42 protein-coding genes and 1 pseudogene are annotated in these 41299 nt (G+C 74.2%); 22 read left to right on the top strand and 21 right to left on the bottom strand.

Going from position 1 to position 41299, the window contains the following annotated elements; genetic code table 11:
* Positions 1-868, bottom strand: an 868-nt coding sequence (locus GCU60_RS17010; RefSeq protein ID WP_163207411.1) for a DEAD/DEAH box helicase family protein, incomplete at its 3' end; no start/stop codon positions are given.
* A gap of 321 nt (positions 869-1189) precedes the next feature.
* Here GCU60_RS17010 and mobF point away from each other — a divergent pair.
* The 3 genes and pseudogenes from mobF to GCU60_RS16995 all read left to right on the top strand — a co-directional run.
* Positions 1190-3871, top strand: a pseudogene (gene mobF / locus GCU60_RS17005) (MobF family relaxase); the annotation flags it as partial.
* 270 nt (positions 3872-4141) lie between these two features.
* A complete protein-coding gene (locus tag GCU60_RS17000; RefSeq protein WP_163207407.1) occupies positions 4142-4393 on the top strand; it encodes a helix-turn-helix transcriptional regulator in 252 nt (83 codons plus the stop codon).
* Positions 4394-4487: 94 nt separating this feature from the next.
* A complete protein-coding gene (locus tag GCU60_RS16995; RefSeq protein WP_163207406.1) occupies positions 4488-5609 on the top strand; it encodes a tyrosine-type recombinase/integrase in 1122 nt (373 codons plus the stop codon).
* Here the strand turns inward: GCU60_RS16995 and GCU60_RS16990 are convergent.
* A complete protein-coding gene (locus tag GCU60_RS16990; protein ID WP_163207404.1) occupies positions 5606-6409 on the bottom strand; it encodes an exodeoxyribonuclease III in 804 nt (267 codons plus the stop codon). The genes GCU60_RS16995 and GCU60_RS16990 overlap by 4 nt on opposite strands.
* A 149-nt stretch (positions 6410-6558) precedes the next feature.
* Between GCU60_RS16990 and GCU60_RS16985 the strand changes: the two genes are divergently transcribed.
* Positions 6559-8091 carry an LCP family protein gene (locus GCU60_RS16985; RefSeq protein ID WP_163207402.1) on the top strand — a complete coding sequence of 511 codons (1533 nt, stop codon included), beginning with the start codon at positions 6559-6561 and terminating at the stop codon, positions 8089-8091.
* A 20-nt stretch (positions 8092-8111) separates the two neighbouring features.
* Here the strand turns inward: GCU60_RS16985 and GCU60_RS16980 are convergent, their stop codons facing one another.
* Both GCU60_RS16980 and GCU60_RS16975 read right to left on the bottom strand, forming a co-directional pair.
* Entirely contained in the window at positions 8112-8498 is a 387-nt protein-coding gene (locus tag GCU60_RS16980) for a VOC family protein (protein ID WP_163207400.1), read from the bottom strand.
* A 32-nt stretch (positions 8499-8530) separates the two neighbouring features.
* Positions 8531-8797, bottom strand: a complete 267-nt coding sequence (locus GCU60_RS16975; protein WP_345770658.1) for an ArsR/SmtB family transcription factor — start codon at positions 8795-8797, stop codon at positions 8531-8533.
* 92 nt (positions 8798-8889) lie between these two features.
* On the opposite strand from GCU60_RS16975, the gene GCU60_RS16970 reads away from it, so the two are divergent.
* Positions 8890-9408, top strand: a complete 519-nt coding sequence (locus GCU60_RS16970; RefSeq protein ID WP_345770657.1) for a GNAT family N-acetyltransferase — start codon at positions 8890-8892, stop codon at positions 9406-9408.
* A 7-nt stretch (positions 9409-9415) separates the two neighbouring features.
* Here the strand turns inward: GCU60_RS16970 and GCU60_RS16965 are convergent, their stop codons facing one another.
* Positions 9416-10366: an acyl-ACP desaturase gene (locus GCU60_RS16965; RefSeq protein WP_163207394.1), complete on the bottom strand. Its 951-nt coding sequence runs from the start codon at positions 10364-10366 to the stop codon at positions 9416-9418.
* 130 nt (positions 10367-10496) lie between these two features.
* Here GCU60_RS16965 and GCU60_RS16960 point away from each other — a divergent pair, with 130 nt between their 5' ends.
* Both GCU60_RS16960 and GCU60_RS16955 read left to right on the top strand, forming a co-directional pair.
* The gene (locus GCU60_RS16960) at positions 10497-10706 is read left to right on the top strand and encodes a hypothetical protein (protein WP_163207392.1); all 210 of its coding nucleotides are present in this window, start codon (positions 10497-10499) and stop codon (positions 10704-10706) included.
* Between the two features lie 70 nt (positions 10707-10776).
* The gene (locus tag GCU60_RS16955; protein ID WP_163207390.1) at positions 10777-10977 is read left to right on the top strand and encodes a hypothetical protein; all 201 of its coding nucleotides are present in this window, start codon (positions 10777-10779) and stop codon (positions 10975-10977) included.
* Positions 10978-11062: 85 nt separating this feature from the next.
* On the opposite strand, the gene GCU60_RS16950 is transcribed toward GCU60_RS16955, so the two are convergent.
* The 7 genes from GCU60_RS16950 to GCU60_RS16920 all read right to left on the bottom strand — a co-directional run bounded on the left by GCU60_RS16950 (position 11063) and on the right by GCU60_RS16920 (position 18947).
* Positions 11063-12274 (bottom strand): acyl-CoA dehydrogenase family protein, encoded by a 1212-nt coding sequence (locus GCU60_RS16950; protein WP_163207388.1) that lies wholly within the window; start codon positions 12272-12274, stop codon positions 11063-11065.
* A 133-nt stretch (positions 12275-12407) separates the two neighbouring features.
* Positions 12408-12812 (bottom strand): DUF4383 domain-containing protein, encoded by a 405-nt coding sequence (locus GCU60_RS16945; RefSeq protein ID WP_239521346.1) that lies wholly within the window; start codon positions 12810-12812, stop codon positions 12408-12410.
* A 224-nt stretch (positions 12813-13036) separates the two neighbouring features.
* Positions 13037-14692 carry a carbamoyltransferase C-terminal domain-containing protein gene (locus GCU60_RS21735; RefSeq protein ID WP_163207384.1) on the bottom strand — a complete coding sequence of 552 codons (1656 nt, stop codon included), beginning with the start codon at positions 14690-14692 and terminating at the stop codon, positions 13037-13039.
* Between the two features lie 119 nt (positions 14693-14811).
* Entirely contained in the window at positions 14812-16524 is a 1713-nt protein-coding gene (locus tag GCU60_RS16935; RefSeq protein ID WP_163207382.1) for a RecQ family ATP-dependent DNA helicase, read from the bottom strand.
* Positions 16525-16570: 46 nt separating this feature from the next.
* Positions 16571-17182 carry a hypothetical protein gene (locus GCU60_RS16930; protein WP_163207380.1) on the bottom strand — a complete coding sequence of 204 codons (612 nt, stop codon included), beginning with the start codon at positions 17180-17182 and terminating at the stop codon, positions 16571-16573.
* Positions 17183-17260: 78 nt separating this feature from the next.
* Positions 17261-18685, bottom strand: coding sequence for a phospholipid carrier-dependent glycosyltransferase (locus GCU60_RS16925; protein WP_163207378.1), 1425 nt, complete (start codon positions 18683-18685; stop codon positions 17261-17263).
* Between the two features lie 4 nt (positions 18686-18689).
* Positions 18690-18947, bottom strand: coding sequence for a hypothetical protein (locus tag GCU60_RS16920; protein WP_163207330.1), 258 nt, complete (start codon positions 18945-18947; stop codon positions 18690-18692).
* Positions 18948-19264: 317 nt separating this feature from the next.
* Here GCU60_RS16920 and GCU60_RS16915 point away from each other — a divergent pair, with 317 nt between their 5' ends.
* The 6 genes from GCU60_RS16915 to GCU60_RS16890 are packed head-to-tail and all read left to right on the top strand — an operon-like array spanning position 19265 to position 23364.
* A complete protein-coding gene (locus GCU60_RS16915) occupies positions 19265-19654 on the top strand; it encodes a TOBE domain-containing protein (RefSeq protein WP_163207376.1) in 390 nt (129 codons plus the stop codon).
* Positions 19651-20475 (top strand): molybdate ABC transporter substrate-binding protein, encoded by an 825-nt coding sequence (gene modA / locus GCU60_RS16910; RefSeq protein ID WP_163207374.1) that lies wholly within the window; start codon positions 19651-19653, stop codon positions 20473-20475. Before GCU60_RS16915 ends, modA begins: the two co-directional genes overlap by 4 nt.
* Positions 20472-21275: an ABC transporter permease gene (locus GCU60_RS16905; protein ID WP_163207372.1), complete on the top strand. Its 804-nt coding sequence runs from the start codon at positions 20472-20474 to the stop codon at positions 21273-21275. Before modA ends, GCU60_RS16905 begins: the two co-directional genes overlap by 4 nt.
* Positions 21272-22318: an ABC transporter ATP-binding protein gene (locus GCU60_RS16900; RefSeq protein ID WP_163207370.1), complete on the top strand. Its 1047-nt coding sequence runs from the start codon at positions 21272-21274 to the stop codon at positions 22316-22318. Before GCU60_RS16905 ends, GCU60_RS16900 begins: the two co-directional genes overlap by 4 nt.
* 42 nt (positions 22319-22360) lie before the next feature.
* Complete coding sequence (locus tag GCU60_RS16895; RefSeq protein ID WP_163207368.1) at positions 22361-22942, top strand: nucleotidyltransferase family protein; 582 nt, start codon at positions 22361-22363, stop codon at positions 22940-22942.
* Complete coding sequence (locus GCU60_RS16890) at positions 22939-23364, top strand: molybdenum cofactor biosynthesis protein MoaE (protein WP_345770656.1); 426 nt, start codon at positions 22939-22941, stop codon at positions 23362-23364. The genes GCU60_RS16895 and GCU60_RS16890 overlap by 4 nt, the downstream gene beginning before the upstream one ends.
* 48 nt (positions 23365-23412) lie before the next feature.
* Here the strand turns inward: GCU60_RS16890 and GCU60_RS16885 are convergent, their stop codons facing one another.
* The 5 genes from GCU60_RS16885 to moaA form a co-directional block, all read right to left on the bottom strand.
* Positions 23413-24258: an SMP-30/gluconolactonase/LRE family protein gene (locus tag GCU60_RS16885; RefSeq protein ID WP_163207366.1), complete on the bottom strand. Its 846-nt coding sequence runs from the start codon at positions 24256-24258 to the stop codon at positions 23413-23415.
* 74 nt (positions 24259-24332) lie between these two features.
* Complete coding sequence (locus tag GCU60_RS16880) at positions 24333-24836, bottom strand: histidine kinase (RefSeq protein ID WP_163207364.1); 504 nt, start codon at positions 24834-24836, stop codon at positions 24333-24335.
* Between the two features lie 60 nt (positions 24837-24896).
* On the bottom strand, positions 24897-25097 hold the full coding sequence (locus GCU60_RS16875; protein WP_163207362.1) for a hypothetical protein: 201 nt from the start codon (positions 25095-25097) through the stop codon (positions 24897-24899).
* Between the two features lie 20 nt (positions 25098-25117).
* Entirely contained in the window at positions 25118-25363 is a 246-nt protein-coding gene (locus GCU60_RS16870; RefSeq protein WP_163207360.1) for a MoaD/ThiS family protein, read from the bottom strand.
* A gap of 12 nt (positions 25364-25375) precedes the next feature.
* Positions 25376-26428, bottom strand: a complete 1053-nt coding sequence (moaA, locus tag GCU60_RS16865) for a GTP 3',8-cyclase MoaA (RefSeq protein ID WP_345770655.1) — start codon at positions 26426-26428, stop codon at positions 25376-25378.
* 137 nt (positions 26429-26565) lie between these two features.
* On the opposite strand from moaA, the gene GCU60_RS16860 reads away from it, so the two are divergent.
* Together GCU60_RS16860 and GCU60_RS16855 are read left to right on the top strand one after the other, a co-directional pair.
* Positions 26566-27804 carry an MFS transporter gene (locus tag GCU60_RS16860; protein WP_163207358.1) on the top strand — a complete coding sequence of 413 codons (1239 nt, stop codon included), beginning with the start codon at positions 26566-26568 and terminating at the stop codon, positions 27802-27804.
* 73 nt (positions 27805-27877) lie between these two features.
* Positions 27878-28720 (top strand): aldo/keto reductase, encoded by an 843-nt coding sequence (locus GCU60_RS16855; RefSeq protein ID WP_163207356.1) that lies wholly within the window; start codon positions 27878-27880, stop codon positions 28718-28720.
* Between the two features lie 78 nt (positions 28721-28798).
* On the opposite strand, the gene GCU60_RS16850 is transcribed toward GCU60_RS16855, so the two are convergent.
* Complete coding sequence (locus GCU60_RS16850; protein ID WP_163207354.1) at positions 28799-29176, bottom strand: GntR family transcriptional regulator; 378 nt, start codon at positions 29174-29176, stop codon at positions 28799-28801.
* Positions 29177-29180: 4 nt separating this feature from the next.
* Entirely contained in the window at positions 29181-30062 is an 882-nt protein-coding gene (locus GCU60_RS16845) for a hypothetical protein (RefSeq protein ID WP_163207352.1), read from the bottom strand.
* Positions 30063-30217: 155 nt separating this feature from the next.
* Between GCU60_RS16845 and GCU60_RS16840 the strand changes: the two genes are divergently transcribed.
* The 3 genes from GCU60_RS16840 to GCU60_RS16830 are packed head-to-tail and all read left to right on the top strand — an operon-like array spanning position 30218 to position 34178.
* Entirely contained in the window at positions 30218-30814 is a 597-nt protein-coding gene (locus tag GCU60_RS16840; protein ID WP_163207350.1) for a PadR family transcriptional regulator, read from the top strand.
* Entirely contained in the window at positions 30811-31539 is a 729-nt protein-coding gene (locus GCU60_RS16835; RefSeq protein WP_163207348.1) for an ABC transporter ATP-binding protein, read from the top strand. Before GCU60_RS16840 ends, GCU60_RS16835 begins: the two co-directional genes overlap by 4 nt.
* Positions 31536-34178: an FtsX-like permease family protein gene (locus GCU60_RS16830; protein ID WP_163207346.1), complete on the top strand. Its 2643-nt coding sequence runs from the start codon at positions 31536-31538 to the stop codon at positions 34176-34178. Before GCU60_RS16835 ends, GCU60_RS16830 begins: the two co-directional genes overlap by 4 nt.
* A gap of 131 nt (positions 34179-34309) precedes the next feature.
* Here GCU60_RS16830 and GCU60_RS16825 read toward each other — a convergent pair whose 3' ends face one another.
* On the bottom strand, positions 34310-35122 hold the full coding sequence (locus GCU60_RS16825; protein ID WP_163207344.1) for a DUF3097 family protein: 813 nt from the start codon (positions 35120-35122) through the stop codon (positions 34310-34312).
* A 345-nt stretch (positions 35123-35467) separates the two neighbouring features.
* On the opposite strand from GCU60_RS16825, the gene GCU60_RS16820 reads away from it, so the two are divergent.
* On the top strand, positions 35468-36262 hold the full coding sequence (locus GCU60_RS16820) for a DUF2382 domain-containing protein (RefSeq protein ID WP_163207342.1): 795 nt from the start codon (positions 35468-35470) through the stop codon (positions 36260-36262).
* A gap of 93 nt (positions 36263-36355) precedes the next feature.
* Here the strand turns inward: GCU60_RS16820 and GCU60_RS16815 are convergent, their stop codons facing one another.
* A complete protein-coding gene (locus GCU60_RS16815; protein WP_163207340.1) occupies positions 36356-37642 on the bottom strand; it encodes a M18 family aminopeptidase in 1287 nt (428 codons plus the stop codon).
* A 90-nt stretch (positions 37643-37732) separates the two neighbouring features.
* Between GCU60_RS16815 and GCU60_RS16810 the strand changes: the two genes are divergently transcribed.
* The 3 genes from GCU60_RS16810 to GCU60_RS16800 all read left to right on the top strand — a co-directional run bounded on the left by GCU60_RS16810 (position 37733) and on the right by GCU60_RS16800 (position 40939).
* Positions 37733-38626, top strand: a complete 894-nt coding sequence (locus tag GCU60_RS16810) for an AAA family ATPase (protein ID WP_345770654.1) — start codon at positions 37733-37735, stop codon at positions 38624-38626.
* On the top strand, positions 38619-39731 hold the full coding sequence (locus GCU60_RS16805; RefSeq protein ID WP_345770653.1) for a vWA domain-containing protein: 1113 nt from the start codon (positions 38619-38621) through the stop codon (positions 39729-39731). The genes GCU60_RS16810 and GCU60_RS16805 overlap by 8 nt, the downstream gene beginning before the upstream one ends.
* An 86-nt stretch (positions 39732-39817) precedes the next feature.
* A complete protein-coding gene (locus GCU60_RS16800) occupies positions 39818-40939 on the top strand; it encodes an XdhC family protein (RefSeq protein ID WP_163207336.1) in 1122 nt (373 codons plus the stop codon).
* Positions 40940-41299 lie beyond the last annotated feature (360 nt).

Here is a 41299-nt window from a genome sequence, read left to right as displayed (position 1 = left end):
CCCGGTAGACGCGCTGGATCGTGGAGATGGCGACGTGCGTGCTGGTCAGCATGCCGGCGCCGGTGAGCTTGTCGACGTTGTAGATCTCGGTGAACCGGCGGCCGTCGTCCGGCGTCCGGTAGTTGCCGAACTCGGCCAGCGTCTGGTCGGCCAGGTTGTTGCGGTCCACGAGGAACAGGACCCGGCGGAACCCGCCGTGCTTCAGCAGCCGGTAGGCCGCCGTCACAGCGGTGAACGTCTTGCCGGCCCCTGTGGCCATCTGCACCAGCGAACGGTCGAAGTGCTGCTCGGCCAGCGATCGCTCGATGCCGGTGATGGCCGTGATCTGCGCTGGCCGGAGACCGGTGACGTCCAGTGGTGGCAGGTGGGCGACCTTGGCGCGCCAGGTCGGGTTCTCCGGGTCGGCCTCCGCCTCGCGTACGAAGCGGGCCAGCGTGGCCGGCGTCGTGACGGCGAAGATCCGCCGGGCCCGCGGAACGGGGTCATAGCCGTTGGTCAGATGGGTCTCGCTGCCACTGGCCTCGAAGACGAACGGCAGCCGCCCGTCGACGGTCAGTGCCTTGAGTCGCACCTCGGCCGGCAGCCCCTCGGCGTACATCGACGACTGCCACTCGACACCGGAGAGCGTCGTGCCCTGCGGCTTCGCCTCGATGACGCCGACCGCCCGCTTGTCCACATACAGCAGGTAGTCGGCGCGGCCGTGCCCGGGCGCCATGATCGACTCCCGCACCGCCACGCCCTGACCGGCGAAGAGGTTCAGATCGCGACGGTCCTGCACCACCCAGCCCGCGGCTTCCAGCTGACCGTCGATCAGGACGCGCGCCCGCTGCTCGGCGGCGAGCCTCCCCAGCTGCACGTCCTCGTCCATCGCGGGCGCCAGCGTAGAACCCCCGCGGTTCGATTCTCGCCAGGTCGGCGCCCCTGTCATCCGCGCGGGGTGGGTCACCGATCCATCTGAACGGTGTACTGATCGTGGCCCTTGTCGTACCCAATGATATTTGACTACTCGGTCGGCGCGCCTCGAATAACCCGCCATATCCAGCTCGAGATAGCGCCAATCAAGCCTCCACGCGAATCGGCACGCATGCTACCAATAGAGGTAGTCCGGGCCCCGCTTTGCGGGGCCCATCGCCGTTTCTAGGGGTGACCTGTTGGTCATTGTTGGGTGGCGTTGGAAATGCGCGGTGGAATGAAGGTGTACGCCGGGTCGGCGGCAGCCGCCCGGGCGTATCTGGAGTCTGACCGCGGCCGAGCAGACGACTACTACCTGACCGAGGGCACCGGCCTGGCCCGCCGCTTCGTGGCCTGCGACGGACGGGTGGCCGAGCGGGCGCCGCTCACGGGGGAGACCTACGAAACCTGGGTGGCCGGCCGCGACCCGAATACCGGTGCCCCACGGGGGCGGCTGCGCACCGATGAGCGTGCGGTGCGCTTCGTCGAGGTGGTGGTCAACGGCCCGAAGTCCTGGTCGCTGGCCGCCGCGATGCACGACGACGTCGCGGCCGCCTACGACGCCGCGCAGGACCGCGCCGCCGCTCAGATCATCGGCTGGCTCGCCGCCCACACGACCACCCGGGTCGGCCCGCGCGGCGGCCAGGTCCAGGTGCCGGTGGAGATCCTGGAGGCGGTGACGGTGCGGCACTACACCTCCCGCGCCGGAGACCCGCACCGGCATCTGCACCTGCAGATCGGCGCCCGGGTGTTCGCCGCCGAACAATGGCGCGGGCTGCACACCGTCGGCGTGCGTGACTTCCTCGCCGCCATCAACGGAATCGGGCACGCTGCGGTCGCCTGCGATCCGCAGTTCCGGGCCGCACTCGCCGCGCACGGCTACACCCTGGATGCGACTGGAGAAGTACTGGAGCTTGCCGCCTACGTCGGCCCGTTCAGCGCACGGGCGGCGCAGATCGGGCGCAACCTGGACCGCTACGAACGCGACTGGATGGCGGCGCACCCCGGAGAGCAGGCCGGTCCGGCGCTGCGGCGCGCCTGGGACGCCCGCGCCTGGGCCGAGGGGCGCCCGGACAAAGTCATCCCCCGCTCCGGGGTCGACCTGGTGGCGCGGTGGCGAGCCGAGCTGGGGTCACTGGGCTACCGCGAGCCCGCCCACCCCGTCGCGCTGGCGCCGACTCGGATCGGCGTGCTCGACCGGGAGGCTGCCGTCGACACCGTGCTGACCCGGCTGGCCGCCGGCCGGTCGGCCTGGAACACGGCCGACGTCCGCGGCGAGGTCGAGCGGCTGATCGCCGCCGAGGGCATCGTCGCCGACCCGGCGGTGCGCCTCGAGTTGGCCGAGGACCTCACCGCCCGCGCCCTGGGCCGGTGCGTTCCCCTGGTGGACCGGGAGGGGGTGCCGGAACACGTCCGGTCCTGGACCTCGCGGCCGGTGCTCGACGTGGAGGCCGACCTGGTCTCCCGGTTCGCCGCCCGCGCCGGTCGGCCACCGCTGGGTACACCGCGGCCGGCGCCGCTGCCGGCCGGCGTTGTCCAGATCCTGGATGTCGGTCAGGCCGCCGCGGTCGCAGTCCTGGCCGGCGACCGGCGGTTGATCGTCGTGGAGGGCGCGGCCGGCACGGGCAAGACCACCACGCTGGCCGCTGCCCGCGACTTGCTGCAGCGGCAGGGGCGGCGGCTCGTCGTGGTGACCCCGACGCTGAAGGCCGCCCAAGCGGCCCGCGCGGAGGTCGGCGCGACCACCGGGACGGCGGCATCCCTGGTCTTCGCCCACGGCTGGCGCTGGAACGAGCACGGCGGGTGGAGGCGACTTGTCCTCGGCGAGGTCGACCCGGTCACCGGCCACATCCACACGGCGCCCCAGGAGGAGGCCCGGCTGCGGCCCGACGACCTGCTGATCGTCGACGAGGCCGGGATGCTCGACCAGGACACCGCCCGCGCTCTGCTCACCGTCGCCGACGAGGCCGGGGCGCGGCTGGCGCTGCTGGGCGACCGCCACCAGCTCGCCGCGGTCGGCCGCGGCGGTGTCCTGGACCTGGCCGCCGCTCAGGTCGACCCCGCCGCCCACGTGACTCTGGAGTCGGTGCACCGCTTCACCCGCACCGACAGCACCGGCCAGTCGGCTCCGGACGCCGAGTACGCCGAGCTGACATTGGCGATGCGGCGGGGTGACACCCCGGGCGCGGTGTTCGACGCCCTCCTCGCCCGCGGCCGGATTCACCTGCACCCCGACCACGCAGCACTGCAGGACGCCCTGGCCGCGACCACCGCCCACGACCACCGGGCGGCCGACGTCGCCGTGGTGGCCGACACCCGCGAGCAGGTCACCGAGCTCAACGCCGCCATCCGCAACCGGCTGGTCACCGATGGCCGCGTCGACGACCTCCGGGTGGTGACCACGCGGGCGGGTCAGCGGATCGGCGCCGGCGACAGGATCGCCACCCGGCGCAACGACCGGAACCTGGAGGTGGCCAACCGAGACACGTGGACCGTCAACGCGGTCGGGCGACGCGGCGGGCTGCTGGTCACCGCCGGCACCGCCACCGGTGACGTCTCCCGGGGCGATGTCTCCCCGGCCGGCGCCCGGATCCGGGTGCTGCCCGCCGACTACGTCACCGACCACGTGGAGCTGGCCTACGCCAGCACCGCGTACGGCGTGCAGGGTGACACCGTTCCCGCCGCGCACGTGGTGATCGGTGACCAGACCGGCGCGGCCTCGGCGTACGTCGGCATGACCCGCGGACGGTTGTCCAACACCGCGCACCTCGTCGCGGCCGACGTGGCGGAGGCCCGGGCGCAGTGGATCGCCGTCTTCGGCCGCGATCGGGCCGACCTCGGCCCCGGCCACGCGGCCGAGCTGGCCGCTCGAGAGGCCGCCCGCGACCGCCAGGGCCGGTCGAGCGACCGGACGGCAGCCGCTCCCCCGCGGCCGGTCGCGCCGGTACCGAGCGTCCCCCGGCCCGAGGCGGAGCGGCGGGGACCATCCCTCGCCCGTGGAGGCGTCGCGCCGGGCATCGGCCGGTGAGCAGGGCCGCCTCCACCGGCCGGCCGCGGGCCCGGACGCCAGCAACAGGAGGAGAACTGGAGAATTTCGGAAGTCATCGGTGGTCGGCTGTCACCAATCGCCCCCAAATGGCGCCTTCTCCAGTGACGGAGCACATCCCACCCGAGCCCACCGGAGCCAGCGATGTCCGACGATTCCGCCCGCCGCGAGCCCGAACTGCTCACCATCACCGAGGCCGCCGAGCTGCTCCGCGCTCCGGTGGCCACCCTTCGGTACTGGCGCCACCTGGGCACCGGTCCGCGCAGCTTCCGCCTCGGCCGCCGCGTCCTCTACCGCTCCGACGACCTGCACAGCTGGATCGACGCCCAGCTGGGCAACCGAGGCGCCGTCGGGAGCGGGCAGTGGGAAGGGCCGCAGTCCGCTCGTCAGCTCTGACCTCGTCAGACTCCTCGGGCATGCTGCGGTCCGAGCTGTTTCGTCCCAAAAAAATGGCAGCCGGCCCGCGTCGAGGGACTTGGAGGAGGAAGTCATGGCGAGCGTCGAGAAGCGGATCCGCGACGGGCGGACGACCTACCAAGCGCGGTGGCGGGACGACCAGGGCAGACAGCGCAAGAAGTCGTTCCCAAAGAAGGGCGACGCCGACCGGTACGCCGCGACCGTGGAGGCGGACAAGTTGCGCGGCACCTACATCGAACCGTCGAGGATCACGGTCGCCGAATACGCCCAGCGGTGGGCCGAGAGCCGTCCACACCGTCCGACGACGGCCAGGCGGACCGAGATGATGGTCCGGCTGCACATCGCTGGGACGAGGCTCGGCGGCCGGAGGCTCGCAGACGTGCGCCCGTCGGAGGTCCAGGCGTGGGCCACCGACCGGGGCAAGGTGCTGGCCCCGACCACGCTCCGACAGACGGTCGGGCTGCTGCGGAGCGTCTACGCGGCGGCGGTGCTCGACCGACTCGTGGCGTCCTCCCCGGTCGTCCGGGTACAGCTTCCCCGCCACGAGAAGGAGCGGGTCGTGCCGCTCACAGTGGAGCAGGTCGCGGCGCTTGCGGCGGCGCTGCCCGGGCGGTACCGGGCCATGGTCGTCGTACAGGCGGGGCTTGGCCTGCGTATCGGCGAACTGCTGGCGCTGCGGGTGGAGAACGTCGACTTCCTGCGCCGGACGGTGCGGATCGAGTGGCAGTTCACCGTGGGATCGAAGGGGGAGCGGAGCGAGCCCAAGACGCCGCGATCGAAGCGAACGATCCCGGCTCCCCACGTCGTGCTCGATGCGCTCGCGGCCCACCTTGCCGCCTACCGTGCAGGTGACGACGGGACGATCTTCACCACGAGGATGGGAAGCCCGCTCGGGCACGTCTACTACGGGTACGACCTGCTCGGCCGAGCGGCAACGAAGGCGGGACTTCCCGAGGGGACCACGAGCCACGACCTGAGGCACCACTACGCCAGCGTCCTGCTGGCCGCCGGCGAGTCGGTCGTGGCGATTGCCGAGCGGCTGGGGCACGAGGACGCCTCGTTGGTCCTGAGCACCTACGGCCACCTGATGCCGGGCTCGGACGACCGGACGCGGAGCGCCATCGATTCGGCGTGGGCAACGGCCAATGCTGCCTGTGCCCCTAATGTGCCCCGAGACGCACCGGCGGTTCGCTAGTCGGCCAGTTCCACCACGACCGGGGCGTGGTCGCTGGCGCCCTTCCCCTTGCGCTCCTCACGATCTATCAGGGCATTTGTCACCCGGCCGGCGAACGCCGACGAGCCGAGCACGAAGTCGATGCGCATGCCCTCGCGGCGGGGGAAGCGGAGCTGGGTGTAGTCCCAGTAGGTGTAGACGCCGGGGCCGGGCGCGTGCGGCCGGACGACGTCGGCGAAGCCCGCGTCCACGACGGAGCGGAAGGCGGCCCGCTCGGGGTCGGACACGTGCGTGGAGTGGGCGAACACCGACATGTCCCACACGTCGTCGTCCTGGGGCGCGATGTTCCAGTCGCCGACGAGCGCCACCGGCGTCGACGGGTCGTCGGCCAGCCAGCCGGCCGCACTGGACCGCAGCGCCGACAGCCACTCGAGCTTGTACTGCAGGTGCGGGTCGGCCAGCGTGCGGCCGTTGGGCACGTAGAGGCTCCACACCCGGACGCCGGCGCAGGTGGCGCCCAGCGCACGGGCCTCGGGCGCCGGCTCCTGCCCCTCCTTCGCCGACCACGACGGCATGCCGGGGAAGCCGACCTGCACGTCGTCCAGCCCGACGCGGGACAGGACCGCCACCCCGTTCCACTGCGAGTGGCCGACGTGCGCGACCTCGTAGCCCAGGGCGCTGAACACCATCTCGGGGAACTGGTCGTCGCGGCACTTGGTCTCCTGCAGGGCCAGCACGTCGACGTCGTGCCGCTGGAGGAAGGCCGCCACCCGGTCGGCGCGGGTACGGATGGAGTTCACGTTCCAGGTGGCCAGGCGCACGGGGTCGCAGCTTACGGCGGGGGTCCGACGGCTCCGGGGAGCCGTGTCGCCGGATCGGGCGGTCCCTGCCCCGCAGGACGCCGTCCGTCCCCCCACCTGCTCGCACGGTGCGATCATGGCGGCATGGGCCGGCGGCGAGAGGTGGCGGGATGACCGCCGGAACGGCACCGCCGTCGCCGGGCGGGCAGGACCGGGACACCGCCCGCGGGCGCTCCCGCAGCTTCGGTTCGGCGCTGGGCTGGACCGTCCTCGGCGCGCTCGTGCCGGGCACGGGCTACCTCGCGGCCGGTCGCCGGCGGCTGGGCGCCGTCGTGCTCGCCGTCTTCCTGCTCCTCGTGGCCGGCGCCGTCTGGCTGGCCACCGCCGGCCAGCGGCTGGCCGCGCGGGCCGCGGTCGACACCGACGTCCTGCTGGGCGCCACGGCCGGGATCGCCGTGCTCGCCCTGCTGTGGGTGGTCGTCGTGGTCACCGGCTACCGGATGCTGGTCCCGCGCGGGATCCCGCGCGGTCGGCACGTGGTCGGTGCGGTCGTCGTCGCGCTGCTCGTGGCCGGCATCGCCGTTCCGGCCGCGCTGGCCGGGCACGTCGTCCTCACCTCCCGCGACCTCATCGACGGCGTCTTCGCCGACGACCGCCAGTCGGCGACGGTGCCCGACACCCCGGACCTGTTCGGCAACCGCGAGCGGGTGAACGTGCTGCTGCTCGGTGGCGACGGCGGCGAGGGGCGCGAGGGCGTGCGCACCGACACCGTGATCGTGGCCAGCTCCGACACCGAGACCGGCGACACGGTGCTGTTCAGCCTGCCCCGCAACCTCGAGGAGCTGCCGTTCCCGGCGGACTCCCCGCTGGGCGACCTGTACCCCGACGGCTTCGACGCGGGCAGCGAGAGCGAGAGCCTGCTCAACGCCGTCTACCGCAACGGCCCGGCCGCCCACCCCGACGTCCTCGGGCCGACGGACGACCCGGGTGCGGACTTCCTCAAGCTCGGTGTCGGCGAGGCGCTGGGGCTGCGCCTCGACTACTACGTGCTGGTCAACCTCGAGGGCTTCAGCCGGCTCGTGGACGCCCTGGGCGGCATCACCGTCAACGTGAACTACTACGTGCCGATCAACGGCATCCCGGGCACCCGCCAGCTCCCCGACGCCTACATCGCGCCGGGGCCGAACCGGGAGATGGACGGCGCCACCGCGCTGGCCTTCGCCCGCGGCCGCTACGGGCTGACCGACTACGACCGGATGGACCGGCAGCGGTGCACGATCGAGGCGATCGTCGACGCCGCCGACCCGGTCACGCTGCTGCAGCGCTATCAGGAGCTCGCCCGCACGACGGAGGACATCGTCAGCACCGACATCCCCCGGTCGGTGCTCGACGACTTCGTCGACCTGGCGTTCCTGGTCAAGGACACCGAGATCCGCAGCGTCGTCTTCGACGACACCGTCATCGACCCGGCCTATCCGGACTTCGACCAGATCCGGCGGCTCGTGCAGGACGCGCTCGACCCCCCGCCGGCCGAGACCGCCGATCCGTCCACCGGGGAGGCCCCACCGACCGATCAGGTGGGCGGACCGGCGCCGGAGCCCGCACCGGCACCGGTGGACGACGTCGCCGACGCGTGCGCCTACGACCGGGCGCAGGCGGAGGAGGCCCGGGCCGAGGGCAAGCCGCCGACGCGGGAAGGCTGAGGGTTCGGCCGCGGGGGGCGTCAGTTCATGGCGGCGATCTGCAGCAGGTTGCCGCAGGTGTCGTCCAGCACGGCGGTGGTCACCGGGCCCATGGCCGTCGGCGGCTGGGTGAACGTGACCCCCAGCGCGGTGAGCCGGTCGTACTCGGCCTGGACGTCGGCGACCGAGAACGAGTTGTACGGGATGCCGTCGGCGACCAGCCCCGCCTTGTAGGCCTTCGCCGCCGGGTGCTCGTCGGGCTCGAGCACCAGTTCGACGCCGTCGGGCTGCTCCGGCGAGACGACGGTGAGCCAGCGGTGCTGCCCCATGGGGACGTCGTTCTTCGTCACGAACCCGAGCACGTCGGTGTAGAAGCGCAGCGCCTTCTCCTGGTCCTCGACGAACACGCTGGTCAGGGTGATCCGCACGGTTCCCTCCTCGGGGGGTTCGCACCTCGGTGTCACAGCCGCCACCGGTCGGTGATGGCTCTCAGCGGGGCGGTGTCCAGCTCGTGGAACTTGTAGCGGCCCTCGCGCCGCGTCCGCACCAGACCGGCCGCCTCGAGGACCTCCAGGTGCTGGGAGACGGCCTGCCGCGACGAGGTGAGCCCGTGCCGGGAGACCAGCCGGGAGATCAGCTCGAACAGCGTCTGGCCGCTCCGCTCCTGCAGTTCGTCGAGGATGGCCCGCCGGGTCGGATCGGCGAGGGCCTTGAACACGTCCCCCACGCCGCCACCATAGGCAAGCATCTGCTTGCATGACAAGACCCCCGAGCCGGGGCCCCGCGTCGGCCGGGCGTGGGGAGGCGGAGAATGGGCGCGTGCCCGCCGCTGTCGTCCGTTCCGTCACCGTCGTCGACGAAGGGCTCCGGGCGGAGCTCCTCGCCTGCTGGGTCGACGTGACCAACGCCGGCGGGGCCGTCGGTTTCGTGCCCCCGGTGACGGGTGAGGACGTCGTCCCGCTGCTCGACAAGCTGCTGGAGGGCGTGCACTCCGGCCGGGACGTGCTCGCCCAGCTCGTGGTGGACGGCCGGACGGCGGGGTTCGCCAGCGTCGTCGGGTCACTGAGCCCGCTGCGCCGGCACTGGGGGACCGTGCTGCGGGTTCAGGTGCACCCCTCGCGCCAGGGCCAGGGCCTCGGCCGGGTCCTGATGGAGGGGGTGCACCGGATCGCCCGGGAGCGCGGGTGGGAGTTCCTGCACCTCACCGCCCGCGGCGGCACGGGCGTCGACGAGTTCTACAAGGGCCTGGGCTACCGCGAGGTCGGCCGGCTGCCCGGCGCCATCCGCGTCGCGCCCGGCGACGACCGCGACGAGATCGTCATGGCCTGCCCGCTCTGAACCCTCTTCAGACCTGGACGGCGACCTCGCCCTTCGCCGCCATCCGGGCCCGCATGCGCTCGCGGCTCTCCACGAACTTCGTGGCCTGCGCGTCGAGACCGGTCAGGAACTCGGCCAGCTGCTCGCGGGCCTGCTCGCCCGCGGGGCCGAAGTCGCTCCTGTCGAAGACCTTCCAAGTGCGCAGGATGGGCGCGACGACCTCGTCGTGGTGCAGCCGCAGGTCGTAGATCCCGGCCTTGGCGATGATCGTCGAGTTCCTCCGGAAGTCGGCCATGTTCGCGCCGGGCATCTCGAAGTTCATGACCTCGGTGGCGACGGCCCGCATGGTCTCGTCGGGGTCGATGTCGAACGCCGCGGTGACGAGGTTGCGGTAGAAGATCATGTGCAGGTTCTCGTCGGTGGCGATGCGGGCGAGCAGCTTGTCCGCGATCGGGTCGCCGGTGGCCCTGCCGGTGTTGCGGTGCGAGACCCGGGTGGCCAGCTCCTGGAAGGAGACGTACGCGACGGCCTCCAGCGGGCTCTTGTCGCCGGAGTCGTAGCCGGTGGTCATGTAGTCCATCCGGGCCCGCTCCAGCTCGACCGGGTCGACGCCCCGGGTGACGACGAGGTAGTCGCGCAGCGCCACGCCGTGCCGGCCCTCCTCCGCCGTCCAGCGGCCCACCCACTGCCCCCACGCGCCGTCCCGGCCGAATCGGGTGGCGATCTCGCGGTGGTAGCTGGGCAGGTTGTCCTCGGTCAGCAGGTTGACGAACATCGCGGCCTTGGCCGTCGCGTCCAGCCGGGACTGCTCCGGGGACCAGTCCTCACCGCCGAGGAAGGCGAAGTTGCGGCCCTCGTCCCACGGGACGTAGTCGTGGGGATGCCACTCCTTGGCCATCCTGATGTGCCGGTCGAGGTTCTCCGCGACGACCGGCTCCAGCTCGGTCAGCACGGCTGCCTGCGGGGACGTCTGGGGCATGGGGACCTCCGGGTCGACGCGACCTGCGTCCTCCCACGCTACGCCGACGCGACCCCGTCCGCGCTCCTCCGCGGGTCGCGCGCCCCTGCCGCAGCCGAGCGCGCGCAGCGGGGTTTGGCAGGGTGGGGGCATGTCAGCTCCCGAGCCGTCCCCGCCGCCGCCCGCCCCTCGTGAACGGCCGGTCGGCCTGCTCGTGCTCGGGATCGCCGCGGTCCTGCTCGTCTCGGCGCCGACCTGGTTCGCCGGCGACCGGGTCGTCGTCGGCGTCGCCCAGCTGGTCGTCGCCGTCGTCCTGGCCGTCGTCGGGGCCGTCCTGCTGCGGCGCGCGGCCCGTCGTTGAGGCCGCCCCCCGTTGCGGAGGCGGTGTGACCGGCAGCACACTCCCGGGAACCGACGGATGGAGGAACCAGGTGAAGCTGGACAAGCAGGAGCTCGTGCGGGTGCTGCGCACGGAGGGCGACAACGACACCGCGGACAAGGTGGAGCGCGACCTGCCCGACGCGATCGACACCGACCAGCACGGGGACGAGCTCGCCGCCGTGGGGCTGGACCGCACGCAGCTCATGGCCAAGCTGGCCGGCGGCGGCTTCGGGACGACGCTCAGTCCCTGACTCCCCGACGTGTCGCGGCGGCCCCTGGACGGCGATGGCCCGGACCGCGAGCGGTCCGGGCCACCTGAGTGCGTGAGGTGCGGGGTCAGCCGGTGAAGGGGCGCTCCCGGGCCAGCTCCTCCTTGGCGACGCCGCGGATGTGCACGGCGTCCGGGCCGTCCACGATGCGCAGCGTGCGCGCGCTGGCGTAGAAGCGCGCCAGGACCGTGTCGTCGCTGACGCCGGCGCCGCCGTGCACCTGGATCGCGCGGTCGATCACGTCGAGCGCCACCTTGGGGGCGGCGACCTTGATCGCGGAGATCTCGGTCTTCGCGCCCTTGGCGCCGTACTTGTCGATGAGGTCCGCGGTCTTGAGCACGTAGAGGCGGGCCTGGTCGATCTCGATGCGGGAGAGGGCGATCGCCTCCCGCACGGTGCCCTGGTCGGCCAGCGGCCGGCCGAAGGCGACCCGGTTCTTGGTGCGCTCCACCATCAGCGCCAGCGCCCGCTCGGCCATGCCGATGGCGCGCATGCAGTGGTGGATGCGGCCGGGGCCGAGCCGGGCCTGGGCGATCATGAAGCCGTCACCCTCGCTGGAGAGGATGTTGCCCACCGGAACCCGGACGTCGGTGAAGCGCAGCTCCGAGTGGCCGTGCTGGTCCTGGTACCCGAACACCGGCAGGTGGCGGACGATCTCCAGGCCGGGGGTGTCGCGGGGCACGAGGACCATCGACTGCTGCCGGTGCGGCTGGCCGTCGGGGTCGGTCTTGCCCATGACGATGAAGATCTGGCAGCGCTCGTCGGCCGAACCGGTGATCCACCACTTGCGGCCGTTGATCACGTACTCGTCGCCGTCGCGGACGATCGACGTCTGGATGTTGCGGGCGTCGGAGCTGGCGACGTCGGGCTCGGTCATGGCGAAGCCGGAGCGGATCTCGCCCTCCAGGAGCGGGTTCAGCCACCGCTCCTTCTGCTCGGGGGTGCCGAACAGCATCAGGGTCTCCATGTTGCCGGTGTCCGGCGCGCCGACGTTCATCGCCTCGGGGGCGATGACGGGCGACCAGCCGGTGATCTCGGCGACCGAGGCGTACTCGAGGTTGGAGAGCCCGCCCACCTCGTGGTGGAAGAGGTTCCACAGCCCGCGCTTGCGCGCCTCGGCCTTCAGCTCCTCCAGCACCGGCGGGTGCTCGTGGTTGTCGTGGCCCCGCTCGGCCCGCCACTGGTCGTAGACGGCCTCGGCGGGGAACACGTGCTCGCGCATGAAGTCCCACGCGCGTGCGCAGACGTCCTCGGCCTTGGCGGAGAGAGCGAAGTCCATGCCTGGAACGTAACGCCGCAGCGTGACGGCCGTCGCATCGGGGTGCGGATGCGGCAGGAGCCGGGCCCCGTCGTCCGTGTGGACGACGGGACCCGGCTCCGCCCGGTGGCCGCTGCTGCGGCCGGGTGCTACGTCAGGCGCGCGTGCGGCCGGTCACGGCGTCGCGCACCGGGCCGAGGGCGATGACCAGGCCCACGATCGCGGTGACGATGTGCAGGACGTTGTCAGCGGCGTTGATGCTGAGGAAGTCCCACGTCTCGCCGATGGCGATGAGGCCGTAGACGAAGGCGGCGCCGTAGCCGATGGCCAGCAGCCAGCCGTACGTGCGGGCGCCCGACAGGGTGCGGTGCAGGGCGAGGCCGGCCGCGCCGATCAGGATGTGCACGACGTTGTGCATGCCGTTGATCTCGAAGCCGAGCAACGTCTCGTTGGTGTCGTGCGCGAAGAAGTCGTCGAACCCGGTGATGAAGAAGCCGATGATGCCGATCAGCAGGTAGATGGCCCCGAACGCGAGAGCCAGCATCTGCGGCCACGTCATGCCCTGACGATCCGCACCGGTGTTGCCGGCTGTTGCAGACATCTTGTCCTCCCATGTGGTTGCCCCGCCAGGTCCTGGCGGGGGGCTGCCGGGCCTGTACCCCTGCCTGAGCAGGAGTAACGGCCGTCCCCCGTTGGAGCGACGGTCGTTGCCGAACCGTCACCTGCGCGACGGACGGCCCCGGGGCCCTCGTGCCGGTGTTCGGCGACCGGGGCCCCGGCGGTTCAGTCCCGGGCCGCGCGGGAGGTGGCCTTCGACCGGCGGACGACGAACGGGCCGATCGCCAGCAGGTCGACCGGGGCGGAGCCGAAGCACTCCAGGGCGTCGCGCGGGTCGTCGACCATCGGGCGGCCCGCCGTGTTCAGGCTGGTGTTGACCACCACCGGGATGCCGGTGCGCCGCTCGAACGCCGAGATCATCCGGTGCACCAGCGGGGACGCCTCCGGGTCGATCGTCTGGATCCGCGCCGTCCCGTCGACGTGGGTGACGGTGGGGATGCGGTCCTTCCACTCCGGGGCGACGTCGTGCACGAAGAGCATGTACGGGGAGGGGATCGGCCCGCGGCTGAAGATCTCCGGGGCCCGCTCCAGCAGCACCATGGGAGCCACCGGACGGAACTGCTCGCGGCCCTTGACGTCGTTCATCCGCTCCAGGTTGGCCTCGAAGCCGGGGTGGGCCATGAGCGACCGGTACCCGAGGGCGCGCGGGCCGTACTCGCTGCGGCCCTGGAACCAGGCGACGATGCCGTTGTCGGCCAGCACCTCGGCCACTGTCTCCGCGACGTCGTCCGGTCGCTCGTAGTCGATCGCCGCCGTCCGGAGGACCTGCTCGATCTCGTCGTCGCTCCACCCGCGGCCCAGGGCGGCACCCGGCATCGGCTGGGTCTCCTCGCCCAGCTCGCGGGCCACGTGCAGGGCGGCGCCGAGGGCCGTGCCGGCGTCGCCGGCAGCCGGCTGCACCCACACCTGCTCGAACGGGCTCTCGGCGAGGATGCGGGTGTTGGCCACGCAGTTGAGCGCGACGCCGCCGGCGAGGGTCAGCGTCCGGTCCCCGGTCCGCTCGTGCAGCCACCGGGCGAGGTCGACCAGCACCTCCTCGGTGCGCAGCTGCACGCTGGCGGCGAGGTCGGCGTGGTCGGAGGTCCAGTTCTCGCCCTTGCGCAGCCGCGGCGCGAACTCGGAGAAGTCGATCTTCGGCGTGCGGAAGCCGCCGTCCTCGGTCGCCATGACCAGCTCCGAGAGCGCGCCGGCGAACCGCGGCTTGCCGTAGGAGGCCATCGCCATGACCTTGAACTCGTCGGAGCTGCGCAGGAAGCCGAGGTGGTCGGTGAGGTCCTCGTACATGAGGCCCAGGGAGTGCGGCAGCGACTGGCCTGCCAGCACCTCCAGCCGGCCGTCGACGTAGCGGCCGGCCAGGTGGCTGTGCGCCTCGCCGCGGCCGTCGAGCACCAGGACGGAGTTGTCCTGGGTGGGTGCGGCCAGCCCCGCCGAGGCGGCGTGCGCCACGTGGTGCTTCACGAAGCGCACCTTCGCCGGGTCCAGGCCGGGCAGCGCGTGGGCCAGGAACTCCGGCGCCTTCTCGGCGTACATCTTGCGCATGACGTCGCCCGGGTCGTCCAGCCCGGAGTCCTCCGGCGAGCCCATGAGCTCGGGGTCGAAGGAGTAGGCGACGGCGTCGAGGTCCTCGGGCCGGATGCCGGCCTCCGCCAGGCACCAGGCGGCCGACAGCTCGGGAAGCTCCCAGGCGCTCCAGGGCAGGGGGCGCTTGCCGTGCTTGCGACGGCTGAACCGCTCCTCCTCCGCCGCGGCGACGACCTTCCCGTCGACGAGGAGCGCCGCCGCCGGGTCGTGGTAGATCGCGTTGATGCCGAGGACCTTCACGCGCGTGCTCCTTTTCCTGGGTCACTGCCCGACTGCTCCGGGCGCCGACCCGTCATCGGTGTTGATCATCGAGCCGGGCCGCGGAACCCGCAGCCCGAGCGTTCTCCCCCGGCGGCGGCTCAGCCGCGCGTGCGGAGCAGGTCGTGCTCCAGGACGGCGGCCAGCGCGAGCGTCTTGTAGCCGACGTCGTCGAACAGGACGGTGATCCGGTCGTCCTCGACGCGCATGACCACGCCGCGGCCCCACTCGGTGTGCTCGACCGGGGTCTCCACCAGGAACGGCCTGTCGTGGTCCCCGGCCCCCGGGTGCTCCTGGGCCGTGCCGGCGGAGCAGTTGTCGCAGTTGCCGCACGGCTCGTCGAGCTGCTCGCCGAAGTAGCCGAGCAGGAACTGGCGTCGGCACTCGGTGGTCTCGGCGTAGCCGCGCATCATCTCCACCCGGCTCTGGTCCACCTTCTCGTGGTGCTCAGCCAGCTGCCGGGCCCGTTCCGCCGCCTCGGCGGGCGACGGTGCGCCGTCGGCCGGGAAGGCGGCGCCCTCCTCGTCGAGGACGACGGCCGAGACCTGCTCCAGCAGGTTGAGGTCGCGGGCGAGCGGGCTGGCGGCCCGGCCGGTCTCCTCGCGGAGCTCCTTGACGGCCACGCCGTCCTCGATGCCGGCCGCCGCCGCGGCGTTCACCAGGCCGGCCACCTGCTGCAGCTCCTCCTCCGCGGGCGTCCCGGCGGCGAAGAAGCGGCGCAGGCCGAGGTCCTCCTGCCGGTAGACCAGGACGGCGAGGGCGGGCTCTCCGTCCCGGCCGGCGCGGCCGATCTCCTGGTAGTAGCTGTCCACGGAGTCGGCGGGCTCGGCGTGCACCACGAAGCGGGTGCCGGGCTTGTCGATGCCCATGCCGAACGCGGTGGTGGCGACGACGACGTCGAGCTCGTCGGTCATCCAGGCCCGCTGGGTGTCCTCCCGGGCGGCCTTGTTCAGGCCCGCGTGGTAGTGCCGGGCCCGGAGCCCGCGGTCGGCGAGGCGGGCGGCGACCTCCTCGGTGCCGCGGCGGGTGGCGCTGTAGACGATCCCCGGGCCTCGGCCGTCGCCGATCTCGGCCAGCACCCGGTCGAGCACGCCCTGCTCCTTGCCGTGCGCGTCGGCGTGGTGGTCGACCTCCAGCCGGATCTCGGGCCGGTCGAACCCGGCCACGACGACCTCCGCGTCCCGCATCCCCAGCTGCTCGACGATCTCGGCCCGCACCGGCGGGGCGGCGGTGGCGGTGAGGGCCAGCACGACCGGGTGGCCGAGGTGCTCGACGACGCTGCCCAGGCGCAGGTAGTCCGGGCGGAAGTCGTGGCCCCACGCGGAGACGCAGTGCGCCTCGTCGACGACGAACAAGGCGGGCTTGGCCTCGGCGATCTCGTCGACCACGTCGGGCTTGCTCAGCTGCTCGGGCGCGAGGAAGAGGAAGCGGACCGTTCCGTCCCGCAGTGCGTCGAGGGCCAGGCGCCGGTCGGCTGCCGACAGGGTGGAGTTCAGCTGGGCGGCCCCGCCGGCCCGGTCGGCGAGCTCGGTCAGGCGCTCGACCTGGTCCCGCTGCAGGGCGATGAGCGGGGACACCACCACGACCGGACCGTCCAGCAGGTGGCCCGCGACCTGGTAGATCGCGGTCTTGCCGGCACCCGAGGGGAGGACGGCGAGGGTGTCGCGCCCACCGACCACGGCCTGCATCGCACGCTCCTGCCCGGGGCGGAACCCGTCGTGGCCGAGGACGTCGCGGGCGAACTCGCGGATGCGGCGGGTGCGGACGGATGCGGAGGCGCCGGCGGGGTTGTCCCGCTCGGAGGGGGAAGGCACCCGCAGCGTCTCCCCGGCCGCCGTGATCGACAAACGGTGCCTCCGCTCACCGGGTCGGGGCCCTCGTGGCGGCCCGGATCCGACGGGCGGTCCACCAGCCCACGGCCAGCCCGCCGAGGAGGTTGGCGATCAGGTCGCGGGCGGTGTTGTCGTAGCCGCCGACCTGGTGCTCGGGCAGGACGAGGGTCAGCAGGTACTCGGCGATCTCGTTCACCGCACCCGCGGCGGCGGCGGCCAGGACGACGATCCACAGGGCGACGCGGGGGCGGTCGTCCCCGGCCGGCGCCAGGCGGTGCTGCAGGACCTCCCACCCGGCGCGGCCCACGAAGCCGAAGCCGACGGCGTGCTGGATGTTGTCGTAGCGGAGGACGCCGTCGACCAGCCACTGCTGGTAGAGGATCCCGTCGCCCACCGGCACCATCCCGCCGGCCAGGTGCCCGAGCGCGAACGCCACCAGGCCCCAGATCGTGGGGGTGCTCAGTCCCACCCGCAGGTGCACGCGGGCGACCGCGGCGGCGCCGGCGACCACGACCAGCAGGTAGACCGCCCAGTTGTCCCGGCCGGCGGCGATCCCGAGCGCCAGGAGACCCGCGCTGCCGACGCCGAGCACGGCCACCGGGGCGAGCTGCTCGCGCACCGCCGTCCTCAGCCGGTCCACCGCGTCCTCCGCCCGCCGCCGGTCCGTCCCGCTCCGGCGTCGCCCCGGGCCGGCTCCGAGGGCACGCTAGCCCGGCCCTCACCGCCAGGAGGGCAGCCAGTACCTGAGGTCGAGCAGATCACGGTCCAGGGGGATGCCCAGCCAGATGGGCGCGAAGAAGGCGAAGGCGGCGACGTTGAGGCCCAGCAGCACCCCGCCGACCAGCCGGGGTCGGGGGGTCAGCTGGACCGCCCGCACCAGGGCGAGGGCGATGAAGGGCACGGCCGGGACCAGGTAGAAGAAGTAGCCGGGCTTGCCCGCGGCCAGCCAGGGCAGCCACAGCAGCAGGAGCGGGACGGCGATCGACGCCGCGACGCCGTCGCGACGGACCAGCGCCCGCCACAGCAGGACGGGGTAGGCCAGCAGGGCCGGCCACCAGAGCGCGGGGTTGCCGACCAGCGTGATGCGGGCGACGGTCCCCCGCGGGACCTCGCACTCACCGGCCGCCTGCTGCTCGGCGGTGCAGCTCTCGGCGTAGACGAGGACCGGCCGCTCCATCCAGATCCAGCCGAGCGGGTCGGACCGGTAGGGGTGCGTCGCCTCCAGCTCCCGGTGCATGCGCACCAGGTCGAGCTGGCTCGCCCCCCAGGTGTCCAGCCGCTCGGCGGGGCTCGCCGAGCAGGCTCCGGGCCCGCAGGCGCGGGCGCCGGCGTAGCTGTCCTCGTAGGAGGCGAACCAGCCGGCGAAGCTGGCGAGGTACACGGCCGCGGGGACGACGAGCAGGCTGAGGACGGCGCCGCCGGCGACGGCCAGCCCGCGGGTCAGCGTGCGCCGCGCGCCCTCGCCGCGACCGGCGAGCTCGGTGCCGAGCACGAGCAGGCCCACGGCCGCGACGGCGAGCAGGCCCGCCCACTTGGTGGACACCGCCAGGCCGAGTGCCAGGCCGGCCAGCCAGCGGTACCGCGAGCCGACCGCCGAGGGTCCGAGCGGTTCGTCGGCGTCCCGGCCGGCCCGGCGGGCGTCCCGGTCCAGCAGCACCAGCCAGAAGGCCAGCACCACGCACAGCGCCAGGGTCGCGTCCAGCATCGCCATGCGGCTGGTGGTGACCGACAGCCCGTCGAGGGCGACCAGCGTCGCGGCCAGCGCGGCGGGGGCGGTCCGCCGGAACAGCCGCAGCCCGCAGAGGTGGACCAGGAGCACCGTCAGCGAGCCGACGACGGCGACGCCGATCCGCCAGCCGAAGGGGGTGTTGCCGAAGAGCTGGATGCCCAGCGCGATCACCCACTTGCCCAGTGGGGGATGGGCCGGCTTGTTCTCCTCGACGCCGCGGGTGACGTAGTCCTGCGCGTCGACGGCGTAGTACTTCTCGTCGAAGAACAGCCGGTCGGGATCGCCGAGGTCCCAGAGTCGCACGACGGCCGCCAGGCACAGCAGCGCGAGGGGGACCCCCCACGAGAGGAGCGGGCGACGCCCGGAGGCGCCGCCCGCTGCTCCCTGTGCCGGCTGCTCCGCGGCAGCGATCACAGGGTCAGTTCTCGGTGCTGAACTCGGTCTCGGTCTCCGTGCTGACCTCGGTCTCGGTCTCGACGACCTCTTCCTCGGTCTCCGTCTCGGTCTCGGTGGGCTCGAGGGTCTCGGTGACCTCGGTCTCCGACTCCTCGGTCTCGGTGACCTGCTCGGTCTCGGTGACCTCGACCTCGCCCTCCTCGTCGCCGCAGGCGGCGACGCCGAAGACCAGCAGGCCGGAGAAGGAGGCGCCCAGCACGCCACGGGTGATCCTGTTCATGTCAATTCCTGTCACATGCATCGACGACATTCGTACGGGGATGCATGTCCGTCGTCGTGATCCATACACGCTTTCCACCTTTTACAAAAAGATCACGGAACAGTCCGAAAATGATGTCGGTGGAATGGATGGCTGCCGACGTCGGTGCGAATCCGCGGGATGCGGATGCGCCGTGGCGGCCCGGGCGGTGCGACGCCGGGCGGCTGCTGTGCGGCGGTGGACCGAGCCGTCGGGACGGTGCGAGGTCGATGGGCCGGCTCCGTACCTGCGGGTGGAGGACGCTTGTAGGTCCGCATCTGCGGATCTATGATGCGCAGATGGGCGCCGAGTACCGGATCGCCGAAGCGGCGGCGCTGCTCGGCGTCAGCGACGACACCGTGCGCCGCTGGATCGATGCCGGTCGGTTGTCCGCCCGGCGCTCCGGCGGGCCGGCGGTCGTCGACGGAGCCGACCTGGCCCGGATCGCCACCGAGCTCCGGAACGCGCCGGAGCCGGGAGCCACGCCGTCGTCCGCCCGGAACCGGCTCACCGGGATCGTCACCCGGGTCGTGCGGGACACCGTGATGGCGCAGGTGGAACTGCAGGCGGGGCCCTTCCGGCTGGTGTCCCTGATGTCCCGGGAGGCCGCCGACGAGCTGGGCCTGGAGCCGGGGGTGCGCGCGGTCGCCACGGTGAAGGCCACCCAGGTCAGCGTGGACGTCCCGTGAGGCGCCGTCCGGCCGCGCTGCTCGTCCTCGGGCTCGTCCTGAGCGGGTGCGGGAGCACCGTGGGCGACGCGCCGCCCGGCGCGGCCGAGGAGGGCCCGGCAGGACCCGGTGATCCCGGCATCACCGGCACGCTCACCGTGCTCGCGGCGGCCTCGCTCACCGACGTCTTCGCCGTCCTGGGGGAGCAGCTGGAGGCCGCCAACCCGCAGCTGGAGGTGCGGTTCAGCTTCGCCGGCAGCTCCGCACTGGCGGCCCAGGTGCTGCAGGGGGCGCCGGCCGACGTGCTGGCCACCGCCGACGAGGCGCAGATGGCCCGCGTGGAGGAGGCGGCGCTCGTCGAGGGGGCCGTCGTCTTCGCCGAGAACGCGCTCATGCTCGCCGTCCCCGCGGACAACCCGGACGGTGTCGCGCTGCCGGGAGGTGGCGGCACGCCGTCCCTGGCCGAGCTGGTACCCGCCGATGCGACGATGGCCGTCTGCGCCCCGGAGGTGCCCTGCGGAGCGCTGTCCGCGGCGGTCCTCGAGGCGGCCGGCCTGACCGGGGCGCCCGACACGTACGAGGACGACGTGCGCGCCGTCCTCACCAAGGTCCAGCTCGGCGAGGTCGACGCCGGCCTGGTCTACGTCTCCGACGTCCGCTCCGCGGGCGACTCGGTCCTCGCCTTCGGCTTCCGCGAGGGGATCGCGGCGAGGAACTCCTTTCCGATCGGCGTCCTCGAGGACGCGCCCAACGCGGCCGCCGGGCAGGCGTTCGTCGACCTCGTCCGGTCCGAGGAGGGCCGGCAGGCGCTGGCGGACGCCGGGTTCCTTCCGCCGCGGTGAGCCGCGCACCCGACCGGACCCGCGTCCCGGCCCCGCTGCTGGTCCCCGCCGCGCTGGCCGTCGTCTTCCTGGTGCTGCCGCTGGGAGGCCTGCTGGTCCGCACGCCGTGGTCCGAGCTCGGCGCGCAGCTGGCCGCGCCGGGGGTGGGGGAGGCGCTGCGGCTGTCGCTGGTGTCCGCCACGCTCGCCACCGGGCTGTCGCTGCTGCTCGGCGTCCCGCTGGCCTGGGTGCTCGCCCGGTCGCGGGCGCGCGGGCGCACCGTGCTGCGGGCGCTGGTCACCGTTCCGCTGGTGCTGCCGCCGGTGGTGGGCGGCGTCGCGCTGTTCCTGGTCCTCGGCCGCCAGGGGATCGTGGGCAGCTGGCTGGACGACGCCTTCGGGGTCACCATCCCCTTCACCACCACCGCCGTGGTCATCGCCGAGACGTTCGTGGCGATGCCCTTCCTGGTGATCAGCGTGGAGGGGGCGCTGCGGGCCGCCGACGGCCGGTTCGAGGACGTCGCCGCCACCCTGGGCGCCGGCCGCTGGACGACCTTCCGCCGGGTGACGCTGCCGCTGGTCGCGCCCGGGGTCGCGGCGGGCGCCGTGCTCTGCTGGGCCCGGGCCCTGGGCGAGTTCGGCGCGACCATCACCTTCGCCGGCAACTTCCCGGGGACGACGCAGACGATGCCGCTGGCCGTCTACCTGGCGCTGCAGCGCGACCCGGACGCCGCCATCGTGCTGTCGGTGGTGCTGCTGGCGGTCTCGCTGGCCACCCTGCTGCTGCTGCGGGACCGCTGGCTCGGGCGGGGCTTCGCATGAGCCTGTCCGCGGCGGTCGCCCTGCGACGCGGCGCCCTCGACCTGGCCGTGGACGTCGAGGTCGCCGACGGCGAGGTGCTCGCCGTGCTCGGCCCCAACGGCGCGGGCAAGTCCACGCTGCTGCGGGTCCTGGCCGGGCTGCTGCCGCCCGACGGTGGCTCCGTCGTCGTCGACGGGCGCACCTGGGACGGCGCCGGTGTCCACCTGGAGGCGCACCGGCGATCGGTCGGCATGGTATTCCAGGACGCGCTGCTCTTCCCGCACCTGACCGTCGCCGACAACGTCGCGTTCGGCCTGCGCACCCGGGGCACCGGCAAGGGGCCCGCCCGGGCGGCGGCCGACGCCTGGCTGGAGCGGGTCGGGCTGCCCGGTGCCGGGAGCCGGCGCCCCGCGGAGCTCTCCGGCGGTCAGGCCCAGCGGGCCGCGCTCGCCCGGGCGCTGGTCGGCGATCCCGCGGTGCTGCTGCTCGACGAGCCGCTGTCCGCGCTGGACGCCCGCACCCGGCTCGTGGTGCGGGCCGAGCTGCGCCGGCACCTCGCGGAGTTCGCCGGCAGCACGGTCCTGGTCACCCACGACCCGGTGGACGCGCTGGCCCTGGCCGATCGCGTCGTCGTCGTGGAGGAGGGCCGGGTCGTGCAGTCGGGGACGCCCGAGGAGATCGCCCGCCGGCCGCGCACGGACTACGTGGCGCGCCTGGTCGGGCTCTCCCTGCTGCCGGGCACGGGGGAGGGCGGCCAGGTACGGCTCGACGGCGGAGGCACGGTGGCGGTGGCGCAGGAGGTGTCGGGGCCGGTGTTCGCCGCCGTGCGCCCGGAGTCCGTCGCGCTGCACGTGGCCCGGCCCGAGGGCAGTCCGCGCAACGTGTGGCGGGCACGGGTGGTGGGCGCCACCCCGCACGGCGCCACGGTCCGGTGCGACCTGGCGGGGGAGGTGCCGCTGGTCGCCGACGTCACCGCCACCGCGTTCGCCGCACTCGGCCTGACCGTCGGCGCCGAGGTGTGGGCGGCGGTCAAGGCCACCGAGGTCGCCGTCTACGCCCGCTGAACCCGGCCATTATCGCCACTTCGGCCCTGAGAGGGTGGGGGCATGAGCAGCGCCGCCGCCGTCGTCCTCGCCGCCGGGGGCGGCCGCCGCTACGGGATGCCCAAGGCGCTGGTCGAGTACGAGGGCAGCCTGCTGGTGGAGCGGGCGGTGCGGACGGCGCGGGCGGCGTGCGACGTCGTGCTGGTCGTCCTCGGCGCGCGGGCGGTGGACGTCTGGCGCAGCGCCGACCTCACCGGGGCCACCGTGCTGGCCAACAAGGACTGGGAGACCGGGATGGCCTCCTCCCTGCGCGCCGGGCTGGAGGGGCTGCGCGGCTTCCCGGGGACCGTCGACGCCGCGCTCGTCACCCTCGTCGACATGCCGGGCATGACGCCCGCGGCGCTGACCGCGGTCGCCGCGCACGCCGCGCCGGACGCGCTCGCCGTCGCCACCTACGACGGCGTCCGCGGCCACCCCGTGCTGCTCGGCCGCGAGCACTGGGCCGGGGTGATCGGGACGGCGACCGGCGACGAGGGCGCCCGTGGCTACCTGTCCACCCACCAGGTGACGGAGGTCGACTGCACCGGGCTGGCCGATCCGGCCGACCTCGACGTCCCGCCGCCCGGGGTACCTTCGGCGCCGTGATCGCCGGGCGCCGGATGGCCAGAGTCGTCGACGAGCCGCTGTCCGTCGCCGAGCACGAGGACGCCGTGGCCGACCAGGCCGCCGGCGCCGTCGTCTCCTTCTCCGGCGTGGTGCGCGACCACGACGGCGGACGGTCGGTGACCGAGCTGGAGTACGTCGGCCACCCCACCGCCACCGACGTGATCGTCGAGCTCGCCGAGGAGTTCGCCGCCCGGCCGGGCGTGCACGCGGTGGCGGTCAGCCACCGGATCGGACTGCTGGGCATCGGCGACGTCGCACTGGCCTGCGCGGTCAGCGCCTCGCACCGCGGCGAGGCCTTCACCGCCTGCGCCGAGCTGGTCGACGAGGTGAAGAAGCGGCTGCCGATCTGGAAGCGGCAGGTCTTCACCGACGGCGCGGAGGAGTGGGTGGCCTGCCCCTGACCCGGGCGGCGTGAGGTCCGGCCGCCGGCCCGGAGGCGGTCGAACCCGTCAGCCGGCGAAGGTGCGGGCGGGCAGGCCGCGCACGCCGGCGTCGACCCGGAAGAGCGCACCGGCCAGCGGGTCCTCCCCGGGGCGCATGCCCTCCTGCGAGGTCGTGACGAACAGCTGGTCGAGCGCCGGGCCGCCGAAGGTGCAGGCGGTGACCTTGGGCGTGGGCAGCTCGACCACCGCGTCGAGCCGGCCGCCGGCGTCGTACCTGTGCACCGCGCCGCTGCCGTAGAGCGCGACCCACACGCCGCCCTCGGCGTCGACGGTGAGCCCGTCGGGCAGCCCGCCGTCGTCGAGGGTCACGAACGGACGGCGGCCGGTCAGCCCACCGTCGGGGTCGTAGTCGAAGACGTCGATGCGGTGGGTGGCCGTGTCGTCGTAGTAGGCGAGGCGCCCGTCGCGGCTCCACTCCAGGCCGTTGGAGACCGTGACCCCACCGAAGACCTGCCGCGCGCTGCCGTCCACGTCCAGCCGGTACATCGCGGCCGCACCCGGGGTCTGGTCGTAGGCCATGGTGCCGCACCAGAACCGGCCGTCGGGGTCGCAGCCGCCGTCGTTCATGCGGACGCCGTCGTCGGTCCACAGCTCGCCCAGCGGCCGCAGTGCGCCGTCGGCGTCCTCCAGGACGAAGCCGCGCTCGACGGCGATGACGGCACCGCCGCCGCGACGGGGGCGCAGCGCCGCCGCCACCTCCCCGACGCGGGTGCGCCGGACCGTTCCGTCACCGGCGAGGGAGAGGACGTCGCCGGCGGTGAGGTCCACCCAGCGCAGCCCGCCCCAGCCGGGCCACCAGACCGGTCCCTCGCCGTGCTCGGCCACCGGCCCGGTCACCTGCTCAGCGCGCACGTGCTCCTCCTCGCACCTCGTTGCGCCGATCCTGTCGCAGGACGGGGGTGGTGGCGCGGCCGGGTGCAGGGCGGTCAGGCCGACCTGTCCCGCCGGACGGGCACCGGCGGGGCCGCCATCCCGGTGGCCATCAGGGTGCTGAGCATCCGCCCGGCCGTCTCGACCACCGCCAGCTCGCGGGCGGCGCTGCGCGGCTTGGCGCGGTAGGCGACCCCGCACAGCGTGCCGAAGAGCTCCATGTCCGGCGTGAGCAGCGGGATGCCGACGTATGCGCCCACGCTGCCCATCGCGCTCGTGGACAGGGCGGCGTAGGCCGGGACGGCGGCAGTCACGGTGGCCAGCCGGGGCGCCCGGCCCTCGACCATCTGCCGGCAGAGGCTGCGCATCCACGGCAGCTCGGTCCCGGGGGGCACGGTGCGCTCGGGCCAGGCGCGGAGCACCACCTGCTGGTCGCCGACGACGCGGGTGATCAGCCAGACGTCCCAGCCGACGTGCTCGTGCAGGAAGCGCAGCACACCGTCCGCGGCGGCGTCCCAGTCCCGCCACGGCGCGACGTCGACGATCCTCGCCGGAACCATGCCGTCCATTATCCGGCCGGCCGGCGATCGCGCACAGGGACGAAGGGCCTCGCCGCGGGGCTACCGGGCGCCGGCGAGCCCGTCGTCCCCACCGGGACGGTCGGCGTCCCGCTCGAGCGACTCCTCCTCGGCCTCCGCCTCCATCACGTGCGCCTCGCCGGCGACCGTGGCCGCGGCGTCGCCGTGCGACTGGCCGTACAGCTCCTCGGCGCGGCCCAGCAGTTCCTCGGCCTTGTTCTTCGCCTTGTCAAAGATGCTCATGCGCCCATCCTCCGGTGCGGTCAGCCGCCGGCAAACGGGGGCAGCACGTCCACCACCGCTCCGGGGGACAGCGCGGCGGCCCGGTCGTGGGCCTGGGCGCCGTCGATCAGGAACGAGCAGGCGGTGAGCACGCGCTCCAGCCGCTCGCCGTGCTCGGCGACGATCTGCCCGACCAGCTGGTCGAGGCTGCTCGCCTCGCGGCTCTCGGTGTCCACGCCGGCGGCCGCGCGGGCCCCGGCGAAGTACCGGACGGTCACGGCACCCATCAACTGCTCACCTCAGCCACCGATCGCCGACATCGGCCGGCTCGGCTGCAGGAAGCTCGGGTCGTCGATGCCGTGGCCGGGCAGCTTGCCGAGGGTGGCGATCCGCCAGCGGTCGGCGATCTCGTCGTCGGTGGCGCCGTTCCGCATCGCGGTGCGCAGGTCGGACTCCTCGCGGGCGAACAGGCAGTTGCGGATCTGCCCGTCGGCGGTGAGCCGGGTGCGGTCGCAGGAACCGCAGAACGAGCGGGTCACCGAGGCGATCACCCCCACGGTGCCCGGCCCGCCGTCGACCAGCCAGCGCTCCGCGGGCGCGGAGCCGCGCGCCTCGGTGTCCGGGGTGAGCGTGTGGGCGGCGGACAGTCGCTCCAGGATGTCCTCGGCGGTGACCATCTCGCCGCGGGTCCACGCGTGGTGGGCGTCCAGCGGCATCTGCTCGATGAAGCGCAGCTGGTAGCCCTGCTCCAGGCAGAAGTCCAGCAGCGGGACGGCGTCGGCCTCGTTCATGCCCCGCATGAGCACGGCGTTGACCTTGACCGGCGTGAGGCCGGCGCGCTGGGCGGCGGCGAGGCCGGCCAGCACGTCGTCGAGCCGGTCGCGGTGGGTGAGCTGCTTGAACCGGTCCCGGTCGAGGGTGTCGAGGCTGACGTTGATCCGGTCCAGCCCGACCTCGGCCAGCGCCGGCGCCACCCGGGCCAGGCCGATGGCGTTCGTGGTGAGGCTGACCTCCGGGCGCGGGCGCAGCGCGGTCGCCGCCGCGACGATCCCCACCAGGCCGGGCCGCAGCAGCGGCTCGCCGCCGGTGAAGCGCACCTCGCGGATGCCCAGCTGCTCGACGCCGATGCGCACCAGCCGCGAGATCTCCTCGTCGGTGAGCACCTCGACCTTGGGCAGCCAGTCCAGCCCCTCGGGCGGCATGCAGTAGCTGCAGCGGAGGTTGCAGCGGTCGGTCAGCGAGACCCGTAGGTCGGTGGCCGTGCGGCCGTAGCGGTCCACGAGCCCGCCACCGCCCGGGGCGGCGTCCGCGGGGGGACGCACCCGGGGATCGGGGAGGCTGGAGGTGGACACCGCCCGAATGTAGCCGCGCCGACCGACGAATGCGCCGGTGCGGGCGACGGGACCGTTGCTACCGTCCCCCTGCCACCCGAGGGACCGGCGGACGAATCACCCGCACTCGCCCGTGGCCAGGAAGCGCGAGAAGAACCGTGTCACCCCGCACCCTCTTGGGCCCGTACCGCCAGCTGTTCACCGTCCCCGGCGCCTCCGCCTTCTCCCTCGCCGCCTGGCTCGGCCGGTTCCCGGCGCCGATGCTCGGTCTGGGCGCGGTCCTGCTGGTCGAGGGCGAGTCCGGCAGCTACGCCCTGGCGGGCGCGGTGTCGGGCACCCTGGCCCTGGCGTTCGCCGTGGCCGGCCCGCAGTGGGCCCGGCTGATGGACCGGCGCGGGCAGGGGGTGGTCCTGCGCGTCGCGCTGACCGCGACCCTGCTCACCGGCACCGCGTTCGTCGCCGCCGTCGTGGGCGGGGCGCCGCGCTGGAGCTGGTTCCTGCTCGCCGCGGCCACCGGCCTCAGCAGCCCCAACATCGGCTCGCTGGTGCGGGCGCGCTGGTCGGCGGTGCTCGACCCGGCCGGCCGGCAGACGGCCTACGCCTTCGAGGCGGTGGTCGACGAGGTGGTCTTCGTGCTGGGGCCGCCGCTGGTGACGCTGCTGGCGACCCTGATCGCGCCGCCGGTCGGCTTCCTCACCGGGATCGCGCTCGGCGTGGCCGGCGGCTGGTGGCTGGCCGCCCAGCGCGACACCGAGCCGCCGCTGCACCCGGTCGACCCCCTCGCCCCGAAGCGGCGCCGGTCGGTGCTCACGCCCACGCTGCTGGTCGTCGTCGTCACCTACGTGGCGGTGGGCACCGTGTTCGGCGCGATCGACGTCGTCGTCGTCGGCTTCGCCGAGGAGCAGGGCGCGCACGCCCTGTCCGGCCTGGTGCTGGCGGTGTTCGCCCTCGGCAGCCTGTTCGCCGGGCTGGTCTACGGCCTGGCGCGGCTGCCGGGCACGCTGGTGACCCGCTTCGTCGCCACGGCAGTGGCCTTCGGCCTGGCCGCGCAGCTCCTCTGGGGTGTCGGCTCGCTGCCGGTGCTGATCGGCTGCGGTTTCCTCGCCGGGCTCACCATCGCACCGGTCCTGGTGTCCGGGACGTCGCTGGTGGAGTCCCGGGTCGCCCCCGGCGTGCTCACCGAGTCGCTCGCGTGGACGATCACCGGCCTCACCCTCGGGGTCACCGCGGGCTCGGCGCTCGCGGGAGCGGCCGTGGACGCCTGGGGCGCCGAGGCGGCGTTCGCCGTCCCGGCCGGGGCCGCCGCCCTCGCGGGGCTGCTCGCGCTGGGCGGGACGGCGCTGATCGGCGAGCGCCGGGTCCCCGCGGGATTGGTTGAGGATCGCACCACCGGGTAGGCGGCGAAGGGCCCGATTGCGCGCGACCGATCGCGCGGTCCGCGGCCCCCACCCGAACCGGAAGGACCAGCCCGTGGCTTCAGCAGTACCCACCATCGACCTGAACAACGGCGTGCAGATCCCGCAGCTCGGTTTCGGGACCTACCAGGTCCCGCCCGAGAAGACCGCCGACGTCGTCACGACGGCGCTCGAGGTCGGCTACCGCCACATCGACACCGCCGAGATGTACGGCAACGAGAAGGGCGTCGGCGAGGCCGTCGCGCGCTCCGGCATCGACCGCGCCGAGATCTTCGTGACCAGCAAGCTGAACAACGGCTTCCACCGCCGCGACGACGCGCTGCGCGCCTTCGACCGGACGCTGTCCGATCTCGGGTCCGACTACCTGGACCTGTTCCTCATCCACTGGCCGCTGCCGGGCATCGACGTGGACTTCGTCGAGACCTGGAAGGCCATGGAGGAGATGTACGCCAGTGGCCGGGTCAAGGCGATCGGCGTCTCCAACTTCACCGAGCACCACCTGGGCCGGCTCTTCGCCGAGACCGAGATCAAGCCGGCGGTGAACCAGATCGAGGTGCACCCCTTCCTCGCCCAGGACGACCTGCGGGCGTTCAACGGCGAGCACGAGATCGTCACCGAGGCGTGGTCGCCGATCGCCCAGGGCAAGGTGCTCGACGACCCGGCGGTCGTCGCGATCGCCGAGCGGCTCGGCCGGACGCCCGCGCAGGTCGTGCTCCGCTGGCACATCGAGCGCGGCGACGTCGTCTTCCCGAAGTCGTCCTCGCGCGAGCGGATGGCGGAGAACTTCGCGCTGTTCGACTTCGAGCTGGAGCGAGGGGACCTGGCCATGCTGACCGGCCTGGACCGCGGCGAGCGCACCGGCCCGGACCCGGACACGTTCAACTACATCCCCGGCTGATCGCGATCCCCGGCTGAGCGCACGTCGACGACGGCCGTCGTCCTCCCCGGAGGACGGCGGCCGCTGCCGTTCCCGCGGTCAGCGCCCGGTGGCCAGCGCGGACCGGATCATGGCCAGCACCGTCTCGCCGTCCAGGCCGGCCGCCCGGGCCTGCTCCACCAGCAGGGTGGCGCTCCGGCGCACCGCGGTCTCGGCGGCACTGCCCACGACCGGCCGCCCGGTCACGACGGTGCCGGTGCGCCTCCGGCTCGCGACCAGCCCGGCGGCCTCCAGCTCGGCGTAGGCACGGGCCACCGTGCCGGTCGCGATGCCCAGATCGGCGGCGAGCGCCCGCATGGTGGGCAGCCGGTCGCCCTCGGCGAGCACCCCGGCCCGCACCAGGTCGGCGAGCTGGCTGCGGATCTGCTCGTACGGCGGCGTCGGCGAGCCGACGTCGACCGTGATGTCGGGCGTCATCGGCTCAGCCGACGAGCGCGGGGGCGTCGGCGGGGACGCGGGGCGCCGGGAGGAACGCCGCGACCGCCGAGGCCAGCACCATGGCGGCGCCGACGACCATCAGCACGACGGCGAGGGCGCCGAGCCACGCCGGGCCGATGTCGGGCATCGCCGTTCCGGAGACGAACAGCAGGCCGCCGGTGTCGAACAGCAGCGCGGCGAGAGCACCCTGCAGCACGCGGTGCGCCGAGGCGCGACGCAGCGCCTGCTCGATCCGGGCGTCGTCGGTGACCACCGCGGGGCGCGTGGCCACCACCCACAGCGCGGCGACGGCGAGCGCGGCCACCACCGACAGGCCGGCTGCCGTGGGCAGGCCGTAGAACCATCCGGGGAAGGGGCTCGCGGACTGCGAGAGCGTTCCCTCGCCCCCGTTCCCGACCGTGTAGGTGAAGCTCCGCCCGTCCGGGCCGCCCAGCAGGCCGCCGGCGACGAGGACCAGTGCGGCGACCGCCGCGGCGCCCACGGCCGGCCGGAGCAGCCGCCGCGGGGCGGCGTCCAGGAGGCCGCGGCGCACCAGCCCGGCCCGGCGCACGTCGCCCGCCGGCCGGGGCCAGGTCAGCTCGCCGACGGCCAGGACGACGGTGTGCACCACCGCGTACACGACCGGCACGAGCAGGACGGTGAGGCCGGCCGCGCCGGCGCGACCGTCGGAGAAGGCTCCGGTCACCGCCGTGCCGACGGCGGCGACCAGCCCGAGGGTCCTGGCGGTGGCGGCGGTCAGCGCCGCGTGCCGCCGGGCCGCGACGACGGTGCTCTCCAGGCTGACCGGCGAGCGGCGCACGGCGGCGGCGCCCGCGCCGAGGGACAGCGCGAGGACCAGGGCGAACAGCAGGGGGAGCAGAGCCACGTCGGCGTCCGATCACTCAGTCAATGAGTCAAGTGATTGAGACAATGGCGGGCGACGCCGGGAAAGGCAAGCACCCCACCCGCGGGGATGCGCGGACGGGCGCGCCGAGTCGGAGTGCTTGTCATGTGCATACCGCGTATGCATACTCCGTATCCATGTCCATCCGACACGGTCTGCTCGCGCTCCTGGAGCGCGGTCCCAGCCACGGCTACCAGCTCCGCGCGGAGTTCGACGCGGCCACCGGCGCCACCTGGCCCCTGAACGTCGGGCAGGTGTACTCGACCCTGGACCGGCTCGAGCGGGACGGGCTCGTCGTGCAGGACGGCGAGCCCGACGCCGACGGCCGGATCGCCTACCGGATCACCGACGTCGGACAGGCCGAGCTGCGCGGCTGGTTCGCCTCGCCGGTGAGCGCGAAGAGCGCTCCGCGGGACGAGCTGGCGATCAAGCTCGCGCTGGCGGTCACCACCCCGGGTGTCGACGTGCTGCGCGTGGTGCAGACCCAGCGCACCGCCACCATGACCGGCCTCCAGGAGCTCACCCGGCTCAAGACGCGGGTGCACGACGACGTGGAGCTCGCGTGGTCCCTGGTCCTGGACTCCCTCGTCTTCCGGGCGGAGGCCGAGATCCGCTGGCTGGACCACTGCGAGGCAAGGGTCGCCCGCGCGGCGGCGGAGCGGCGCAGCGCGGCCGCCGAGCGACCGGCGCCGGCGGCCCCGCCCCTCACCACCGGCAAGGCGGGACGGCGATGACCGAGGCGGTGCTGCGGCTGTCCGGGGTGACCCGCGAGCACGGGCAGGGCGACGTCGTCGTCCAGGCCCTGCGCGGCGTCGACCTCGCCGTCCTCCCCGGCGAGCTGGTCGCCGTCATGGGGCCGTCGGGGTCGGGGAAGTCGACCCTGCTGCACCTGGCCGGTGGCCTGGACCGCCCGACGTCGGGATCCGTCGTCGTCGAGGGCCGCGACCTGGCCACGCTCACCGCGGCCCAGGTCGCGGCCGTCCGCCGCCGCAGCGTCGGCTACGTCTTCCAGGACCTGAACCTGCTCCCGTCGCTGACCGCCGTGGAGAACGTGGCCCTGCCGCTGGAGCTGGACGGCGTCCGCGGCGGGATGGCGCGGCGCGCGGCGCGCGAGGCGCTGGACGAGGTGGGGGTGGGCGCGCTGGCCGGGCGCTTCCCCGACGAGATGTCCGGCGGCCAGCAGCAGCGGGTGGCCATCGCCCGCGCCCTGGTCGGCCCGCGCCGGCTGCTGCTCGCCGACGAGCCCACCGGTGCCCTGGACTCGACCACCGGTGAGGAGGTGCTGCGCGTGCTGCGCGCCCGCTGCGAGGCCGGGGCCGCCGGGGTCCTGGTCACCCACGAGGCCCGGCACGCCGCCTGGGCCGACCGCGTCGTCTTCCTGCGCGACGGCGTCGTCGTCGACCAGAGCGGTCCGGCCGCGGCGGCGGAGTCGCTGCTGCCCGCCGGCGGCGTCGGGTGAGCGGCTGGCTGACGCGCTGGCGCCTGGCGCTGCGCATCGCCCGCCGCGACGCGCGACGGCACCGGGGTCGCACCGCGCTCGTGCTGGTGATGGTCGGCCTGCCCGTCCTCGCCGTCGTCGGTGCCGACACGCTGCTGCGCACCTGGCAGATCAGCGCGGCGGAGGCGCTGCCGGCGACGCTGGGCGCGGCCGACGCACGCATCGAGGGGGTCTCCCGGGGGCCGATCGAGGCCGATCCGCTCACCGGGGAGCCGCTGGTCCACGAGCCGGACGAGGAGTCGGCACCGTGGTCGGCCGCCGAGGTGCGCGGCCTGCTGCCCGACGGCGCGGAGGTCGTCGAGCGCACCGCCGGCCGGCTCGCCTACCGGGCCGGGGAGGGCTACGCCGACGTCCCCGCCTACGCCGACGACCTCGGCCGGCCGATCAGGGACGGCGCCGTCGAGGTGGTCGAGGGGCGCGTCCCGGCGACGACCGACGAGGTCGCGGTGAGCGGTGCGGTGGCCGAGCGTGCCGGCGTCGCGCTCGGGGGCACCCTCGAGGTGACCCCCGAGGACGTCCCCCTGACCGTCGTCGGGATCGTGGCGCCGGGGGCCGGTGGGCGCGACGACCTCCTCGTCGTGGCGCCGGGGTCGGCGGACCTGCTCCGCTCACCCAGCAGCGAGTTCTTCGTCGCGGTGCCGGGCGAGCTCGACTGGCCGGCCGTGCGGGAGCTCAACGCGGCGGGCCTCGCCGTCGTCTCCCGGGCCGTGGTGGCCGATCCGCCCGCCGAGGAGGAGTACCGGTCCGACGGCGGGACGAGCGGACCCAACACGGCCGAGGTGGCCGTCCTCGCGCTGATCGTGGTCGGCATCCTGCTGGAGGTGGTGCTGCTCGCCGGGCCGGCGTTCGCGGTCGGGCTGCGGCGGCAGCGGCGCGACCTCGCCCTGCTGGCCGCGGCCGGCGGGAGCCCCGCGGACCTGCAGCGGACCGTGCTGGCCTCGGGTGTGGTGCTCGGCGGCGGAGCGGCCGCCGGTGGCGCGCTGCTGGGCATCGGCCTGGCGTGGCTGGCGCTGCCGATCGTCGCCGACCGGGCCGACGTGCGCTTCGGCCCGTTCGACGTCGCACCGCTCGACGTCCTGGCCGTCGTCGCCACCGGCCTGCTCGCCGGGCTCGCCGCCTCCGCCGTCCCGGCGATGCAGGCCGCCCGGACCGACGTCGTCCCCGCGCTCGCCGGCCGCCGCGGGCAGGTCCGCACCTCCTGGCGGCTGCCGGTCGTCGGTCTGGTCGGCATCGCGGCAGGTGCGGTGCTCACCGTCCTCGGCACGAAGGGGGGCGAGTTCGGCGTGGCCGCCGGCGCGGTGCTGCTCGTCGCCGGTGCCGTCGTGGCGACGCCGTGGCTGGTCGGGCTGCTCGCCCCGCTGGCCCGGTGGCTCCCGGCCGCGGGGCTCATCGCCGTCCGGGACGCCACCCGCAACCGGACCCGCACCGCCTCCGCGGTCGCCGCCGTCATGGCGACCGTCGCCGCTGTGACGACGATGGCCATCGGCAGCCAGAGCGACAGCGCCCAGGCCCGCCGCGACTACGTCCCCCAGGCGCCGATGGGCGCGGCCGTGGTGACCGTCTTCCAGACCGGTGAGCAGGGCTGGACCGCCGTCGAGCGGATCGTGGCCGAGCAGCTCCCCGGCTCCCCGGTGGGGCGGATCGGGAGCGTCGCCCACGACGAGGACGAGCCCCGCTCGCTGACGCCGGTGCGCGCCGGCTGCACCGCCGGGCCGGGGGAGTGCCACTGGTTCCCCACGGACGTCGCCTGGCTGAGGCCGACCTTCGGCGGCGAGGTGGTGGTGGCCGACGCCCGGACGGCGGCGGCGGCGACGCCTGACCGGTTGCGCGAGGAGGTGACCGCGGCCCTCCGGGCGGATCGGGTGGTCGTGTTCGGCGGCGGCGCGGTGGATGCGGCCGGCGAGGTGACGCTGCTGGGTTCCACGTGGAACGGCAGTGCGGACGAGATCCTCGGGAGGGCCGCGCTGCCGGCCACCGAGATCGCGGTCTCCTCGGGTGCCGAGCTCCAGGTGCCGTCGCTGGTGGTGGTGCCCCCCGCGCTGGCCGACCGGCTGCCCGTCCCGGTCACGACGACCTCGCTGGTGATCGGCGGCCCGGGGGCGCCGGTTTCACCGGCCGCGGAGGAACGGCTGGCCGAGGCGGTGCGCGCCGTGTCGGCCCAGGCGTACGTGTACGTGGAGCGGGGCTGGACCGACGGCCTGGCCCTCGCTCGGCTGCTGCTGTTCGTCGTCGGCGGCGTGCTGGTGCTCGTGGCCACGCTGACCGCCACGGGGCTGGCCCTGGCCGACGCGCGGCCCGATCTCGCGACGCTGGCCGCGATCGGCGCGGCGCCGCGCTCAAGCCGGTTCATCGCGATGGGGTCGGCGGCGGTCATCGGCGTCGGCGGGGCGCTGCTCGGACTGCTGGTCGGCGCCGGGCCGGGGATCGCCGTCGCCGTTCCGCTCACCAGCACCGACTTCGGCGCGGGCGCGCGGCCGCTGATCGACGTCCCGTGGTTGCTGCTCGGCGGGGTCGGGCTGGCGGTGCCGCTGCTCGCCGTCGTCGTCACCGGTCTGGCCGTCCGGTCCCGCCTGCCGATGGTGTCGCGGCTGGACGCGTGACCGGGGGAGTGGGAAGCCGACCAGCGCAGGCGGGGTCGTGCCGAGTGGGGCCCGGAGGGTCCCGCGCAGGCGCGACGGATGGGCTCAGCGCAGCAGGGGCACGGCACCTGGCCGCGGTGTGATGCGGAGCATCACGGTGTTGTCGTCACGAAGTCGATGAGCTCCTCGACCCGCCCGATGAGGGTGGGCTCCAGGTCGGTCCAGACCTTCACGCGGGCGAGGATGCGCTGCGCCCACACGTAGCCGGTGTCGTCCTCCCAGCCGAGCCGCTTGCAGACGCCGGTCTTCCAGTCCTCGCCCTTCGGCACGGTCGGCCAGGCCTTGATCCCGACGACCGACGGCTTGACCGCCTGCCAGATGTCGATGAACGGGTGGCCCACCACCAGCGCGTGGTCGCCGGTGATCTGCCCGGCGATCCGGGACTCCTTGGAGCCGGTCACGAGGTGGTCGACGAGCACACCGAGCCGGCGACCGGAGGACGGCCTGAAGTCGCGCACGATCCCGGGCAGGTCGTCCACGCCGTGCAGCGGCTCCACGACCACGCCCTCGATCCGCAGGTCGTGGCCCCAGACCTTCTCCACCAGCTCGGCGTCGTGCTTGCCCTCGACGTAGATGCGGCCCTCGCGGGCGACGCGTGCCCGCGCGCCGGCGACGTAGGTGGAGCCCGACGCGCTGCGCGTGGGCATCGCCGGTGCCGCCGCCTTCGGCCGCACCAGCACGACCGGGCGGCCCTCGACCCAGAAACCCGGCCCGAGCGGGTAGCCGCGCACGCGGCCGAAGCGGTCCTCCAGGTGGACGACGTCCTTCTCGCACCGCACGACCGCACCCACGAAGCCGGAGCTCGGGTCCTCGACGACGAGGTCCTTCTCGGCCTCGACCTGGGGTACGGGCTTCTTCTGGGTGCGCGGGTGGACGAGGTTGTCGTATGGCGAACGGGAAGGCACGCTCCCATGCTGAGCGCGGCCCGGCCCGCTGCCGTGGAGACGCGCCGACGGCGGACGGGACCGCTCCGTGCCGACACGCCCGCAGAGCACGCAAGCACGGAGAGTGACGACATCTCGATCCGTTGAGCGCGGCAACCGTTCCGTCGGTCGTGTGCCATCTACTGGCCCGTGACCTGCGAAGACGCGGGACGGACGCGGGGGGCTTCGGTCGGATCCGTCGCGATGGGGTGCCGACGCCCCCCGCCGGGATGCCGGTCGATCGTGATCGATCCGTTTCGTGGCCGACATCCCGGTCACCCATCCAGGTGACGCAACGAACCCATGATCGGATTGGAGCGATACCGCATGATCGGCACCGACACCATCAGCCGCGTGATCGGCCAGGACGTGTACGACGAGGCCGGCGAGAAGATCGGCTCGGCCTCCGAGGTCTACCTGGACGACGAGACCGGCCAGCCCGAGTGGGTCACGGTTCGCACCGGCCTCTTCGGCACCAAGGAGTCCTTCGTCCCCATCCGCGACGCCGACCTGACCAACGACGGCGTGCGCGTACCGGTGAGCAAGGCCCGCGTGAAGGACGCCCCGAAGATCGACACCGACGGGCACCTCTCGCCGCAGGAGGAGCAGGAGCTCTACCGGTACTACGGCCTCGGCGGGCAGACGACCGGCACCGAGACGGCCGCCATGACCGAGACGACCGGCATGGCCGGGCAGACCGACACCCGCGGCACCGTGGGCCACGACACCTCCGGCCCCACCACGGACAACGCGATGACGCGGTCCGAGGAGCACCTCAACGTGGGCACCCGCTCCGAGGAGGTCGGCCGCGCCCGACTGCGCAAGTACGTCGTGAGCGAGAACGTGACCGAGACCGTCCCGGTGTCCCACGAGGAGGTGCGGCTCGAGCGCGAGCCGATCACCGACGCCAACGTGGGCAACGCCATGGACGGGCCGGCCATCTCCGAGGAGGAGCACGAGGTCGTGCTCCACGGCGAGCGCCCGGTCGTGGAGAAGGAGGCCGTGCCGGTCGAGCGGATCCGTCTGGACAAGACGACCGTCACCGAGCAGACCCAGGTGAACGAGACCCTCCGCAAGGAAGAGGTCGAGATCGAGGGCGACGACACCAACCGTCGCATGTGATCTCCGCCGGCCGTGAGGCCGGACACGCACGCACGAGCAGCGGCGGTCGGCCGGGGGAACCCGGTCCGGCCGCCGCTCTCGCGCGTCCGGGGGTCAGTCCGCCAGGCAGGCGGTGAGCGCCCCCACCATGTGCGGGACGTCGAGGGCCGAGGTGAGCTCCCGGCAGGAGTGCATCGCCAGCATGGGGGCGCCGACGTCGACCGTGGCGATGCCCAGCCGGGTCGCCGTCAGCGGGCCGATGGTGCTGCCGCAGGGCAGGTCCGCCCGGGTGACGAAGGCCTGCACCGGGACCCCGGCCTCCTCGCAGCGCTCGGTGAACCAGCCGCCGGTCGTCGCGTCGGTGGCGTAGGCCTGGTTGGCGTTGAGCTTGAGCACCGGCCCGCCGCCCAGCCGAGGCTGGTGGGCCGGCTCGTGCCGGTCGTAGCGCGTCGGGTGCACGGCGTGCGCCATGTCCGAGGAGACCAGCACCGAGCGAGCGATGGCCCGCTGCGCCGCCTGCGGGTCGCCCGGGTCGGCCGCGGCGGCCAGCCGGGTGACGACGTCCTCCAGGAAGCTGCCGCGCGCCCCCGACATCGAGCCGCTGCCGACCTCCTCGTGGTCGTTGCAGACCAGCACCTGGGTGCGCTCGCCGGCCGGTGCGGCCAGCAGCGCGAGCAGCCCGGCGTGGCAGGAGGCCAGGTTGTCCAGGCGGGGCGCGGCCACCCAGGTGCCGTCGGCACCGGCGCGGGCGCTCGGCTGGGTGTCGGCCAGCACGAGGTCGTGCCCGACGACGTCGCCCGGGGCGACCCCCGCCGCGTCGGCCAGGGCGGCCAGCAGGCCGGGCTCCTCGTCGAGCTCCTGCGACCAGACCGGCACGAGGTGCCGCTGCGGGTCCAGCGTCAGCCCCTCGCGGACGGCGCGGTCGAGGTGGATGGCCAGCGACGGCAGCCGCAGCGGCGCCCCGGGCAGCCGCACCAGCGCCGTCCGCCCGCCGCGGAGGACCACCCGGCCGGCGACGGTCAGCTCGCGGTCCAGCCAGGTGTGCCACAGGCCGCCGCCGTAGGGCTCCACGCCGACCAGCCGGTAGCCGGACTGCCGCACGTCGGAGCGTGGGCGCACCTTGAAGGTGGGGGAGTCGGTGTGCGCGCCGACGAGCCGCAGCCCGGTCTCGGCCGGCGTCCCGCTGCCCACGCGGAAGGCGACGATGCTGCCCTGCCGGACGACGAAGTGCCCGGCCCCCGGCGCCGGGGCCCAGGAGTCGGTCTCGGCCAGCTCGGTGAACCCGGCGGCGGTCAGCCGCCGGGCCAGCTCGGCGACGGCGTGCGACGGGGACGGGGAGGCGTCGACGAAGGCCCGGAGGTCGTCGCCCAGGGCGAGCGCGTCGGTGGCGGCGGTCGGCATGGGGGCATCGTCCCCTGCGGCGCCGGCCGCCCGCCCGCCCGGGGGGAGAGACGGCGCCGCGACGGCGGGCCGGGTGGGATGCTGCGAGGTGTGAGCGAGCGCACTGGTGCCGACCCGGGCAGTCCCGGCGGGCTGGCCGCCGCGCTGGAGGCCACCGGCTACCTGCCCGACGAGGGCCTGGCCACGGCCGCGTACCTGGCGCTAGTCATGCGGCGCCCGCTCTTCCTGGAGGGGGAGGCCGGCGTCGGCAAGACGGCGCTGGCCCACGCCCTGGCCGAGGTCACCGGCCGGCCGATCCACCGGCTGCAGTGCTACGAGGGCCTGGAGGCCAGCCAGGCGCTCTACGACTGGGACTTCGGCCGGCAGCTGCTGCACCTGCGCGCCGCCGAGGTCACGCACGCCACCGACGACACCGCGGAGCTGGAGGCCGGCCTCTACGACCGGCGCTTCCTGCTCGCCCGGCCGCTGCTGCGCGCGCTGGAGGACTCCCCGAGCGTGCTGCTGGTCGACGAGGTGGACCGGGCCGACGACGAGTTCGAGGCCTTCCTGCTCGAGCTCCTGTCGGACTTCACCATCTCGATCCCCGAGCTCGGCACCGTCCGCGCCGAGGTGCCGCCGCTGGTCGTGCTCACCTCCAACCGCACCCGTGAGGTGCACGACGCGCTGAAGCGCCGCTGCCTCTACCACTGGCTGCAGCACCCGGACTTCGATCGCGAGGTGGCGATCCTGCGGCGTCGGCTGCCGGAGGTCACCGAGCAGCTGGCCCGCCAGGTGGCCCGGGCGACGGCGACCCTGCGCACGCTGGACCTGCTCAAGCCGCCCGGCGTCGCCGAGGCCATGGACTGGGCGACGGCGCTGCACACCCTCGGCGCCCGGGAGCTGGATCCCGATCTCGCCGCCCGCACCCTCGGCGCGGTGCTCAAGTACCGGGAGGACACCGAGCGGGTGCAGGCCCTCGGCGCGGCGGTGTTCGCCGGTGCCTGAACCGCGGGACGTGGTCGACACGGTCGTCGGCTTCGCCCGGACGCTGCGGCACGCCGGGGTGCCCGCCTCCCCCGACCGGGTCGAGGCGATGCTGGCCGCGCTCGCCCACCTGCGGGTGCTCGAGCCCGCCGACGTCTACTGGGCCGGCCGGCTCACGCTCTGCTCCGGACCCGATGACCTGGACCGCTACGACGCCGCCTTCGAGGCCTGGTTCCGCGGGGTCCGGACACGGGCACCGCGCGCCGCGGCCACCCTGCCGCCGCGTCTGGCGGCGTACGCCCCGCTGGACGCCGGGACCGGCGAGGGGGACGACGACGCCGACGCCCCGGACCTGGCCGCCCGCGCCAGTGCCGAGGAGGTGCTGCGGCACCGCGACGTCGCCGGGATGTCGGCCGCCGAGCGGGAGCACCTGCGCCGGCTGTTCGCGCTGCTGGTGCCGGCCGCGCCGATGCGCCCGGCCCGGCGTCGCAGGGCCGCACCGCACGGCGCCGTCCACCCGGGACGCACGGTGCGGCGGGCGCTGCGCGACGGCGGGGAGGTGAGCCGGCTGCTGCACCGGCGGCCCCGGCCCCGGCCACGCCGGGTGGTCCTGCTGGTCGACGTCTCCGGCTCGATGACCCCCTACGCCGACGCCCTGCTGCGCTTCGCGCACGCCGCGGTGCGGGCCCGGCCGGCGTCGACGGAGGTCTTCACGATCGGCACGCGGCTCACCCGGCTGACCCGCGAGCTGCGGCAGCGCGACGCCGACCGGGCGCTGGCCGCCAGCGGCCGGGCCATCCCCGACTGGTCGGGGGGCACCCGGCTCGGCGAGGTGCTCAAGGCCTTCCTCGACCGGTGGGGCCAGCGCGGCACGGCGCGCGGCGCGGTGGTCGTGGTGTGCAGCGACGGCTGGGAGCGGGGCGGCACGGAGCTGCTGGGGGAGCAGATGGCCCGGCTGCGGCGGCTGGCGCACGCCGTCGTCTGGGTGAACCCGCACAAGGGCCGGGACGGCTACGAGCCGCTGACCGGCGGCATGCAGGCGGCGCTGCCCTCGGTGGACCACTTCGTGGCCGGGCACAGCATGGCCGCGTTCGAGCAGCTGACGGGAGTGATCTCGCGTGCCTGAAGGACCCCGCTGCCCCCCACCGCTCGCAGGCTCGCGCCGGGTCCCTGCAGCGGGGCCGTCGTGCCCCGGACGGAAGGAGACCTGCTGTGCGTGATGTCCTCGACGAGCTGGTGGGCTGGTGGCAGGCGGGGGAGACCGTCGGCGTGGGCACGGTCGTGGGCACCTGGCGGTCGGCGCCGCGGCCGGCGGGGGCCTCGATGCTGGTCGGCCCCGACGGCACCGCGGTGGGCAGCGTCTCCGGTGGCTGCGTGGAGGGCGCGGTCTACGAGGAGGCCAGGGACGCCGTCGAGACCGGTGAGCCGACGCTGCGCCGCTACGGGGTCAGCGACGACGACGCCTTCGCCGTCGGGCTGACCTGCGGCGGGATCCTGGACGTGTTCGTCGAGCCGATCTCGCGGGAGTCCTTCCCCGAGCTGGGGGAGATCGCCGAGTCGGTCGGGCGGCACGAGCCGGTCGCCGTCGTCACCGTGGTGGCCGGGACCGAGGACCGGCTCGGCCGGCGGCTGGTGCTCTGGCCGGACCGCAGCTCCGGGACGCTGGGTTCGCAGCGGCTGGACGACGCCGTGGCCGACGACGCCCGGGGGATGCTCGCCGCGGGCCGGACGGCGCTGCTGCACGTGGGCCACGACGGCGAGCGCCGGGGCGACGACCTCACCCTGTTCGTCAACTCCTTCGCCCCGCCCGCCCGCATGGTGGTGTTCGGCGCCATCGACTTCGCCGCGGCCGTCGCGCGGGTGGGCGCGTTCCTCGGCTACCGGGTGACCGTGTGCGACGCCCGGCCGGTCTTCGCGACGCCGAAGCGCTTCCCCGAGGCGGACGAGGTGGTGGTCGAGTGGCCGCACCGGTACCTGCGGGCCGAGCTCGACGGCGGGCGGATCGACGACCGCACGGTGCTCTGCGTGCTCACCCACGACCCCAAGTTCGACGTCCCGTTGCTGGAGGTCGCGCTGCGCGCGCCGGTAGCCTTCGTGGGGGCCATGGGCTCCCGGCGCACGCACGACGAGCGGCTGGCCCGGCTGCGCGAGGCCGGCCTGACCGACGAGGAGATCGGCCGGCTGTCCTCGCCGATCGGCCTGGACCTGGGCGCACGGACGCCGGAGGAGACGGCGGTGTCGATCGCCGCGGAGATCATCGCCGGCCGCTGGGGCGGCACGGGCGAGCGGCTGGCCGCCGTCGAGGGCCCGATCCACCGCACCGCCGACCGGTGACGGCCACGATCAACAGGCAGCGTCTGCCGGCCACCCTGTTGCGCTGCGGCGGGGATCCTCGATGTTCGCGGGTGGTTCGGTGGTCGCCACCCCCGTACTGGAGCTTGTCAGTGTGAGGTCCGTTGCGTGGGCACGCGTTGCGGGCGCGGGTTCCTCTGCGACGGCATCGGCGGCCAGGGTGACCGCGAGGGACACGACCGCGAATATGCCGGCGGTGGTGGATCCGGGGAAGTCCACGCTGGTGAACCACCATGCTGCAGTCCCGGCTGTGAAAAGCGCTAGGTGTACTGAGCAGGACCGTTGTTGACGTGGGAGCGACCTCCGGGTCGGGTGGAGCTGTCTGACGGCATCCATTCCGAC

The sequence above is a fragment of the Blastococcus saxobsidens genome, assembly GCF_010682065.1.
Classification (GTDB): domain Bacteria; phylum Actinomycetota; class Actinomycetes; order Mycobacteriales; family Geodermatophilaceae; genus Blastococcus; species Blastococcus saxobsidens_B.
This window is presented reverse-complemented; position numbering and strand designations above follow the sequence as displayed.

Coding starts and splice junctions, on each gene's coding strand:
- GCU60_RS16895 (WP_163207368.1), top strand. CDS start 22,361: ATGAGCAGCGCCGCCGCCGTCGTCCTCGCCGCCGGGGGCGGCCGCCGC.
- GCU60_RS16960 (WP_163207392.1), top strand. CDS start 10,497: ATGTCAGCTCCCGAGCCGTCCCCGCCGCCGCCCGCCCCTCGTGAACGG.
- GCU60_RS16840 (WP_163207350.1), top strand. CDS start 30,218: ATGTCCATCCGACACGGTCTGCTCGCGCTCCTGGAGCGCGGTCCCAGC.
- GCU60_RS16915 (WP_163207376.1), top strand. CDS start 19,265: ATGGGCGCCGAGTACCGGATCGCCGAAGCGGCGGCGCTGCTCGGCGTC.
- GCU60_RS16875 (WP_163207362.1), bottom strand. CDS start 25,097: ATGAGCATCTTTGACAAGGCGAAGAACAAGGCCGAGGAACTGCTGGGC.
- GCU60_RS16950 (WP_163207388.1), bottom strand. CDS start 12,274: ATGGACTTCGCTCTCTCCGCCAAGGCCGAGGACGTCTGCGCACGCGCG.
- GCU60_RS16900 (WP_163207370.1), top strand. CDS start 21,272: ATGAGCCTGTCCGCGGCGGTCGCCCTGCGACGCGGCGCCCTCGACCTG.
- GCU60_RS16870 (WP_163207360.1), bottom strand. CDS start 25,363: ATGGGTGCCGTGACCGTCCGGTACTTCGCCGGGGCCCGCGCGGCCGCC.
- GCU60_RS16995 (WP_163207406.1), top strand. CDS start 4,488: ATGGCGAGCGTCGAGAAGCGGATCCGCGACGGGCGGACGACCTACCAA.
- GCU60_RS16850 (WP_163207354.1), bottom strand. CDS start 29,176: ATGACGCCCGACATCACGGTCGACGTCGGCTCGCCGACGCCGCCGTAC.
- GCU60_RS16985 (WP_163207402.1), top strand. CDS start 6,559: ATGACCGCCGGAACGGCACCGCCGTCGCCGGGCGGGCAGGACCGGGAC.
- GCU60_RS16820 (WP_163207342.1), top strand. CDS start 35,468: ATGATCGGCACCGACACCATCAGCCGCGTGATCGGCCAGGACGTGTAC.
- GCU60_RS16945 (WP_239521346.1), bottom strand. CDS start 12,812: ATGACGTGGCCGCAGATGCTGGCTCTCGCGTTCGGGGCCATCTACCTG.
- GCU60_RS16965 (WP_163207394.1), bottom strand. CDS start 10,366: ATGCCCCAGACGTCCCCGCAGGCAGCCGTGCTGACCGAGCTGGAGCCG.
- GCU60_RS16880 (WP_163207364.1), bottom strand. CDS start 24,836: ATGGTTCCGGCGAGGATCGTCGACGTCGCGCCGTGGCGGGACTGGGAC.
- GCU60_RS16920 (WP_163207330.1), bottom strand. CDS start 18,947: ATGAACAGGATCACCCGTGGCGTGCTGGGCGCCTCCTTCTCCGGCCTG.
- GCU60_RS17000 (WP_163207407.1), top strand. CDS start 4,142: ATGTCCGACGATTCCGCCCGCCGCGAGCCCGAACTGCTCACCATCACC.
- GCU60_RS16815 (WP_163207340.1), bottom strand. CDS start 37,642: ATGCCGACCGCCGCCACCGACGCGCTCGCCCTGGGCGACGACCTCCGG.
- GCU60_RS16835 (WP_163207348.1), top strand. CDS start 30,811: ATGACCGAGGCGGTGCTGCGGCTGTCCGGGGTGACCCGCGAGCACGGG.